We start from the raw sequence: 56,851 nt of genomic DNA, 5'->3' as shown, positions 1-56,851 counted from the left end.
TGTCGAAACGGGTGATCGCGACTTTGTAGGTTTCATCAAGAATGGTCGAGGTCGGCGCCATTGCCGGGTTAGTGATCGGCACAGTCAGCGAATAACCCTTGAGCGGGTACACCGGCGCCTTGATCCCCAATGGCTTGAGCAACTTGGGCGAGTAACTGCCGAGAGCCAGTACATAGCGGTCGGCAGTTTCCAGCTTGCCGTCGATCAGCACACCGTTGATGCGGTCGCCTGCGTAGTCCAGGCGCTGGATGTCTTGTTCGAAGCGGAATTCCACGCCCAATTGTTTGCACATTTCGACCAGGCGCGTGGTGAACATCTGGCAATCGCCCGTCTGGTCGTTGGGCAGGCGCAAGGCACCCGCGAGGATATCGGTGACGCTGGCCAGGGCCGGTTCAACCCGGGCAATGCCGGCTCGGTCGAGCAATTCGAATGGCACGCCGGACTCTTTCAGCACGGCGATGTCCTTGGCGGCGCCATCGAGCTGGGCCTGGGTGCGGAACAGTTGGGTAGTCCCGAGGCTGCGCCCTTCGTAGGCAATGCCGGTCTCGGCGCGCAATTCGTCAAGGCAGTCGCGGCTGTACTCGGACAGGCGCACCATGCGTTCCTTGTTCACCGCGTAGCGGCTAGCCGTGCAGTTGCGCAGCATCTGCGCCATCCACAGGTATTGGTCGATATCGGCGGTGGCCTTGATCGCCAGCGGCGCGTGGCGCTGAAGCAGCCATTTGATGGCCTTGAGCGGCACACCCGGCGCGGCCCATGGCGACGCGTAGCCAGGGGACACCTGACCGGCATTAGCGAAACTGGTTTCCATGGCAGCGGCAGGCTGACGATCAACCACCACAACGTCGAAGCCGGCCCGCGCCAAATAGTAGGCACTGGTCACCCCAATGACGCCGCTACCCAAGACCAGAACGCGCATTTTTATATCCTCATCGCGGGCTCAGCCGCTGACGTGTGTTATTCGAGCAATGATGGGCGCAGTGTAAAAAACAATCGGCAGTGCATTTCACTATATAAATGCCTATATTTGGCGACAATTCTTGGCAAAAACCCTTTTGACAGAGGCGTATCCCCTATGCGTACCAACACCCAGACCAAGCGGGAGCTGGACAAGATCGACCGCAATATCCTGCGCATCCTGCAAACCGACGGGCGCATCTCGTTCACGGAGCTGGGGGAAAAGGTCGGGCTGTCCACCACGCCCTGCACCGAGCGCGTGCGGCGCCTGGAGCGCGAAGGGATCATCATGGGCTACAACGCACGGCTCAATCCCCAGCATTTGAAGGGAAGTTTGCTGGTATTTGTCGAGATCAGCCTGGATTACAAGTCGGGTGACACCTTTGAAGAATTTCGCCGAGCCGTGCTGAAACTGCCTCACGTGCTGGAATGCCATCTCGTGTCGGGTGATTTCGACTACCTGGTGAAAGCGCGAATCTCGGAGATGGCGTCGTACCGCAAATTGCTGGGCGATATCCTGCTCAAACTCCCCCATGTGCGGGAATCCAAGAGCTATATCGTGATGGAAGAGGTGAAAGAGAGCCTGAACCTGCCGATCCCTGACTGACCCAGTGACACAACACGGTCAAATGTGGGAGCTGGCAAGCCAGCTCCCACAGTTTTAACCGAGTACATCCGCTAGACCAACACCTGCCGGGTACTCGCCATGTACTCATGAATCTGCTTCTCCACCCGCGGATGAATCAGCTCCACTGGCCGGCGGCCGTTAGGGCACGGCAAGGTCTTGGTGGTGCCGAACAGGCGACAGATCAGCGGCCGCTCGTCATACACCGTGCAACCCTTGGGCCCCAGGTGTACGCAGTTCAGCTCGTCCATCGCCGCCTCTTGCTCGGCAGCGGTCTTGCGCGGCAGACGCGACATTTCCTCGGGCGAGGTGGTCACCGGCCCACAGCAGTCGTGGCAACCGGGAACGCACTCGAACGAAGGAATCTGGCGACGCAGCGCGCTGATTTTCTGACTGTTGCAACTCATCGAAACCCATACCGAACGGCGAATAAACGTGGATTCTGACGCAAAACGCCCCGCGCAGACAGCGTCGTGCGACCCCTGTATCCTGCGTCAAATTTTCCAGACAGGGAGGTTCCCCATGACCGCCAGCGCCCGGCACACCGCTTCCTACTACGCCGCCAGCAGCGTGCCGCAACCGGATTACCCGACGCTGACGGGTGAGGTGAACGCCGATGTCTGTGTGATCGGCGGGGGGTTCTCCGGGCTCAACACCGCCCTGGAGTTGGCCGAGCGCGGCTTTCGCGTGGTGTTGCTGGAGGCGCGCAAGATCGGCTGGGGCGCCAGCGGGCGCAATGGCGGCCAGTTGATTCGCGGTGTCGGCCACGAGCTGGATCAGTTCACCCAGGTGATCGGCAGCGACGGCGTGCGCCAGATGAAGCTGATGGGCCTGGAAGCCGTGGAGATCGTGCGCGAGCGTGTGGAGCGCTTCCAGATCCCCTGTGACCTGACCTGGGGCTACTGCGACCTGGCCAACAAACCCCGCGACCTACAGGGCTTGGCCGAGGATGCCGAAGAGCTGCGCAGCCTGGGCTACCGCCACGAAGTGCGCCTGTTGCAAGCCAGCGAGATGGGCACCGTAATCGGCTCTGATCGCTATGTAGGCGGCATGATCGATATGGGTTCCGGCCATCTGCACCCGCTGAACCTGGCACTGGGTGAGGCTGCCGTTGCCCAGCAGTTGGGCGTGGCGCTGTACGAGCAATCCCAAGTGACCCGTATCGACTATGGCCCTGAGGTCAAGGTGCATACCGCCCAAGGCACTGTGCGCGCCAAGACCCTGGTACTGGCCTGCAATGCCTACCTGAACGGGCTCAACCCGCAACTGAGTGGCAAGGTGCTGCCCGCCGGCAGCTACATCATTGCCACCGAGCCCTTGAGCGACGCGCAAGCCACCCGCCTGTTACCGCAGAACATGGCCGTGTGTGACCAGCGCGTGACGGTGGACTACTTCCGCCTGTCCGCCGACCGCCGCCTGTTGTTCGGCGGCGCCTGCCACTACTCCGGTCGAGACCCCAAGGACATCGGCGCCTACATGCGACCGAAGATGCTGCAGGTATTCCCCCAATTGGCAGACGTGAAAATCGACTACCAATGGGGCGGCATGATCGGCATCGGCGCCAACCGCCTGCCGCAGATTGGCCGCCTGGCCGATCAACCCAACGTGTATTACGCCCAGGCCTATGCCGGCCATGGCCTCAACGCCACGCATCTGGCGGGCAAGCTGCTGGCCGAGGCCATCAGCGGCCAGCAACAGGGGCGCTTCGATCTGTTCGCCCAGGTGCCACACATCACCTTCCCCGGCGGCAAACACCTGCGTTCGCCGTTGCTGGCCCTGGGGATGCTCTGGCACCGCCTTAAAGAACTGCTCTGATCAATCGCGCCAGAAGGGTTTCAAACCCTCACGGCGCGCCTGCTCGGCGGTCAGCCCGATGTCGCGTAACTGCTCGCGGCTCAGGTCCAGCAGGGCCTTGCGCGTATGGCGACGGCGCCAGAACAGATTCCAGCGGCCAGGCGCCGAGGCAGTGATCACCTGCTCCTGCGCCACGTCCAGTTCCTGACTGCGTAACGCCAGCCGTACATCGCTCATGCCGCTCATTTGACTGCCCCTCATTGGCCTGTTGTCTTAAGTGATCAGCATGCGCGGGCGGCCAGCACCATTACAGATTCAGCCAACTTTTAATAAATACATACAGATGCTGCCTCTGCGTGGCTGAATCCTGTATTTTCCCCCTATCTGTACTGGTCCCTCGGGAGCGACCACCATGACCCTTTACGTCAACCTCGCCGAATTGCTCGGCACCCGTATTGAACAGGGCTTCTATCGTCCGGGCGATCGACTGCCCTCGGTGCGGGCCTTGAGTGTGGAACATGGGGTGAGCCTGAGCACCGTGCAGCAGGCGTATCGGTTGCTCGAAGACAACGGCCTGGCGATGCCCAAGCCCAAGTCGGGCTATTTTGTTCCGGTGGGCCGTGAACTGCCGGCACTGCCCGAGATAGGCCGCCCGGCCCAACGGCCAGTGGAAATCTCCCAGTGGGACCTGGTGCTGGAACTGATTCGTGCGGTGCCGCGCAAAGACGTCATACAGATGGGCCGAGGCATGCCGGATGTATTGTCGCCTACCTTGAAGCCGCTGCTGCGTAGCCTCGCCCGTGTCAGCCGGCGCCAAGACCTGCCGGGGCTGTATTACGACAATATCCTCGGCTGTATGGAACTGCGTGAGCAAATCGCCCGGCTGTCATTGGACTCCGGCTGCCAACTGAGCGCCGAAGACATCGTGATCACCACCGGTTGCCACGAAGCCCTCTCCGCCAGCATTCACGCGATTTGTGAGCCCGGCGATATCGTCGCGGTGGATTCGCCCAGCTTCCACGGCGCCATGCAGACCCTCAAGGGCCTGGGCATGAAAGCCCTGGAAATCCCTACCGACCCGCTCACCGGCATCAGCCTGGAGGCCTTGGAACTGGCGCTGGAACAGTGGCCGATCAAAGTCATCCAGCTCACCCCAAACTGCAACAACCCCTTGGGCTACATCATGCCGGAAGCCCGTAAACGCGCCTTGCTGACCCTGGCCCAGCGCTTTGACGTGGCGATTATCGAAGACGATGTGTATGGCGAGCTGGCCTACAGCTACCCACGCCCGCGCACCATCAAATCCTTCGACGAAGACGGCCGTGTGCTGCTGTGCAGCTCGTTCTCCAAAACCCTGGCGCCCGGCCTGCGCATTGGTTGGGTCGCACCGGGACGCTATCTGGAACGGGTGCTGCACATGAAATACATCAGCACCGGTTCTACGGCCACACAGCCGCAGATTGCCATTGCCGAATTCCTCAAAGGCGGTCATTTCGAGCCTCATTTACGTAGGATGCGTACCCAATACCAGCGTAATCGCGACTTGATGCTCGATTGGGTCAGCCGTTATTTCCCCGCTGGCACGCGCGCCAGCCGGCCCCAAGGCAGCTTCATGCTATGGATTGAGCTGCCGGAGGGCTTCGACACCTTGAAGCTCAACCGCGTGCTGGTGGAACAAGGTGTACAGGTGGCTGTAGGCAGCATCTTTTCCGCCTCCGGCAAGTACCGTAACTGCTTGCGCATGAACTACGCTGCCAAGCCAACGACGCAGACTGAAGAGGCCGTGCGCAAGGTAGGTGCCGCTGCACGCAAGATGCTGGAAGAGACGGCGGACTGACCTTTCCCGAGCAAATGCCGTCATATGCCACAACCGCCCTGACCTGGAAGCAGTTTCCTTGATGATTCGACGGCTTTTACCGTTTTGCCTGCTGGGAGCCCTGGCCCTGGGCGGCTGTGCCACGGTCGACACCCCGCGCATCCCCAGCGATGCCCTGCCGGCGAAGGACTCCTCGTTCGGTCGCTCGATCCAGGCCCAGGCCGCCCCCTACCAAGGACGCTCGGGCTTCCGCTTGCTGCCCAACAGCAGTGAGGCTTTCATGGCTCGCGCCGAGTTGATTCGCAACGCCCAGACCAGCCTCGACTTGCAGTACTACATCGTGCACGACGGCATCAGCACACGCATGCTTGTGGACGAACTGCTCAAGGCCGCCGACCGCGGGGTGCGCGTACGGATTCTGCTGGACGACACCACCAGCGATGGCCTCGACCAGATCATCGCCACCCTCGCCGCCCATCCCAAGGTGCAGATACGCCTGTTCAACCCGCTGCATCTGGGCCGTAGCACCGGCGTCACGCGCGCCATGGGCCGTGTATTCAACCTGTCACTGCAACACCGGCGCATGCATAACAAGCTGTGGCTGGCCGATAACAGCGTGGCCATCGTTGGCGGGCGCAACCTGGGCGACGAGTATTTCGACGCCGAACCGAACCTGAATTTCACAGACATCGACATGCTCAGCGTAGGGCCGGTGGCCGAGCAATTGGGTCACAGCTTCGACCAGTACTGGAACAGCGCCTTGAGCAAGCCTATCGATGACTTCGTCTCGAACAAACCCTCCAAGGTCGACCTCGCCGTCGCCCGCGGGCGCCTTGAAGCCTCCCTGGCTCAGTCCCGTCAGCAGAACCATGCGCTGTATAACCGCCTGCGCACGTACCAGACCCAGCCCCGCATGGGCATCTGGCGCCGCGAGTTGATCTGGGCCTGGAACCAGGCGCTGTGGGACGCACCGAGCAAGGTACTGGCCAAGGCCGACCCCGACCCGCGACTGTTGCTGACCACTCAGCTGGCGCCAGAGCTGGCGGGTGTCAGCCATGAGCTGATCATGATTTCGGCTTACTTCGTACCGGGCCAACCTGGGCTGGTCTACCTCACAGGGCGTGCCGATGCGGGTGTTTCGGTGCGCCTGCTGACCAACGCCCTCGAAGCCACCGACGTACCGGCCGTGCACGGCGGTTATGCGCCGTATCGCAAGGCGCTGCTGGAGCACGGAGTAAAGCTCTATGAGCTGCGCCGGCAACCGGGCGACCCCAGCGCAAGCAGCGGCCCGCACCTGTTTCGGCATGGCAGCTGGCGCGGCTCGGACTCCAGCCTGCACAGCAAGGCGATGATTTTCGATCGAGAAAAGTCGTTTATCGGCTCATTCAATTTCGACCCGCGCTCAGTGCTGTGGAACACCGAAGTTGGCGTACTGGTGGACAGCCCCGAACTGGCCGAACACGTGCGCAACCTGGCGCTGGAAGGTATGGCGCCAGCGTTGAGCTATGAGGCCAAACTGCAGGACGGCCAAGTGGTGTGGGTGACAGAAGACAACGGCCAGATGCACACTCTGACGCGCGAACCGGGCAGTTGGTGGCGGCGGTTCAACGCCTGGTTCGCCACCAGTGTTGGCCTGGAACGCATGCTCTAAAACCCCTGCGGATCACCTGTGGGAGCCGGGCTTGCCCGCGATAGCGGTGTGCCAGGTAACAAATAAGCGACGGGCAACCCGTTATCGCAGGCAAGCCAGCTCCCACATTGGCCGCGTTTAAAGGTCAGGCCGGCTGCGTAGCGCCGAAAGCCCCCTGGCGCAGCAACAGCACCACCAACCCCAGCGCCCCGGCAGCCATCAACAGCGGCAGCGCATGCCCGCTGATCCACTGGCTGCCCGCTCCTGCCACCAGAGGCCCGATCAGGCAGCCAATGCCCCACAGCTGCGCCACGTGAGCGTTGGCACGCACCAACGCATCGTCGCGGTAGCGCTCGCCAATCAAAATCAGCGACAAGGTGAACAACCCGCCGGCACTGGCGCCGAACAGCACCCACACCGGCCAGATCAGCAAGGTGTGCATCAATAACGGCACCGCCAGGCTCGACGACAGCAACAGCAGTGCACAGGCCAGAAACAGAGTGCGTCGCGGCAGGTAGTCGGCCAGCGCGCCAATGGGCAATTGCAGCAACGCATCGCCCACCACCACCGTGCTGACCATCGCCAAGGCGATCTCGGCAGTAAAACCCTGTTGCAGGCAGTACACCGGCAACAGCGTCAGGATCATCGCTTCAAACGCAGCAAACAACGCCACGGCCCAGGCAATCGCCGGCAGGCCCAGGCAAAAGCGCCACAGGTCGCCAAAGGTCACGCTGAACGAATCCGCCGTCGGCGCGCCGGTACGTCCCAGCAACAGCAGCGGCGCCAGCACCAAAAGGCCCGCGCCGACCCAGAAGCCGTAGTCATGGTCGGTGCCAATCAGGCCCAACAGCAACGGCCCCGACAGCTGGCTCAAGGCATAGCTGCAGCCATACAGCGCCACCAGGCGGCCACGCCACTGCTCGACCACCAATTGGTTGATCCAGCTTTCACCCAGGATAAATACGATGGTCAGGATCACCCCGATCATCAGCCTGAGCACCAGCCACACCGGGTAGCTGGGCAGGATCGCCAGCAAGCCGATGGACACCGCACCGGCCCACAGGCACAGGCGCATCAGGTTGGCAGTGCCGAGCCAGGACGCCATGCGGCTGGAGACCTTGGCACCTAGCAGTACGCCGAATGCCGGCATCGCCGCCATCACGCCAATAGCGAAACTGCCATAACCCCAGCCTTCAAGACGCAAGGATACCAACGGCATGCTGACACCCAGGGCCAGGCCAACGCTGAGTACCGACGCCAGCACGGCGAAATAAGTCGCCCAACGCATTGCCACGCTCCTGTGGATAATTGTGCTTCGCAAAACGACTGTAGGAGCGAGCTTGCTCGCGAAAAACGTTAACGATGACGCGTTCATGCTGGATAAACGCGGCGCCTTCAGGTTCTTCGCGAGCAAGCTCGCTCCTACAGGGGGATCAGCAGTGTTGCTTAGAGCTTGATCCAGGTCGCCTTCAGCTCGGTGTACTTGTCGAATGCATGCAGCGACTTGTCGCGGCCATTACCCGACTGCTTGAAACCACCGAACGGTGCAGTCATGTCGCCGCCGTCGTACTGGTTAACCCACACGCTGCCCGCGCGCAGAGCCTTGGCAGTCAGGTGTGCCTTGGAGATGTCCGCCGTCCACACCGCCGCAGCCAGGCCGTATTGGGTGTCGTTGGCGATGGCGATGGCTTCTTCGGCGCTGTCGAAAGTGATCACCGAAAGGACGGGGCCAAAGATCTCTTCCTGGGCGATCTTCATGGCATTGGTCACGCCGTCGAAAATCGTCGGCTCGACGTAGGTGCCGCCGGACTCTTCCAGGGTGCGTTTGCCACCCGCGACCAGCTTGGCGCCATCGGCGTGGCCAGCTTCAATGTACGAAAGCACGGTGTTCATCTGCTGCGTATCCACCAATGCACCCACAGTGGTGGCTGGGTCCAGTGGGTTGCCGGGTTTCCAGCCCTTGAGGGCCTCGATCACCAGCGGCAGGAAGGTGTCCTTGATCGAGCTCTCGACCAGCAGCCGCGAGCCGGCGGTGCAGACTTCGCCCTGGTTGAAGGCAATGGCGCTGGCGGCGGATTCGGCCGCCGCTTGCAGGTTCGGCGCGTCGGCAAACACGATGTTCGGGCTCTTGCCGCCAGCCTCCAGCCAGACACGCTTCATGTTCGATTCGCCGGAGCGGATCAACAGTTGCTTGGCGATCTTGGTCGAGCCCGTGAACACCAGGGTATCGACGTCCATATGCACCGCCAGAGCATTACCGACGGTGTGGCCATAGCCAGGCAGCACGTTGAACACGCCCTTTGGAATACCAGCCTCTACGGCCAGCGCGGCAATGCGGATGGCGGTGAGCGGGGATTTTTCGGACGGTTTCAGGATGACAGAGTTGCCAGTAGACAGCGCCGGGCCGAGTTTCCAGCAGGCCATCATCAACGGGAAGTTCCACGGCACGATGGCGCCAACGACACCGACGGGCTCGCGGGTCACCAGGCCCAGTTGATCGTGGGGCGTGGCGGCGACTTCGTCGTAGATCTTGTCGATAGCCTCGCCGCTCCAGCTCAGGGCTTGCGCCGCGCCGGGGACGTCGATGTTCAGGGAATCGCTGATGGGTTTGCCCATGTCCAGGGTTTCGAGCAGCGCCAGCTCTTCGGCGTTAGCCTTGAGCAGCGCGGCGAAACGGATCATGACTGTCTTGCGCTTGGCCGGCGCCAGGCGCGACCACACACCGGAATTGAAGGTGGCACGCGCATTTTCCACGGCGCGCTGGGCGTCGCTGGCATCACAGCTGGCGACAGTGGCTAGCAAGCGCCCATCCACCGGGCTGATGCATTCGAAGGTGTCACCGGAAACGGCGGCGGTGTATTCGCCATTGATATAGGCGCGGCCTTCGATTTTCAGAGCCTTGGCGCGTTGTTCCCAGTCGGCACGGGTCAGGGTGGTCATGCGAGTGTCCTCCTCTTATTGAATACAAGGGCCTGGGAGGTTTATCCCGGCGCCATCACGAATGCTTGCCCGGCCAGCCTGCTGTTTGGCTCAAGGCAGCTGCCACCCTAAACCAGCGGCTGGGGATGTTTCAATATATTTGACAGAACGGCGGCAAACGCCCTTGCGATGTTCATTTTAATAAACATAGACTTTGGGCTCTCCAACTGCAGGCCAGACGGGAAATGCACATGAGCATCCAGGACATCGTCGATTTCAGCCAAGCCAACACCGCCCCCGAACGCTACCGCCCTGCCGCCGAGAAAATCCTCAAGGGCGACCCCGAACAGACACTCTACAACCACTACAACAGCCCATGCGGCCAGATGAACGCGGGCGTCTGGGAAGGTGAAGTGGGCCAGTGGAAGGTCAATTACACCGAGCATGAGTACTGCGAGATCGTGCAAGGCGTGTCGGTGTTGCGCGATGCCGAGGGGAATGCCAAGACTCTGCGGGCCGGCGACCGCTTTGTGATCCCTGCCGGTTTCAGTGGTACCTGGGAAGTGCTGGAAGCGTGCCGCAAGATCTACGTGGTGTTTGAAGAGAAAGCCTGATCATTGGTTGATCGACAACGGGACGCTGAGCGTCCGAGACGGCGTTCCCACGCAGAGCGTGGGAACGATCAGGCAAAAAAAAGCCCGCATCGTGAGATACGGGCTTTTTTTCACAAGGAAGAAAATCAATTACTTGATTTTGCCTTCTTTGTAGATCACGTGCTTGCGAACGCGCGGGTCGAACATTTTCTTTTCGAGCTTGTCCGGGGTAGTACGCTTGTTCTTGTCGGTAGTGTAGAAGTGACCAGTACCGGCGCTAGAGATCATTCGAATCAATTCACGCATGATAGAGCTCCTTAGATCTTGCCAGCGGCGCGGATTTCGGCCAGCACGACAGTGATGCCACGCTTGTCGATAATACGCATGCCTTTAGCAGATACACGCAGGCGAACAAAACGTTTCTCTTCTTCAACCCAGAAGCGGTGATGCTGCAGGTTCGGCAGGAAACGACGACGGGTTTTGTTATTTGCGTGGGAAATGTTATTCCCAGTCACCGGACCCTTACCGGTAACTTGACAGACTCTCGACATGCCTCAGCCCTCTAAAACCACATGCCCAACCCGGCATGGGTTGGCCGCTTAATCTCTCAGTCATTTGGCGCCAGGCGCCGCGTTTCTTTAGGGTCTTACCGGCTACACCTACAGTGAAGGAACCGGGCCCCTAGAAAAGAGCGCTGCTTTATACCAGAAAGACCCCAGTGCAACAACAACCTGTGTACTTTTAGCAGCGTAAATCTTGGCCACAAGTGCCTGAACCGCTGCCAGGAGGGGCCGCTGTAACAGCCGACCGCTCGTCGCACAGAATGATTTACAACGTCTGCGGTCACAGGGAAGTGCACGGCGAAACACGCTGAGGCGCCATCAAAACAGCATTTTGGCCAAAAGCACAGGCAAAAATGGGCTAGTCATTTATCAATCAGACCTCTACGGTAGGCTTTTTCCAGACTGCACTCGCAGATGGGCCTTCGATCTGCACAGGAAACCGAATATGCGCCTCGCTGCCCTACCGCTATTGCTTGCCCCTCTCTTTATTGCGCCGATGGCCGTTGCGGCCACCAACTTGAGCGTATGCACCGAGGCCAGCCCCGAAGGGTTCGATGTGGTGCAGTACAACTCACTGACCACCACTAACGCCTCGGCCGACGTGCTGATGAACCGTTTAGTGGAATTCGACGCGGCCAGTGGCAAGTTGGTACCGAGCCTTGCAGATAGCTGGGAAGTGTCGCCCGATGGGCTGACGTACACCTTCAAACTGCACCCCGATGTGAAATTCCATCGCACCAGTTATTTCAGCCCAAGCCGCACCCTGACGGCCGAAGATGTACGCTTCAGCTTCGAGCGCATGCTCGACCCGGCCAACCCGTGGCACAAGATCGCCCAGAGCGGCTTTCCTCACGCCCAATCCCTGCAATTGCCGGCACTGGTGAAGAAAATCGACGCCCTTGACCCACTGACCGTGCGCTTCACCCTCGACCATGCCGATTCCACCTTCTTACCAGCACTGAGCATGGGCTTTGCCTCGATCTATCCGGCTGAATATGCCGATAAATTGCTCAAGGCCGGCACACCCGAGAAGCTCAACAGCCAGCCAATCGGCACCGGCCCGTTTGTGTTCGTGCGTTTCCAGAAAGATGCCGTGGTGCGTTACAAGGCCAACCCGGACTACTTCGCCGGCAAACCGGCGGTGGATAACCTGATTTTCGCCATCACCCCGGACGCCAACGTACGCCTGCAGAAGCTGCACCGCGATGAATGCCAGATCGCCCTGTCACCCAAGCCCCTGGATGTGGGCGAGGCCGAAAAAGACGCGGCGCTGAAGGTGGAAAAAACCGCCGCCTTCATGACCGCGTTCGTCGCCATCAACAGCCAGCACCCACCGCTGGACAAGCCCGAAGTGCGCCAGGCGATCAACCTGGCCTTTGATAAGGGCAGCTACCTCAAGGCCGTGTTCGAAGGCACCGCCGAAGCGGCCAACGGTGTCTACCCGCCGAACACCTGGAGCTATGCCAAAGAGTTGCCAGGCTACCCGCAGGACCTCGCCAAAGCCAAGGCCTTGCTGGGCCGCGCCGGGCTCAAGGACGGTTTCAAAACCACGATATGGACCCGCCCTACCGGCAGCCTGCTGAACCCCAACCCGAACCTCGGCGCCCAACTGTTGCAGGCCGACCTGGCCAAGGTTGGCATCCAGGCCGAGATTCGCGTGATCGAATGGGGCGAGTTGATCCGCCGCGCCAAGGCCGGCGAGCACGACTTGCTGTTCATGGGCTGGGCTGGGGACAACGGCGACCCGGATAACTTCCTGACGCCGCAGTTCTCCTGCGCCGCGGTGAAGTCCGGCACCAACTTTGCCCGCTATTGCGACCCTACCTTGGATAAGTTGATCAGTGCGGGCAAAACCACCAGTGAGCAAGGTGTGCGCAGCAAGCTGTATCAGCAGGCCCAGGCGCAGATCCAGCAACAGGCGCTGTGGCTGCCACTGGCGCATCCGACGGCGTTTGCCTTGACCCGCAAGAACATCCAGGGGTACCAGGTAAGCCCGTTCGGGCGCCAGGACTATTCGAAAGTCAGCCTCAAGCCCTAAGGCACAACCCCCCACCTGTAGGAGCGAGCTTGCTCGCGAAAATCGTCAACGATGACGCGGAAAAACCTGACACCCCACGGGGCCCTCTGGTTTTTCGCGAGCAAGCTCGCTCCTACAGAGGCAGGGCCGTTACAGCCAACCGTATTCAGCCATCGACAGCGGGTCACCATCGCCCACGATGATGTGGTCCAGCACCCGCACATCCACCACGTCCAGCGCCTTTTGCAGCAGCTTGGTCAATTTTCGATCAGCCGCGCTGGGCTCCGTGCTTCCCGACGGATGGTTATGACACAAGATCAATGCCGCCGAGTTGTACGCCAAGGCGCGCTTGACCACCTGTCGCGGGTAGACAATCGCAGCGTCGATCGTGCCTTGGGACATGACCTCGAACCCTAGCACCCGATGCTTGGAGTCCAGGAACAGGCAGCCGAAGATCTCATGGGGCTCATGGCGCAGCAGTGCCTTGAGGTACTCGCGCACGGCCAGCGGGCTTTCCAGCACAGAGTCAGTCCGCAAGCGCTCGGCCAGGTGGCGCCGGGACATCTCAAGCACCGCCTGCAACTGGGCAAACTTCGCCGGCCCCAGCCCCAGATGCTGGCTGAACAGCGTCTGGCTAGCCTCCAGTAACGGGCGCAGGCCACCGAATTGCGCCAACAGATGGCGCGCCAGATCCACCGCACTTCGGCCGGCCACCCCCGTACGCAGGAAGATCGCCAACAACTCGGCATCGGACAGGCTCGCCGCGCCGCCTTCCAATAACTTCTCCCGTGGACGCTCTGCCACGGGCCAATCACGAATACTCATCCCACCTCCCTGTATCTGCTCCGCTGTTGCCCGGCGGGCGCTGTGTTATCGTAGGGCCCTCTTTTTTGCCTGCGATTTCACCTGGGGAGGGGTCATCGCAGGTGTCATTGAACTGGCATCACTGAACTGGAAAGGCAAACCAATGCAGCGTCTGTATCGGAAACGCATCGTTCTCGGCGTCGGCGGCGGCATTGCCGCCTACAAGAGCGCAGAGTTGGTTCGCAGGCTCCTGGACCAGGGCGCCGAAGTGCGCGTGGTCATGACCCGTGGTGGCAGTGAGTTCATCACCCCGCTGACCATGCAAGCGTTGTCCGGCCACCCGGTTCACCTCGACCTGCTGGACCCGGCCGCAGAAGCCGCCATGGGCCATATCGAACTGGCCAAATGGGCCGACCTGGTGCTGATAGCCCCGGCCACTGCCGACCTGATCGCCCGCCTGGCCCAGGGCATTGCCGATGACCTGCTCACCACCCTGGTATTGGCCACCGACGCCACCGTCGCTATCGCACCGGCCATGAACCAGGCCATGTGGCGCGATCCGGCCACCCAGGCCAATACCCAACTCCTGCAAACCCGCGGCCTCAAGGTGTTCGGCCCGGCTTCCGGCAGCCAGGCCTGCGGCGACGTCGGCCTGGGCCGCATGCTCGAAGCCACGGACCTGGCGCAGTGCGCCGCCGAGTGCTTCCAGCATCTGGCCCTGACCGGCAAGCACGTGCTGATCACCGCCGGCCCGACCCAGGAAAACATCGACCCGGTGCGCTACATCACCAACCATAGCTCAGGAAAAATGGGCTTCGCGTTGGCAGAAGCTGCGGTCGAGGCAGGCGCACGGGTCACACTGATAACCGGCCCGGTACATTTGCCGACCCCTGATCGCGTTACGCGTATCGACGTAGTCAGCGCCCGGGACATGTTGGCGGCCTGCGAAGCCGCCATTCCCTGCGACCTGTTTATCGCCTCGGCAGCGGTTGCGGATTACCGACCCGAGGTCGTGGCCCCGCAGAAGCTCAAGAAAGACCCTACGAGCGGCGACGGCCTGCTCCTGCAAATGGTGCGTAACCCGGACATCCTGGCCACCATCGCTACCCGTCCGGACCGTCCGTTCAGCGTCGGCTTCGCAGCCGAGACCGAGCACCTGCTGGACTACGCCGCACGCAAACTGAAAGACAAAAACCTCGACCTGATCGTTGCCAATGATGTCGCCAACCCGAGCATCGGCTTCAACAGCGAGGAAAATGCGTGCAGCGTGATCGACCGTGAACTGCACGCCACCCTTTTCGCCCAGACCAGCAAGGGCAAGATTGCCCGCCAACTGATCTCTTTTATCGCCCAACGGCTGAACCAGGTTTAATGTCCATGCACGCTTTGCAAGCCAAGATTCTCGACCCACGCCTCGGCAGCGAATTCCCTCTGCCGGCCTACGCCACGCCGGGCTCCGCCGGCCTGGACCTGCGCGCCATGCTCAAGCAAGACACCGTCCTTGAGCCGGGCCAGACCATCCTGATTCCCACTGGCTTGTCGATCTATGTCGGCGATCCTGGCCTGGCGGCGCTGATCCTGCCGCGCTCCGGCTTGGGCCATAAACATGGCATCGTGCTAGGCAACCTGGTCGGCCTGATCGATTCCGACTACCAGGGCGAGTTGATGGTGTCGTGCTGGAACCGTGGCCAGACTGCTTTCAACATCGCCGTCGGCGAGCGCATTGCCCAGTTGGTATTGGTGCCGGTGGTGCAGGCGCATTTCGAATTGGTACAGGAATTCGACGAAACCCAACGTGGTGCAGGCGGTTTTGGGCATTCCGGCAGTCACTGACTAAGCTGAACGTGGCCGGGCGCAATCGTCCGGCCACACACCGCCGCCCGGCCTTTCAGGATAAAGAATGCGCGGAAATGATCATCGAGATTTCTATAATGAAATCAAAGGATTAGGTAAAAATAATGCCGAGGCCGAAGCGCCGATGGCATTTTTACACCACGAACTCTCTGCCGAAAACGCCGTCATACCCTTCAGTTTGAGCCTGCCGGCCAGCCACATCAGGCCCGCCTTGCCCCCTTTCAGATGGAGTTTCCCCCGCGATGAGTACCGCAGCCCGCGTAGCCCCGACCTTTCCCGACAGCATTTTTCGCGCCTATGACATCCGTGGTGTGGTCCCCAAAACCCTGACCGCCGAAACCGCCTACTGGATCGGCCGCGCCATCGGCTCCCAGAGCCTGGCCCAAGGCGAACCCAACGTCTCGGTAGGCCGTGACGGCCGCTTGTCCGGCCCGGAGTTGGTCGAGCAACTGATCCAGGGCCTGGCTGACAGCGGCTGTCATGTCAGCGACGTCGGCCTGGTGCCAACCCCCGCGCTGTACTACGCCGCCAACGTACTGGCGGGCAAATCCGGGGTCATGCTCACCGGCAGCCACAATCCGTCGGATTACAACGGCTTCAAGATCGTCATCGCTGGCGACACCCTCGCCAATGAACAGATCCAGGCCCTGCACACCCGCCTGAAGACCAACGACTTGACCAGCGGCACCGGCAGCATCACCAAGGTCGATATCCTCCAGCGCTACTCCGATGAAATCACTCGCGACGTCAAGCTCGCCCGCCGCTTGAAAGTCGTGGTGGACTGCGGCAACGGCGCAGCGGGTGTGATTGCCCCGCAATTGCTCGAAGCCCTGAACTGCGAAGTGATCCCACTGTTCTGCGAAGTGGACGGCAACTTCCCCAACCATCACCCGGACCCAGGCAAGCCGGAAAACCTGGTAGACCTGATTGCCAAGGTCAAGGAAGTGGGCGCCGACGTCGGCTTGGCCTTCGATGGCGACGGCGACCGTGTGGGCGTGGTGACCGAAACCGGCGAGATCGTGTTCCCGGACCGCCTGTTGATGCTGTTTGCTAGAGACGTGGTTGCGCGCAATGCCAACGCCGAGATCATCTTCGATGTGAAATGCACTCGTCGCCTGACGCCATTGATCAAGGAATACGGTGGTCGCCCGCTAATGTGGAAGACCGGTCACTCGTTGATCAAAAAGAAAATGAAGGAAACCGGCGCGCTGTTGGCCGGTGAAATGAGCGGTCACGTGTTCTTCAAAGAACGTTGGTTCGGGTTTGACGATGGTATCTACAGTGCCGCTCGCCTGCTGGAGATCCTCAGCAAGGAGAAATCCACGGCCGAAGAGCTGTTTCAGACCTTCCCGAATGATATTTCTACGCCAGAGATCAATATCCATGTGACCGAGGAGAGCAAATTCAGCATCATTGACGCATTGCACGATGCGCAATGGGGTGAAGGCGCCAACCTGACCACCATTGATGGTGTGCGAGTCGATTACGCCAAAGGCTGGGGCCTGGTTCGCGCGTCCAACACCACACCGGTGCTGGTCCTGCGTTTCGAGGCGGATACCGAGGCTGAGTTGCAGCGCATCAAGGACGTGTTCCACGCCCAGTTGAAACGTGTTGCCCCTGATCTCCAATTACCGTTCTGATTTTTGCCCGGAGCCCTGAATGACCCTCGAACGCGAAGCCGCTGCCAACACCGCCAAGGTCCTGTCCGAAGCGTTGCCTTACATTCGACGCTACGTCGGCAAGACGCTGGTGATCAAGTACGGCGGCAATGCCATGGAAAGCGATGAGCTGAAAACCGGCTTTGCCCGCGACATCGTGCTGATGAAGGCTGTGGGGATCAACCCCGTGGTCGTCCACGGCGGCGGCCCGCAAATTGGCGACCTGCTCAAGCGTTTGTCGATCGAGAGTCACTTCATCGATGGCATGCGTGTCACTGACGCGCAAACCATGGACGTGGTGGAAATGGTCCTCGGTGGCCAGGTCAACAAAGACATCGTCAACCTGATCAACCGCCACGGCGGCAGCGCCATCGGCCTGACCGGCAAGGATGCGGAACTGATCCGCGCCAAGAAACTGACCGTGACCCGCAAGACGCCGGAGATGACCCAGCCGGAAATCATCGACATCGGCCAGGTGGGCGAAGTCATCGGCATCAACACCGATTTGCTCAACCTGCTGGTCAAGGGCGACTTCATCCCGGTAATTGCGCCGATCGGCGTGGGTGCTAATGGCGAGTCCTATAACATCAACGCCGATCTGGTAGCCGGTAAGGTGGCGGAAGCACTGAAGGCTGAAAAGCTGATGCTGCTGACCAACATCGCCGGTTTGATGGACAAGGAAGGCAAGGTACTGACCGGCTTGACTACCCAGCAGGTAGACGACCTGATCGCCGACGGCACCATCTACGGCGGCATGTTGCCGAAGATCCGTTGCGCACTGGAAGCCGTGCAGGGCGGCGTCGGCAGCTCGCTGATCCTGGATGGCCGCGTGCCAAATGCAATACTGTTGGAAATCTTCACCGATACCGGTGTCGGTACGTTGATCAGTAACCGCAAGCGCCCTTGATCGCTGCAAAGCAAAAGGCCCCGCTCAATTGAATTGAGCGGGGCCTTTGTTTGTACACAGTTCAAATGTGGGAGCTGGCTTGCCTGCGATGACGACAGTACATGCAAAAATGCACCGCCTGACACACCGCTATCGCGGGCAAGCCCGCTCCCACAGGATTCAGTGTCAGACGCCGAACTGCTCGCGGTATGCACGCACAGCCGGCAAATGTTGCTTGAGCTGCGAGTCATCTTCCAGGAACTGCAACACCTGGTTCAACGACACGATGCTCACCACCGGAATGCCGAAGTCACGCTCCACTTCCTGGATCGCCGACAACTCACCGTTGCCACGCTCCTGGCGGTTCAAGGCGATCAACACACCGGCAGCCTTGGCGCCGTCCTGGGAAGCGATGATCTGCATCACTTCACGGATAGCAGTACCCGCGGTGATCACGTCATCGATGATCAGCACATCGCCGGTCAATGGCGCGCCTACCAGGCTGCCACCTTCACCATGGGCCTTGGCTTCCTTACGGTTGAAACACCACGGCAAGTCCTGCCCGTGATGCTCCGCCAGGGCTACCGCCGTCGCCGCTGCCAGGGGAATACCCTTGTAGGCCGGGCCAAAGAGTACGTCGAAGGAAATACCGCTCTCAACGATGGCTGCCGCATAGAAACGGCCCAGCTGAGCCAGGGCCGAACCTGAGTTGAACAGGCCCGCATTGAAGAAGTACGGGCTGGTGCGCCCGGACTTGAGGGTGAACTCACCGAAGCGTAAAACGCCGCGATCGATGGCAAAACGAATGAAATCGCGCTGATACGCCTGCATGAAAAAAGCCTCAGATACCACGGATTTAGCTAATTGGGTGGACGGCGTGTATCATACACGCACGCGATTTTTGGGGCCATTTATGCGGATCATCAGTGTGAACGTTAATGGTATTCAGGCTGCAGTCGAGCGTGGTTTGCTCAGTTGGCTGCAAGCACAGAATGCCGACGTCATCTGCCTGCAGGACACCCGTGCCTCCGCCTTTGAACTGGACGACCCAGCCTTCCAACTGGATGGCTACTTCCTTTATGCCTGCGATGCCGAAGTGCCCACCCAAGGTGGCGTGGCTTTGTACTCGCGGTTGCAACCCAAGGCGGTCATCAGCGGCCTCGGCTTCGAGACAGCCGACCGCTACGGGCGTTACCTGCAAGCCGATTTCGACAAGGTCAGCATCGCGACCTTGCTGCTACCTTCCGGGCAGAACGGCGATGAAGACTTGAACCAGAAATTCAAGCTAATGGACGATTTCGCCCGTTACCTGGATAAGCAGCGACGCAAACGTCGCGAGTACATTTATTGTGGCTCGCTGTACGTGGCGCAACAGAAACTGGATATCAAGAACTGGCGCGACAGCCAGCAATCCCCGGGCTTCCTGGCGCCAGAACGCGCCTGGATGGACGAGATTGTCGGCAACATGGGCTATGTCGATGCCCTGCGTGAAGTCAGCCGCGAAGGCGACCAGTACAGCTGGTGGCCAGATAACGAACAGGCTGAGATGCTCAACCTGGGCTGGCGTTTCGACTACCAGCTGCTGACCCCAGGTCTGCGCCGGTTCGTACGCAGTGCACGCCTGCCGCGCCAGCCGCGCTTCTCGCAGCACGCGCCGCTGATCGTGGACTACGACTGGACATTGACCATCTGAGGTCTTTTTCCAGGCACAAAAAAACCGACAGTGATGTCGGTTTTTTTGTGGCCGCCCGGTTACTTGACCAGGCGCCAGGTCCACGGATAGCGATAGGCAATGCCTTTGTTGGCCTTGATACCGGCGATGATCGTCAGTATCAACGCACCAATCACCAGCACGGTCATCAGCAAGAAGCCAACGACCACGAAGCCCAGCAACAGGCACACCAGCCAGGCGATCGCCACGGTGATCTGGAAATTCAGCGCCTCCTTGCCCTGGTCATCGATGAGCGGGTCCATGTCCTTCTTGAACTGCCACAGGATCAACGGCCCCAGCAAGCTGCCGAAGGGGAATACCAACCCCAGGAATGCCGCAAAATGACACAACATTGCCCACTGGCGTACTTCCTTGGACGGTGCCGGAACCGGCAACTGGCTGTCATTCATGGCGTTTCTCCTTGGGCCGGCTCAGTCAGCCAGCGCGGCGTTCTGCAATTCAAAGATTTCGGTCATGCCTTTCTGGGCCAAGGCCAGCATGGCGTTCAGCTCAGCCGGCTGGAATGGCGCGCCTTCGGCAGTGCCCTGCACTTCAATGAAACCACCGGTGCTGGTCATGACCACGTTGAGGTCGGTCTCGGCGGCCGAGTCCTCCAGGTAGTCCAGGTCCAGCACAGGCTCGCCCTGGTACATGCCAACAGACACAGCGGCGATCATCTGCTTGAGCGGGTCACCCGCTTTCAGGCCGCCACGCTTCTTGATGACTTTCAAAGCGTCGACCAGGGCCACCATGGCGCCGGTGATGGACGCCGTGCGGGTACCGCCGTCAGCCTGGATCACGTCGCAGTCGACGTAGAGGGTGACGTCACCCAGCTTGGACATATCCAGGGCGGCACGCAGGGAGCGGCCGATCAGGCGCTGGATTTCCAGGGTACGCCCGCCTTGCTTGCCACGGCTGGCTTCACGCTGGTTACGCTCGCCAGTGGCGCGCGGCAGCATGCCGTATTCAGCGGTCAACCAACCCTGGCCCTGGCCCTTGAGGAAGCGCGGCACGCCGTTTTCGACGCTGACAGTGCAGATGACCTTGGTATCGCCAAACTCGACCAGTACGGATCCCTCGGCGTGTTTGGTGTAGTTGCGGGTGATGCGGATCGAGCGGAGCTGATCGGCAGCGCGACCACTTGGACGTTTCATAGGGGATACCTGTACTGAGGACGAAAAACTGCCGACCATTATAGAGCCGCAAGCCGGTTCGGGGCACTTCTAAAAAATCCGGTTACCAATGCCCGGGTTTGGGCACCCCCCTCCCACTGCGCTACAATCCTGCGCCTCCAGACTGTAGGAGCGAGCCTGCTCGCGAAAAACGCCAACAATTACGGGGGCTTCCTGATTCAGCGCGGCGCCCTTGCGTTCTTCGCGAGCAAACTCGCTCCTACAGGTCGGCCTGGCCAATTTCTATTTATCCAACGCGAGGTACCTCCATGGTCCACAGCATGACCGCCTTCGCCCGTGTCGAAAAAGCCGGGGCCCAAGGCACCCTCAGCTGGGAACTGCGCTCGGTCAACAGCCGTTACCTGGAGCCGCACCTGCGCCTGCCAGAGTCATTCCGCGACCTTGAAGGTGCCGTGCGTGAAGCGCTGCGCCAGGGCATCTCCCGCGGCAAGCTGGAATGCACCCTGCGCTTTACCGAAGAAACCACCGGCAAGCCGCTGCAGGTCGACCGAGACCGCGCCGCCCAACTGGTGGCCGCGGCCGAAACCATCGCCGGCCTGATCAAACAGCCGGCCGCATTGAACCCTCTGGAAGTATTGGCCTGGCCCGGCGTGCTGGTGGCCGACGCGGCAGACCCTCAGGCCTTGAATGCCGAAGCCCTCGCCCTGTTCAACCAGGGCCTGAAGGAGCTCAAGGCCGGCCGTGAACGCGAAGGCGCCGAACTGGCGCGCCTGATCAACGAGCGGCTGACCTCGATCGAAGCCGACGTAGTGACCCTGCGCGAATTGGTACCGCAGATGCTCGCCACCCAGCGCCAGAAGGTCCTCGACCGCTTCACCGACATGAAGGCCGACCTCGATCCGACGCGCCTGGAACAGGAAATGGTCCTGCTCGCGCAGAAGAGCGACGTGGCCGAAGAACTTGACCGCCTGAGCACCCATATCCTTGAAGTGCGCCGCGTACTCAAGTCCGGCGGTGCCGCCGGTCGGCGCCTGGACTTCCTGATGCAGGAACTCAACCGCGAAGCCAATACACTGGGCTCCAAAGCGTTCGACCCGCGCAGCACCACGGCGGCGGTCAACCTCAAAGTGTTGATCGAGCAAATGCGCGAACAAGTACAGAATATTGAGTAAGGCACCCTCCATGACCCACAGCACCGGCACCCTTTACATCATTTCCGCCCCTTCGGGCGCGGGCAAGAGCAGCCTGGTCAAGGCCTTGACCGACGCTGACGAGCAGATCCGCATTTCGGTCTCGCACACCACCCGCGCCATGCGCCCGGGCGAAGTGGACGGCGTGCACTATCACTTCGTCGAGCGTACCGAGTTCGTCAAGATGATCGAACACGGTGACTTCCTGGAGCGCGCCGAAGTGTTCGGCAACCTCTACGGCACCTCGCAGAGCCACCTGCAACAGACCCTGGACGAAGGCCACGACCTGATCCTGGAGATCGACTGGCAGGGCGCCGAACAAGTGCGCCAGCTGATGCCCAAGGCGCGCTCCATCTTCATCCTGCCGCCATCGCTCCAAGCCCTGCACCAACGCCTGACCAACCGCGGCCAGGACAGCGATGAGATCATCGAGGGCCGCATGCGTGAAGCCGTCAGCGAGATGAGCCACTACGTCGACTACGACTACCTGATCATCAATGACGACTTTACCCACGCCCTGGATGATTTGAAGGCGATTTTCCGCGCCAACCAACTGCAGCAAAAGCGCCAACAGCAGCGTTTCGGCAAATTACTCGCCGAATTGCTCGGCTGATTGACTCTTCCCAAAACAGCTGCAAGGGCCTTACATTGGCACTTGCAGCGGTTTTGCGAAGGCCTGCGAAAAATCAGCGCTTCCCTAAACGCTGGTGATTTTTTAAACTGCTCAGTCCGCTCGCCCAACCGGGCAGCGCGCATCTTGCATTCGCTCCGAGGAATACCATGGCCCGCGTAACCGTTGAAGACTGCCTAGAACACGTGGATAACCGCTTTGAGCTGGTCATGCTCTCTACCAAGCGTGCCCGTCAACTGGCCACTGGCGGCAAAGAGCCTCTGGTCCAGTGGGAAAACGACAAGCCTACCGTTGTAGCCCTGCGTGAAATCGCTGAAGGCCTGATGAGCTACGAGTTCATCGCCAACGCCGAAATCGTTGAAGACGAACCGCTGTTTGCAGCGTTCGAAGGCGAGTCCAACGAGGACGTCTAAGCCTATGCCTGGTCGACGTAGCACGGCGCGGGGTCACAGCCATCGGCAGGAGTTCACACTTTGCCGAGCATAGACGCCCTCGCCGATCGCTTATCGGCCTACCTCGGCGCAGACCAGGTCAACCTGGTTCGCCGAGCGTATTTCTACGCCGAACAAGCCCACGACGGCCAACGCCGACGTAGCGGCGAGGCGTATGTCACCCATCCTCTTGCGGTGGCCAATATTCTTGCCGACATGCACATGGACCATCAGAGCCTGATGGCCGCGATGCTGCATGACGTGATCGAAGACACCGGCATTGCCAAGGAAGCGCTCAGTGCGCAATTTGGCGAAACCGTGGCCGAACTGGTCGATGGGGTCAGCAAGCTGACCCAGATGAACTTCGAGACCAAGGCCGAAGCCCAGGCGGAAAACTTCCAGAAGATGGCCATGGCCATGGCCCGAGACATTCGGGTGATCCTGGTCAAGCTGGCCGACCGGCTGCACAACATGCGCACGCTGGAAGTGCTGTCCGGCGAAAAGCGCCGGCGCATCGCCAAGGAAACCCTGGAAATCTATGCGCCCATCGCCAACCGGCTGGGCATGCACGCCATTCGTATCGAATTCGAAGACCTGGGCTTCAAGGCCATGCACCCCATGCGTTCGGCGCGCATCTACCAGGCGGTGAAGCGCGCACGGGGCAACCGCAAGGAAATCGTCAACAAGATCGAAGAGTCCCTGAGCCATTGCCTGGCGATTGATGAAATCGAGGGCGAGGTCAGCGGCCGGCAGAAGCACATCTACGGCATCTACAAAAAGATGCGCGGCAAGCGTCGGGCCTTCAACGAGATCATGGACGTCTATGCGTTCCGGATCATCGTCGACAAGGTCGATACCTGCTACCGCGTACTGGGAGCTGTACATAATTTGTACAAGCCCCTGCCGGGCCGCTTCAAGGACTACATCGCAATTCCCAAGGCCAACGGCTACCAGTCGCTGCATACCACCCTGTTTGGCATGCACGGCGTGCCGATCGAGATCCAGATCCGCACCCGCGAAATGGAAGAAATGGCCAACAACGGCATTGCCGCCCACTGGCTGTACAAGTCCAGCGGTGACGAGCAGCCCAAAGGCACCCATGCCCGTGCGCGCCAATGGGTCAAGGGCGTGCTGGAAATGCAGCAACGTGCCGGCAACTCCCTGGAATTTATCGAAAGCGTGAAGATCGACCTGTTCCCGGACGAGGTCTACGTGTTCACGCCCAAAGGCCGGATCATGGAGCTGCCCAAAGGCTCCACGGCGGTCGACTTTGCCTACGCGGTGCACACCGATGTCGGCAACAGCTGCATCGCCTGTCGCATCAACCGGCGCCTGGCACCGCTGTCCGAACCGCTGCAAAGCGGTTCCACGGTGGAGATCGTCAGCGCACCGGGCGCTCGCCCGAACCCGGCCTGGCTCAACTTTGTGGTCACCGGCAAGGCACGTACGCATATTCGCCACGCGCTGAAATTGCAGCGCCGCTCCGAATCCATCAGCCTGGGCGAACGCCTGCTGAACAAGGTGCTCAACGGCTTCGACAGCGCCCTGGACAAGATTCCGCAAGAGCGCGTGCAAGCGATGCTCCACGAGTACCGCCAGGAAACCATCGAAGACCTGCTGGAAGATATCGGCCTGGGCAACCGCATGGCCTACGTGGTTGCGCGCCGCCTGCTGGGCGAAGGCGAACAGTTGCCGAGCCCCGAAGGCCCACTGGCGATTCGCGGCACCGAGGGCCTGGTGCTCAGCTACGCCAAATGTTGCACGCCGATCCCGGGCGACCCGATTGTCGGCCACTTGTCCGCCGGCAAAGGCATGGTGGTGCACCTGGACAACTGCCGCAACATCACCGAAATCCGCCACAACCCGGAAAAATGCATCCAGCTCTCGTGGGCCAAGGATGTCACCGGCGAATTCAACGTCGAGCTGCGGGTGGAGTTGGAACACCAGCGCGGCCTCATCGCCCTGCTGGCCAGCAGCGTCAACGCCGCCGACGGCAATATCGAGAAAATCAGCATGGACGAACGCGATGGTCGCATCAGCGTGGTCCAACTGGTGGTCAGCGTGCACGACCGCGTGCACCTGGCCCGCGTGATCAAAAAATTGCGCGCCTTGACCGGTGTGATCCGCATCACCCGCATGCGTGCATAACCGATCCATTACAAGGAGTCATTCATGACCAAGACAGTTATCACCAGCGATAAAGCTCCAGCCGCCATCGGCACTTATTCCCAGGCGATCAAGGCGGGCAACACCGTCTACATGTCCGGCCAGATCCCGCTGGACCCAAAGACCATGGAACTGGTTGAAGGCTTCGAAGCCCAGACCGTGCAGGTCTTTGAAAACCTCAAGTCCGTGGCTGAAGCTGCCGGTGGTTCGTTCAAGGACATCGTCAAGCTGAACATCTTCCTCACCGACCTCAGCCACTTTGCCAAGGTCAACGAGATCATGGGCAAGTACTTCGAACAACCTTACCCAGCCCGCGCCGCCATCGGCGTCGCCGCCCTGCCAAAGGGCGCACAGGTTGAGATGGACGCCATTCTGGTCATCGAGTAAAACACCCGGCGCAGCCCAAACAGGCTGCGCCGACTTCGTTTCAGAAGGATTTCGTAATGCGCAAAGCGCTTGTAGCCTCCTCGTTGCTCGCCCTGTTGCTCGGCGGCTGTGCCAGCAACCCCGCCGACCTGGATGTAAGCGGTACCTGGATCAACCAGGCCGCCATCGACGCGGCAGCCAAGGGCGGCCCTTTGCGTGAAGCCCTGCAGTCCTATGGCCCCAACCTCGAGTGGGAGGTCAACACCAAGGCTTTGCAGGCGCGCTACTACAACGGTTTTGAAGTGGCGGAAGGCAAGTTGTCGGGTGAAAAGCCCGGCGCGTGGAGCGTGGACTTCTATGGCAGCTCAGCCACCGAACTCAAGCGCAAAGGCAAGCAACTGCTGCAAGTGGCCAACGACAATGAGCCCGAACAGCTGTTTGCCCGCGCCAAAGAACCCGCACCGGAAGGCGCGCCACTGGGCGCCACCTTCGAGCGCGCGTTGTATGCGGCCTATATGGGCGGCGACTGGAAGATCAGCGACGGCACCGGCAGCGGTGCCACGGTGCAGTTCCAGGCAGACGGCAAGGTCGCCGGCCTGCCGGGGGTTGATCGCTATTCACTCTGCCTGGCAGGCGATTGCGCCTCCATGAGCGGCGGCTACGACAGCATCTGGCTGCAACTGGACGGCCAGGGCAACCCATGGATCTTCACGCGCAAGGGTAAGCAACTGGAGATCTTCCAGGCGATCAATACCGCGCAGGCCGATGAAGTGCCTTCGTTTACGCCAGGCCCTCGCCAATGGTTGCTTGAGAAGTAATAAAAGCCCCGCCCAAATCCAAATGTGGGAGCTGGCTTGCCTGCGATGACGGTATTACATCCAACAAAGATGTGATTGATATACCGCTATCGCAGGCAAGCCAGCTCCCACATTTTTTGCCGCGCTTCAGCCTTTCAGAATCGCCGCATAGCCTTCCCGGTAAGTCGGGTATGTCGGCGTCCAGCCAAGCGCCTTGATACGTGCATTACTGCACTGCTTGCTCCCCGCACGCCGCACACTGGCGTCCTCGGCCCATTCGGTCACACCCAGGTACTCGCGCAACCACGCCACCACCTCGGCCAGTGGTGCCGGTGCATCGTCAACGCCGATATAGACCTTGTCCAGCGAACCGCCCTTCTCCACATGCCGCAGCAAAAAGGCGAGCAGGCCCGCGGCGTCATCGGCGTGGATACGGTTGCCATACAACGGCGGGTCAACCGCTACGCGATAGCCTTGGCGAACCTGAGTGAGCAGCCATTCCCGACCCGGGCCGTAAATCCCGGTCAGTCGCACGATGGTCGCTGGAATACCGCTGTTGAGCGCCACCTGTTCAGCTTCCAGCATCACCTGCCCGGAATAGCCCTTCGCTTGCGTCTCGGACGTTTCGTCGACCCACTCGCCGTTTTGCTGCCCATACACACTGCTGCTGGAGACAAACAGCAAATGCTTGGGCGTCTGGCCGTAGTCTTCCAACCACTCCAACACATGCTGCAACCCTTGCACGTAGGCGGCGCGATAGCCGGCCTCGTCGTGGTCGGTGGCAGCGGCGCAGTACACCAGATAATCCACCCCGCCGATCGGCCAGGTGTCCGGGCAGTCCTTTTTGAACAGGTCGCCGGCGATGCCGATCACCCCGTCGGGCAGGCGCGAAATATCGCGGCGCAGGCCGCGAACCTCCCATTCCGAGGCCAGCAATTGGCTAGCCAGCCGACTACCCACATCACCGCAACCGGCAATCACAACAGAAGGCACAGACATCACAAAACTCCATTCTCAAAGGCGCAGATTAGCCGCGCGAGTGGATCAACGGCCAGTAAAAAGCGAAATAAAGTAACAGTGCCACTTTAGTTAACAAGAATTACTTGCAATAATAACCGCCCATTTGTCCTCGACCCTAAATGGTCTGGAAGGACGATCACCCATTTTTTCTCTCAGGTCCGGCCAGCATGACACGTCATACAACCCCCGCTTCGCCAACCAAGCTTCACAGCCCCTCCCGCGCCTGGCGTGCGATTGCTGCGATGCTGTTCAGCGTATTGCTGGCACCGACCGCCGCATTCGCTGACGCCACTGCCCCAGCCGCTCCGGCAGCTGCCGAGCAAAATGCCGCTACTGCGGCAACGCCTGCCGTCGCGCCAGTGGCCACCGACCCGGCCCAGGCCGCCGGCGCCGCCGCACCTGCCGACGAAACCGGCGTGGTGCTGGAAGAAGACAACACCCTGGGCATGGCCCACGACTTGTCGCCATGGGGCATGTACCAGAATGCTGACGTGGTGGTGAAAGCCGTAATGATCGGCCTGGCCATTGCCTCGATCATCACCTGGACCATCTGGATTGCCAAAGGCTTCGAGCTGTTGGGCGCCAAGCGTCGTCTGCGCGCTGAAATCGTCCACCTGAAAAAAGCCACCACCCTCAAGGAAGCGAGCGAAACCGCGACCAAGAAGGGCACCCTGGCCAACCTGCTGGTGCACGACGCACTGGAAGAAATGCGCCTGTCGGCCAACACCCGTGAAAAAGAAGGCATCAAGGAGCGCGTCAGCTTCCGCCTTGAGCGCCTGGTGGCCGCCTGCGGCCGTAACATGAGCAGCGGCACCGGCGTACTCGCTACCATCGGTTCCACCGCACCCTTCGTCGGCCTGTTCGGTACCGTGTGGGGCATCATGAACAGCTTCATCGGTATCGCCAAAACCCAGACCACCAACCTCGCCGTCGTTGCCCCCGGCATCGCCGAAGCCCTGCTGGCTACCGCCCTGGGCCTGGTTGCCGCAATTCCTGCGGTGGTCATCTACAACGTCTTCGCCCGTTCGATCGCCGGCTACAAGGCTCAGGTATCGGATGCGTCTGCAGAAGTCCTGTTGCTCGTCAGCCGTGACCTCGATCACCTGCCTACCGAGCGCAGCTCGCAACCGCACATGGTGAAAGTGGGGTAATCGGCCATGGGCCTGCATTTGAATCAAGGCGACGACGAACTCGTCGAGAACCACGAAATCAACGTCACGCCGTTTATCGACGTGATGCTGGTGCTGCTGATCATCTTCATGGTGGCGGCACCGCTGGCAACCGTGGACATCAAGGTGGACCTGCCCGCGTCCAGCGCCAAGCCGGCGCCGCGGCCGGAAAAACCGATCTTCCTCAGCGTCAAGGCGGACCAACGCCTGTTCCTGGGCGAAGAAGAGGTCAAGGCTGAAACCCTGGGGCCGGTGCTGGATGCCAAGACCCAAGGCAAGAAAGACACGACCATCTTCTTCCAGGCCGACAAAGGCGTGGACTACGGCGACCTGATGAGCGTGATGGATGCCCTGCGGGCAGCCGGCTACCTCAAGGTAGGCCTGGTCGGACTTGAGACGGCAGCCAAGAAATGATCACGACGCGCCACAAACTGACGCGTTATGGCACCAGCCTCGCCGTCGTGCTGGGCGTGCATGCCGTCGCGATCATCATCGCGCTCCAATGGTCCGCGCCGCAGGCGATCCAGCTGCCACCCGCCGCCATGGTCATCGACCTGGCGCCGCTGCCAGCACCGCCGCCGCCTCCAGCACCGCCCAAGGTCGTTGCGCCGCCGCCGCCACCGGTCGAAGAGCTGCCCCTGCCGAAGCTGGCCGAGGCGCCCAAGCCAACGATCCAGGTGCCCAAGCCGGTCAAGCCCAAGCCCAAGCCACAACCGCCAAAACCGGTGGAGAAGAAGCCCGAGCCGCCCAAGGAGAAACCTTCCGAGGAGCCGCCGAGCGAAACGCCGCCGAGCAACGCACCTGCGCAGAAGTCCGCCCAGCCTACGCCGGGCCCGTCGGCACAGCAGCTGGCCGCCCAGGCATCCTGGCAAAGCACGTTGCTGGCGCATCTGCAGAAGTACAAGAAGTACCCGCCCGGCGCCCAACGCAGTGGCAAGGAAGGTATGAACCGCTTGCGCTTCGTGGTCGATGGCGAAGGTAATGTGCTGTCCTACGAACTGGAAGGCCGCTCCGGCAACGCCGACCTGGACCGTGCAACCCTTGAGATGATCCGCAAGGCTCAGCCGCTACCCAAGCCACCGGCAGACCTGTTGAAAAACGGCAGCGTCGAACTGGTCGCGCCGTTCGTCTACAACATCGACAAGCGTCGCCGCTGAGAGAGCACTGTGGGAGGGACTTGCTCCCTCCCACATTCGCTTTAATACCTCAGTAAAATTCCGATATTCCCCACTCAATCCCCAGCAAAGTTCTGATAACGTGCGTCTATCGATTGCAGCCGGTATGCTTGGCCCGCAACCTCATGGACGCCCGCTATGACTCTCACAGAATTACGCTACATCGTGACCCTCGCCCAAGAACAGCACTTCGGCCATGCCGCCGAGCGTTGCCACGTCAGCCAGCCGACGCTGTCGGTGGGTGTGAAAAAGCTTGAAGACGAACTCGGTGTGCTGATTTTCGAGCGCAGCAAGAGCGCCGTGCGCCTCACCCCGGTGGGCGAAGGTATCGTTGCCCAGGCCCAGAAGGTCCTAGAACAGGCGCAAAGCATTCGCGAACTGGCCCAGGCCGGCAAGAACCAGCTGACCGCGCCGCTCAAGGTCGGCGCGATCTATACGGTCGGCCCCTACCTGTTCCCGCACCTGATCCCGCAACTGCATCGCGTCGCGCCGCAGATGCCGCTGTATATCGAAGAAAACTTCACCCACGTGCTGCGCGACAAACTGCGCAACGGCGAGCTGGACGCGATCATCATCGCCCTGCCCTTCAACGAAGCGGACGTGCTGACCCTGCCGCTCTACGACGAGCCGTTCTACGTGCTGATGCCGGCCTCCCACCCGTGGACCAAGAAGGACACCATCGACGCCGGCCTGCTCAACGACAAGAGCCTGCTGCTGCTCGGTGAAGGCCACTGCTTCCGCGACCAGGTGCTGGAAGCCTGCCCCACCCTGACCAAGGGCAACGACGGCGCCAAGCACACTACGGTGGAATCCAGCTCCCTGGAAACCATTCGCCATATGGTCGCTTCCGGCCTGGGTATCTCGATCCTGCCGCTGTCTGCGGTAGACAGCCATCACTACGCCCAGGGCGTGATCGAAGTGCGCCCACTCACGCCGCCGGTGCCGTTCCGTACCGTAGCGATTGCGTGGCGCGCCAGCTTCCCGCGCCCCAAAGCGATTGAGATTCTCGCGGACTCGATCCGTCTGTGTTCGGTGGCCAAGCCGCCCGTTGCGAGCTAAGCCACGGTATGACTGAGCTGTCGCAGGTGTCGGTGACGGCACTCAAGGGTGTCGGTGAGGCCATGGCCGAGAAGCTGGCCAAGGTCGGCCTGGAGAACCTTCAGGACGTGCTGTTCCACCTGCCTCTGCGCTACCAGGACCGCACCCGCGTGGTGCCCATCGGCCATTTGCGCCCTGGGCAAGACGCGGTGATCGAAGGCACCGTCAGTGGCGCCGACGTGGTGATGGGCAAGCGCCGCAGCCTGGTGGTGCGCCTGCAGGACGGTACCGGCGGCTTGAGCCTGCGCTTCTACCACTTCAGCAACGCGCAGAAGGAAGGCCTCAAGCGTGGCACCCGCGTGCGCTGCTACGGCGAGGCACGCCCTGGCGCATCGGGCCTGGAAATCTACCACCCGGAATACCGCGCCATTACCGGCGACGAGCCGCCACCGGTGGACACCACGCTCACGCCGATCTACCCGCTGACCGAGGGCCTGACCCAGCAACGCCTGCGCCAGTTGTGCATGCAAACCCTGACGATGCTTGGCCCGCAAAGTCTGCCCGATTGGCTGCCCCTGGAGCTGGCCCGCGATTATCAGTTGGCGCCCCTGGCCGATGCGATTCGGTATTTGCATCACCCGCCCGCCGATGCCGATGTGGACGAACTCGCCCTCGGTCATCATTGGGCCCAACATCGCCTGGCCTTTGAAGAACTGCTCACGCACCAGCTGTCCCAGCAACGCCTGCGCGAAAGCATGCGTTCCCTGCGCGCCCCGGCGATGCCCAGAGCCACGCGGCTGCCTGCGCAATACCTGGCCAACCTCGGCTTTGCGCCCACCGGCGCGCAACAGCGCGTGGGCAATGAAATCGCCTACGACCTCAGCCAGCAAGAACCGATGCTGCGGTTGATCCAGGGTGACGTAGGGGCAGGCAAAACCGTGGTCGCTGCCCTGGCCGCCCTGCAAGCCCTGGAAGCTGGCTATCAAGTGGCGCTGATGGCACCGACGGAAATTCTCGCCGAACAACACTTCATCACCTTCAAGCGCTGGCTCGAACCGCTGGGCCTGGAGGTGGCGTGGCTGGCTGGCAAGCTCAAAGGCAAGAACCGCGTGGCCGCCCTGGAGCAGATCGCCGCCGGCGCACCGATGGTGGTGGGCACCCATGCGCTGTTCCAGGACGAAGTGCAGTTCAAGAACCTTGCGCTAGTGATCATCGACGAACAGCACCGCTTTGGCGTGCAACAGCGCCTGGCCCTGCGCCAGAAAGGCGTGGGCGGGCGCATGAACCCGCACCAGTTGATCATGACCGCCACGCCGATCCCACGCACCCTGGCCATGAGCGCCTACGCCGACCTCGACACCTCGATCCTCGACGAGCTGCCGCCGGGGCGTACGCCGGTCAACACCGTGCTGGTCACCGACACCCGGCGCGTCGAAGTGATCGAGCGCGTGCGCGGTGCCTGCGCCGAAGGCCGCCAGGCGTACTGGGTATGCACCCTGATCGAAGAGTCCGAAGAACTGACCTGCCAGGCCGCCGAAACCACTTATGAAGACCTCACCAGTGCCTTGGGTGAGCTCAAGGTGGGGTTGATCCATGGCCGTATGAAACCGGCGGAAAAAGCCGCGGTAATGGCCGAGTTCAAGGCCGGCAACCTGCAATTACTGGTGGCTACCACCGTGATTGAAGTGGGCGTGGACGTCCCCAACGCCAGTCTGATGATCATCGAAAACCCCGAACGCCTGGGCCTGGCGCAACTGCACCAATTGCGCGGGCGGGTTGGCCGGGGCAGTGCCGCCAGCCACTGCGTGCTGCTCTATCATCCGCCACTGTCGCAGATCGGTCGCCAGCGCTTGGGCATCATGCGCGAAACCAACGACGGTTTTGTCATTGCCGAAAAAGACCTCGAACTGCGCGGCCCCGGTGAAATGCTCGGCACGCGCCAGACCGGCCTGCTGCAATTCAAGGTCGCCGACCTGATGCGCGATGCCGACCTGCTGCCCGCCGTGCGCGATGCTGCGCAAGCATTGCTCGAGCGTTGGCCCGATCACGTCAGCCCCTTGCTCAACCGCTGGCTGCGCCACGGCCAGCAATACGGCCAGGTTTGACCTCTTCCCTGTAGGAGCGAGCTTGCTCGCGAAAAACGCCAACGATGACGCGGACGCTCTGGATGATGGCGCCGCCAGGAAGGTCTTCGCGAGCAAGCTCGCTCCTACAGGGTAATCAGCACACCGCCAACCTCATCACAAACGCCACTTATCCGACCAACACCCGTATCAAGCTGGTTATACTCCAATGAATGTAAGAAATTGGATCAGGCCATGTCAGAAGTTGCCCTCGCCACAGCCCCACTGACCGCCCCGCCGGTCATTCGGGCGCTGCTCGCAAAGCTCGCCATCCCCTACACGGAAGTCATCGAACAGCCTGGCCTGAACCCTGCCCGAAAGGTCCAGGCGGTGTTGCTTGAAGATGCGGTTGGCGCGCTCATGGTGCTGTTCCCCCAAAGCCAGTTGCTGGACCTCAACCGCCTCGCCGAACTCACCGGTCGCCGCCTCACGGCTGTCGCCCCCGAGCGGGTCGAGCGCATGCTGGGCAAGCATGACCTGAGCCTGCTGCCGGGCTTGCCGCCACTGACCAGTTCACCGTGCCTGTACGAAGGCCGCTTGCTCAATGAGCCGAGCCTGCTGGTGCATTCGGGCGAAGCCGGGCTGTTGCTGGAAATCCCCACCGACGCCTTCAAGAGCCTGCTCACCAAGGCCAGCGCCGCGCAGTTCGGTGAACCCTTGAGCAACATCCGTCCGAACCTCGACCGCCCCAATGATGACCGCGAGGAAATCACCCAGGCGATGCAAGCCTTCACCGCTCGCCGTATCCAGCAACGCCTGGAAGCGACCATCGAAATTCCGCCGCTGGCCGACACGGCGCAGAAGATCATCAAGCTGCGCGTGGATCCCAACGCCACCATCGACGACATTACTGGCGTGGTGGAAACCGACCCGGCCCTTGCCGCCCAGGTCGTAAGCTGGGCCGCGTCGCCCTACTACGCCTCGCCGGGCAAGATCCGCTCAGTCGAAGACGCCATCGTGCGCGTGCTGGGCTTTGATCTTGTGATCAACCTGGCGCTGGGCCTGGCCCTGGGCAAAACCCTGAGCCTGCCCAAGGACCGCCCGCACCTGTCCACGCCGTACTGGCACCAGTCGATCTACACCGCCGCCGTGATTGAAGGCCTGACCCGCGCCATGCCCCGCGCCCAGCGCCCGGAAGCCGGCCTGACCTACCTGGCAGGTTTGCTGCACAACTTCGGCTACCTGCTGCTGGCCCACGTGTTTCCGCCGCACTTCTCGCTGATCTGCCGCCACCTGGAGGTCAACCCGCACCTGTGCCACAGCTACGTCGAGCAACATTTGCTGGGCATCAGCCGCGAACAGATCGGCGCCTGGCTGATGCGCTACTGGGACATGCCGGACGAACTGTGCACCGCCCTGCGCTTCCAGCACGACCCGACGTACGACGGGCAATACGCCGAGTATCCGAACCTGGTGTGCCTGGCGGTGCGCCTGTTGCGCAGCCGGGGGATTGGCTCCGGGCCGGATGAATCCATTCCCGACGCGTTGCTTGAGCGCCTGGGCTTGAGCCGCGAGAAGGCCGAGGACGTGGTGGGTAAAGTGCTGGATGCCGAAGTGCTGTTGCGCGAATTGGCTTCGCAGTTCAGCCAGGGGTAAGCCCACCGCCTGTTAAACCGCTATCGCAGGCAAGCCAGCTCCCACAGTTGACCGTATTTCCAAGTTGGAACGCGGTCACTGTGGGAGCTGGCTTGCCTGCGATGAATCCAACTCGGTCTACCTGACCACCTACTTCTTTTTCTTCGGCTTCAAATACTTGGTGAGGCCCTGGAACCAGATCACCAGTGCCGGGTTGCCCTTGATCTGGATCGACTTGTCCTGAATCCCCGTCATGAACGCCAGCTGCTTGTTCTTCGCCTGCATCGTGGCGAAGCCGTAGGCGGCATCCTTGAAGGCAATCGCGAAGGCCGGCGCCGGGTGGACACCTGAGCGGCTGGTGATGCGCTGGTCTTTGACGATGAAGTGACGGGCAACCTTGCCGTCGAGGGTCTGCAGCTGGAAGGCCAGGTCTTTGTCACCCAGTTGCTGCTGGAAGGCGGGGTTGGTGCGGCTGGCTTTGCCCATCATCAGGCCCAGCACCCACAGGAGAAGACGAAATTTCATGCACACGGCCTCGGTGTATTTATTGGAGTGGCCGCAGCAGTGTAACGATTTGCAAAAGGAACGCCACCGATCTCGCGCTTTAGGCGCAGATCGGTTGGCGTTTAACGCTTATAGCAACAAGTACTTAAACGTTAGGGCAAGGCACTGGCGCCCAGTCGGCCAGGTTTGGATTGCGGCAGGTTGCTTCGATCTGGGTCTTGCCCGCACTGGCGACCTGCTTGCTTTCAGCTTGCTTGGCCTGCACGGTCTGGATGCTACGTTCGGTGGTGACCGCTTCTTTCGGCACTGTCGGCAGAACCGGCTTCTTGGCTGGCTTGACGGCTTTCTTGCCCTTGGCCGGAGCGACCACTGGCGTGGTATCGGCGGTGGCCACGGTCACCACATCGCTGCGCTGTACGCCGACCTGTTGCAGGTCTTTCTCGTAGGCCTGGGTGTAGTTGTTCAGGTCTTCGCTGGCTTTGCCGTTGACCGTCACGATCAGGTCATTGGACTCCTTCAGGCCCGCGACGATTTCCGCCAGGCGCTTGCGGCCTTCGGTGTCGTTGACGGTCTTGGCCTTGCGATCAGCCACCAGCTTGGTGAATGCGCTCTGGTAGCACTGCTGCGACGCCTTGGCATAGGCGGTGCTGCGGTCGATGTCCGAGGCGCTTTTGTTGAAGTCGGTGGAGTAGGACGCGATGCGCTGGTTGTCATCGGTGATCTGTTTCTGGCGCTCGGTGTAGTAACCCGCCGCACCGCCAGCCAGGGCGCCGCCTGCGGCACCGATCGCGGCATTGCGGCCACGGCTGTCCTTGTCGCCGGTCAGCGCGCCCAGCAGGGCACCGCCGGCCGCGCCGATCGCGGCACCGGTGACGACCGACTTGGTCATGTCCGAATCGGTGGCGCGCAGGTGCTGCACCGGCTCGTAGCAGTTGGGGTAGTACTCGACCTTGGTGCTCGACGCCACCTTGGACGCAGGCGACGTAGCGCAACCAGTCAACACGGTGCTGAAACCAGCTGCGATCAGCAGCAGGTGACGCTTGGAAACCGCCTTACGGGAAAAAAGCATAGATGTGATCTCTGTTAAGTTTGACTTGCCCAGCACGGCCCACCGCCGCCTGAGTCCCTTCCAAGCTCGCTAGACAGCCAACGATCAAGACCGCTGACCGCTCGCTGCGAGCAATTCCTTCAAGATCGTTGCCGGGTCGGCCCGCTGTTGCTTGCGGTAGTTGCCAACATGGCGAACGAACAGTGTCGCGCGCGTCACCAGGCTCTTGCCGAGCACTGGCTTGCGATCCAACTCTTCCTTGATCCGTTGAAACTGCGCCTGGATCACCGCATCGGTGTAGCGCGTGCCGGTGGCCAGGTTGTCGATGTAAATCGCCACCGCGCCGTCCAACGCGCTGCGTCCATTGGTGATGGCCATGTCGAACAGCTGCGTGCTGGCCTCGTCCTTGCTGTCCACCGCCTGCTGGCGACTCTTCTGCAGGTTGGCCAGGCGGATGTTGTAGTTGCTGATGGTCTCGGCCACCAACGCCGCCGACTGGATCAAATTGCCCGCCGCTTCTTCGCGTTGCTGGGCGATCAGCGACACGTTGCGCTTGAGCTCTTCGTTGACCAGGCCCAGTTCGGCTTGCAGCTTGGGATCGACACTGGCGGCGATGATGCTGTCCAGGCGCTTGGTCGGGTCCTGGGCGTCGTCGATGGCATCGGTCAGCGCGGCCAGGCGGCCTTCCTTCTGCCACTGGGCGAACAGCTCCTTGTAGCGCGAGCGCGGCGCCGACAACGCGCCAATCGCCACGCGAAAACCGGTGGTCTCGTTGCTTTGCTCGGTGCCATCAGCGGCAAACAGCGGGTATTCGCGGCGCATGCCGGTGAACAACGTGCCCTCGCCTTCCAGGTAGTTGCCGCCCTTGACCACAAAGCCGCCGTAGGTGCCCTGGCGGCGGCCAGCGTGTACCAGTTGGAAGGATTCCTGGACCATTTCCGCGGCGTTGCCGATCACGTCGAACATGCCGATGGGGTTAGGTAATTTGGTGCCGATGGGCATCAACCGCGCTGCCTGGCCGGTGCCGCCGGCCACTTGGTTGAACACCGCGTAATCGGCCAGCGGGCCATCGCTTTCACTGCCCTCGACGCGCCGTGGATACAGCCGGCCTTCCAGGTCCTGGCGGCTCACCGCCTGGCCGCCGCGCGCGGCGTACTCCCATTCCACTTCGGTGGGCAGGCGCACAAATCCCAGGCCACCGTCTTCGGTCGACGCACCGCGCCCGCTCACCGGCAGCAGTTCGCGGTGGTATTTCATCAGCCAGGCGCTGTACACCGCCGAGAAACGCTCGGCTTCAAAGCGCGACAGTTTCACCTTGGGCAAACGCCCGGCCATGCCCGTGGGCGCATCACACGCCGGCGCCGGTTCGCCGCTGGCCAGGGACTGCGCCTGGGCCATCACCTGGGCGTATTGGCGAGCAGTCACTTCGTATTTGCCAATGAAGTACAGCATGGGCTTTAGCGGGGTCTTGGCGTCGGTCTTCGGCATCTGCGGCGCGATGACCTTGCTCCAGTCCTTGGGCAAGTCCTTGAGGGTGAACTGGCCGTTGATGAAGTCGCGGCGGTAACCGGAAATAAACGACTGCTGATAACCCGCCTCGCCTTCGGCAAAGGGGTAGCCCAGGCTGATTTCACGGTCATCCAGGGTGCCCTGGGCCAGAATGTAGGCGTAGCGGAATACCATGTTACCTTCGCAGGGCAGCGGCAGGCTCACGTCGTCCGGCAACGGCTTGGGGTTGTCGAGCTTGTCACTTGCTTCATCAGCCCAGGCCAGCGAGGCCAGGCTCAGCGCCACGCAGGCGCCCAGTAATTTATACATCTCTGATTCCTTCAGAAGCCTGGATACGGGCCACCCGCCAACCACCACAGGCGGCCGCCACGGCACTGACGCCGAGCACCGCCACTAGGGCCAGGCCGTAATGGCGCGCCAACAGATGGCTGGCGTACTCGCCTGGCACCTGCACAAAAAGCTTGTTCAACGCCGCCTCAGCCAGGCCATACAGCCCAACGCTGAGCACAGCGGCAAAACCCGCGCTGTATAGCGCTTGCAGCAGCACAAACAGCAACAACGCGGCGGTGGAAAACCCCAGCAGGCGCAACACCGAGAGTTCACGGTGCTTACGCGCCACCGCCGCCAGGGTCCCCGCGAAAATCGCCGCAAACGCCCCGGCCAACGCCAACCCGGCGATGATCCAGAACACAATCGACAGGTTGCGGCTCAACGATTGCACTTGAGCGATGGTGTGCGCCTGGGTTGAAACCAACAGGTTCTGCTCGGCGAAATACACCCGCAACGGTTCCACATCACTGAGGCTGCGCGCATACAGGCGAAACGCCGGGTAGATGCGCTGTTCACTCACGCTCGCCGCTTCACCGGCCCAACCCAACGCCGGCACCGCACGGCCATCGCGGTAATCTTCCGCTGCCTCCAGCAACGCCAGATCGGCAAACAGGCCCTCGCGAGCGAAGGCCTCCAGCGGCAACACCGCCAGCACCTGCAACCGCGTGCGCTGGGCCTCGACGCGCCCCGCCACTTGCCGCGCAAAGCTGGTTTCCAGCCAATCACCGGGCCTTGCCGCGAACTTTTCGGCGGCGGTATGGCTGAGCACGATCTGGTCCAGGCCGTGGGGCATCGGCAAGCCTGCCAACAACGGGTCGCCTGCGGCAGTCGGCAGCATTTCCAGGGTCAAGGTGCCCACCTGCGCCGTGGCCGCAATCTGCCGTGTGCGCGGCACAGCAAACGCGACATCGCTGCGCTCACCCAGCTGCGCGATAAACGCCGCGCTGAATCGACCACCGCCCAACGGGATGATTTCACGGCTGGCGGGGTCGGTCTCCAAGCGTTCGGTCAAACTGCTAACCAGTCCAAATTTCAGCCCGAATAACACCAGCAATGGCGCGATAACCGCCACCAATGCCAACACCGAACAGGCCGACAGCCACCCATCGTTGCGGTAGTCCTGCCACGCAAGCGAAGCAACCAGGCCGATGCGCATCAGCACGCCTCCCCGAGGGTTGCGGTGACGCCGCCGTCTGGGTCGCGCTGGCAACTGATACGCCGCACCTGCAAGCCACTGGCGCGGGCCAGCGGTTCGTCATGGGTGGCGATCACACAGGCCGTACGGTGTTCGCGGGCCTGGGCCAGCAGCGCCTGCATCACGCGCTCGGCGTTGAGCGGGTCCAGGGACGCCGTCGGCTCATCAGCCAGCACCAGTTGCGGCCCATGGGCCAGAGCCCGCGCACAGCTGACCCGCTGGCGTTGGCCCACCGACAACGCCGCCGGGCGCTTGGCCAGCTGATCGCTGATCTGCAACTGCTCAGCCAGGCGCGCCACGCGGCCGTCGTCCTGCAAGCCCAGCAGTTGGCGCGACAGCGCGATATTGCCGCGCACATCCAGAAACCCCAGTAACCCCCCGGTCTGCGGCACATAGCCCAGATGCTGGCTGCGCAACGCGGCCAGCGCCGATTGCCGATCAGCACGCCACAGCGCGCCGATGTCGTGTTGGTTGAATGCAAACTGCCCCACCTGATCCGGCGCCAACACTAGCGCCAGCACGTCGAGCAAGGTGCTCTTGCCGCAACCGCTGGGGCCGACAATTGCCAGTTGCTCACCCGCGCCCAGCTGCAACGCAGGGATCACCAGGCTGTAGCGCTGGCTACCGACGCCCCGGCTCTTGTGCACCGCACTCAGGTTCAGCATTACGGCAGCGTCGACAGTGGCACGCGGTACAACGCATCGCCCGGTTCGGCATCGCCGAAACGGACCCAGTTGGCCACGTCGTTATGGAAGGTTTCATACAGGCGGATTTTCGAATCCAGCTCGTCGATAAAGTCTTCTTGCTCGGCCACGCTCAATGACAACCACAGGTCCTGGGTCATGTTCAGCGACTTGCTGCGGTACGGCAGGCCCTCCAGGTATTCACCGAGCAGGCCGCCGTCAGCCAGGTTGCCGCCCTTGCGCAGGGCCTGCGGGTCGCGGCTCATATAGGCCGAGGCGCTGGCGATTTCCTGGAAGAAATCCTTGGGCGAGCTTTGTGTTTTGCGCGCTGCATCCACGATCAACTTCAACGATTGTTGCAGGTCGTTGAGTTGCAGCTTGGTCAACATCACGCACACCTGGAACGCTGGCAGCGCCGGGTTGGTTAGGTCACGATCAGCGGTCCAGGCGCTGACCAATTGCGGTGCCTGGCTCGCGGTCTTGCGCCCGAGAAAGTCCATGTGCATGGCATAGCCGACGGCGGCGGACTTGTCCGCCAGACTCGGCGCGGCACTGAGCAACGGCACTGGCTGCGGCGTATTGCCGCGCACCTGATGCACCAGGTTGGCGAATACCGTGCCGATCTCATCGACGCGCTCACCCAGCTTGCGCACATCGCCCCCTGGCACTGGCGTATACAGGTCGCCGATCTGCGGGTTGGCGTCGGCGGTGAGAACGCGATACTGGCTCTCGGCGCCGGCATGGGTTTTCTTGCCGGCATCAGTGCGCAGGTGCAGCGCATAGATCTTGATCTGCTTACCCAGGGCCGCCTGGCGCACTTCGGCTTCGTTCATCTGGGTGGCGGCGAACGGGTCGTTCTTGCGCAGCGCGCCGGCATCGGAAACCAGCAGGATGATGCGCCCGCCGTAGCCGGACCAATCCATGCCGTCCACTGCCTGCATCACCCCGGCAAACGCATCTTCGTTGAACGAGTGGCTGGACACCGTCGACGCTTTGACCTGGCGCGCCATATCCAGAAAGCGCTGCGGGTCGCGACCTTGGTCGAGGCTGATCAGGGTCTTGGCGACATACTCAAGGCCCGGGGTTTTCTGGATGCTGCTGCGAAAGCCGACCATGCCGAAGCTGACGCTGTCCAACTCGCCGCGCTCGGCAATGCGGGTTTGTAGCTCATGCACCACGTCGCGAATCTGGTCGATGTAGGGCTGCATCGACACGGTGGTGTCCACCACCAGCACCACCGCCGTGCGGAATGCGTCGGCATTCGCGCTGAGCGTCGGGCTGGCCGGTCTGGCAGCGGCGCGGCTGCCTGGGTCGATGGAGGCCACGTTGAGCAACTGCACCGGCTGGCCGTTGTCGTCGAAGCTCTCTTTGGAATCGAAGATCGGCAACAGGTAGAACTGGTTCTGCGGCACCGCGCTGGCGGTGGGTTCCAGGGCCAGGACTTGCTGGTTGTCTTCTCGGTTGTTCTGCGCCTTGGCCAAGGCGCTTTTCGCTGCAGCAGGGTCAGCCAGTAGTTTTTCCACCTCACCGGGCTGGCGCAGGAACATCACGGGCGCCCGGCCTGAGCGCTCGGTGAACTTGAGCACCAGGCTTTGTTTCCAGTCGCTGACCTGGGAGGCCGGCAGCCAACCGTCGCTGCGACCATCGGTAGCGGCGCCGACGCGCACCCACGGGCTGCCATCGACTTCTTTGCGCTGATACACGTAGAGCACGGAAAACGCCGGCAGCGCTCTACCCGGCGGGCTCCCAGCGTCCACTGAAAGCAGGGCGCCGGGTTTGCTGAGTACACGCTGGAACAAGGTTTTCTTGCCTGCCATCAGCAACGGGCGCTGACCGCCATCCACTTCAGCGACAGCCACGGGCGGCGTCACCTTGGGCACCACGGCGGCTGGCGGCTTGGCCGGTTCATCGCCGCCGCTCAACCACCAGTAGCTGGCGCCACCAATGGCCAACGCGACGGCGACCGCCACAGCGGCCAAGGCCAATACCGGCCCACGGCGCTGCTCGGACGGAGCATTGTGCTGCGTCGGCGTGACCACCGGTTGACGCACTATTGGCTGCGGTTGCGGTTTATCCGTCGGAATGTCGATGGTGACAGGCGTGATGCCCGCCAGATCAACGCTCAATGGAATCGGCAGCGGCCGTACCAGCGTGGCATCCGATTCATCAGCAGGCAGTTGATCCAGCGCCAACAACAACGCTGCCGCATCCGGATAACGCTCCGCCGGGTCCTTGGCCAACAACTTGCGCAGCACACCCTGGTAGCGCCCGTGATGCACCGGCAATTCCGGCAAGGGTTCAGTCAAATGCGCCAGAGCGGTGGAAAGCGCATCGGTGCCGTTGTAAGGCAGCTTGCCGACGAGGATTTCATACAGCACCACGCCCAGCGCGTAGAGGTCGGCGCGGCCATCGATCTCCTGACCCCGCGCCTGCTCGGGGCTCATGTAGCTCGGCGTGCCCACGGCAAACCCGGCCTGGGTGAATTGGGTGCGATCGTCCAGCGACTTGGCAATCCCGAAGTCCGACAACACCGCCGTGCCATCGGCCCGGAACAGAATGTTCGCCGGCTTGACGTCGCGGTGCACCAGCCCTTGGGCATGGGCATAGCCCAGGGCCGAGGCAATCTGGCGGATGAGCGTCACGCCCTGCTCCGGGGTCAGCCCAGCAGCAATGCGCTCCTTGAGCGTGCCATTGGGCAGGTATTCCATGGCCATGTAATACAGCTCACCGACGTTGCCGATGTCATGGATGGTCACCGTGTGCGGGTGTGACAAACGCGCCAGCGTCTTGCCCTCGCGCAGGAAGCGTTCGCAGAAACTCGGGTCGGCCGCCAGCGCTGCCGCCATCACCTTCAACGCCACCTTGCGCTCCAGCGAGCGCTGGGTCGCCAGGTACACGCTGGCCATGGCGCCTTCGCCAATCTCGCCCTCGATGTCATAACCCGGAATGACGATGTTCATGACGAGACCTTCACGACGAGGGTGGTGATGTTGTCCGGTGCGCCTCGGTTGAGGCCCAGGTGCACCAGGCTGCGCACGATTTCATCCGGCGCGTCATGGCTGAGCACGTCGCGGATTTCGTGGTCTTCGACGGTTTTGTTGAGGCCATCACTGCACAGCAAATAACTGTCGCCGGGAGCGATCAACAGGTCCACCGAGGCGACGTCCAACTGGGCCTCAACGCCAATGGCGCGGGTGACGATATTGGAGCGCGGGTGGGTGCGGGCGTCGGCTTCGCTGAGCAGGCCGCTGTCTTGCAGGTCTTGCACGTAGCTGTGGTCGCGGGAAATGCTTTCCAGCACGCCGTCGCGCAAGCGGTACAGGCGACTGTCGCCGGCCCACAGGCACACCCCGCGCAAGCCGCGCGCGGCGAACACCACCACGGTGCTGCCCATCATGATCACGCCACGGTTGGCGGTTTCTTCGCGCACGGCCGCGTTGATGCGCAGCAGGTCATTGCGCAGCGCCGCCGAGTATTCGTCCAGGGAGCGGCCCAGCGGCACATGGCGCAGGCTGTCGACGATCAAGCTGCTGACATAGTCCCCCGCCGCGTGCCCGCCCATACCATCGGCCACCACCCACAAGCGGTTTTCCGGCAGGTCCAGAAAGGCATCTTCGTTGACTTGGCGAACCATGCCCACATGGCTTTTGCTCGCGGATTCGTACGTCACGCCCATCTACACCACACCTTCTTGTCCGAGCAAAAACTGCGCAAAATCGCTGGCGGCAGGCAGGCCCTGGCACCGTAATAAACCGGGGGAGATACGCTGCGAACCTCGCCCCCACCACAGGCTTGCGCCCTCGCACGCCTGTTCGGCCAGTGCGGTCATACGCTGGTGCGGCACGGTGGCTGCCACCCTTTGCAGGCCGGCGAAACGGCTGTCCACCGCCCGCGGCTCGCTGGCCGGCACGCCCAACTCGTCGAGCCCGGCGTTGAAGCTTTCGAAGGTCGCGCCGCTGTCGAGGGTGCTGAGCAACAAGGTTTCAGCCTGCTCGAACCAGGCGTCAGAACCGCCCACCAGCGACGCCGGGTTGGTGTCGTGATCCAGCAAGGTCACCACCGCCAGCGGAAAATACCGCCCGACCCGGTCAATGCTCGGCATCACCACGCCCGCCGCCGCATCCGGCCCGCACACGCCCGGCGCCAGCACAAAGCGCCACAACGGGCTGACCAGGTACGCATTCAGCCAGTCAGCGCCGAGGCTGTTCTGGCTGGCGAGCAAACCCGCTGCCAGCCAGCTGTCCCACGGGCCTATAAAGCTCTGGGGCAAGGCGCGGCTGACGAAGTCCCCGCGGCTGGCCAACTTGCCGTAGAAACCCAGGGCCGTCATAGCCGCTCCGGCAGGCTGAAGCCGCTGAGCACGCGGCTCTTGAACGGGTTGAACGCACTGTTGGCGCGCAACTCGTAGGCGATGCTCGCGCCATCGACCCGCAGGCGCAGGTTGAAACGATCCGGCGAGTTGCCTGCAGTGAGGTCTGATTGCTCCAGCAGACGGAACCAGGCCCACGGGCCGTCCAGAGTGATGCCGGAGCGACCACTGGCCGACGGCGGCATGATGGAAATACGCACCACGCCAATGCTGCCCGGGTTCGGCCATTGCATCGCCACCGGCCGGCTCGGGCCGTGGTCGTAGCTCAACTGCTGGCCGTCCAGGTCAAGCAGGAACTGGGTGATGGTAGGGTCCATCGACACCGGCTTGAGTTCGAAACGCACGATGGGTTGGGTGCCACCGGAGCGGAAGAACGCGTCCCGAATCGTCGCCGCACGCTGGAAGGTTTGCAGAACGCCAGGAGCAATCCCCAGCTTCTGCGCCGCCCCCGGTTGCCAGCGCCAGGTCTGTGCCGACGTGTCCACATAGGGCTGCAGGTATTTGCGGAAGTAGTTGTCCATCACCCCGCCCACACCGAAAAACTGGCCGAAGTCATCCAGGGTGGCGTCCCGCGCACTGCCCGGCGACATCGGGTAACGCCCGGCCAACGACTGGCGATACACGTTGACCACTTCACTGACCCAGGCCGCGTTCAGTTGGTTACGCACCCCGCCCATCATGCTGTTGGTGGTGGAATTGACCACCGACTTGACCATGCCCTGCACCAGCGGCGGCTGGCGCTCGGCGTTCAGGCTGACCCGCGTGGCCGCAGCCGCCGCCTGGTTCTTGGCCTCGCCGAGCAAGGCATCGCCGCTGGCACCGACCATGGCGCTGACCTGCACATACAGCGCATTCATGTCCGACAGCAGGCCGTCGATGGCCGCCGGTTCGCCTTCGTTTTTGCTGACGATGCTGTTGAGTTCGGCAAAGTGCGCGGTCACCGGATCATCCGCCGGTGCCGGGGCATTCGCCGTCGGTTGTGCCTCGCCCAGCAAACTGCCGAGGCGCTCCTTGAGCTTGTCCACGCCGCCTTCCACCGGCACGCCTTTGGCGGCCAGTTGGCGTTCTTCGGCTTGCAGGTCGGTTTCCCTGGCGACCGCCACCAACAGTTTTTTCAGCGGCGAGGTGGGACCGGAAATCACCCGCAGCACATCGGCGGCCTGTGCCACGCTGGTGATCGGCACAAAGTCGATGTCGGCGAGCAACGCGTCCCACTGGCGCTGGTAATCCTGGAAGTACAAACGGCGCACGTCGGCGGCCAGGCTCACCACGTTCTGCTGGTCGGCCTGCTCATGGCCCAGCACCCATTGCTCTTCGGCCAGGGTGCCGGTCTGGTTCAGGCTGCTGAGCAAAAACGCCTGGCGATAGCCCTTGGCAGTAAAGAAACCACTCAACGGCTCGCCCAACGGCTTGCCGCTCTTGCGGCTGAACACCAGTGCGGCATCGCGACCGGCGGCCTCATTGAGACGAAAGTCCGGGATACCTTCGGGCAGTTTCTGGCGCTTGACGCGGTCGTACACGCGCTGGGCTACCGGCAATTGCTGCAATTGGCGACGCAGGTCGTCGATCAGGCGTGGGTCCAGGCGCGCACTCGGCGGATGGCGTTCGAACAGCGCTTGCAAGTGCCCGGCCAGGGCCTGACGCTGGTCGGCCGGCAGGTCGCGGGGCAGGTTGCGGTCCCAGTCCAAGGCGATCCAGGCCTTGATGAAGTCCGGGTCGTAATGCTCGGTGTCGGCGAGCATCAGGTAAGCCTTGAGGCCCTCATAGAGAAAGTCCGAGTTGCCGCCGCCGTGCAGTTGCTCTTCGATACGCGTCACCAGGCGTGGGGCGAACACGGCGATCAAGAGTTTGCGGTACACGCTGGCGGACTCGGCTTCGAGCATATCGCCCTGGTACAGCCCCAGCCCTTCGGACCAGCTCGGTGAATCCCCCGCCAGGTTCTTCACCGCGTTGAGCAACGGCAGCACGGCGAGCACTTCCCGTTGTGCCGGGCTCAGGTTCTGTACGGTCTGGCCCAGTGGCGCGACCTTCTGATCGACCTGGGCGATATACGCCTGGTTGGCGCGATAGCTCACCCACCACAGGCTGCTGACCACCACCACCAGCGCGACGGTGGCCGCCAGCACTCCACGCGCAATCCACTTGCGACGCCGTTCGACCTTCGGGTTCACACCCACCAAACCACGCTCGGCAAAGGCCACGGCGGTGAAGAGTTTTTCGATGAAGTAACTGCGCCCGGTGCCGCTCTGGCGCGCCAGGTGCTGGCGGTCCAGGTTCATACTCTGGGCCATGGCACCGATCAGGCGGTCAATCGGGCTGCCTTCCTGGGTGCCGCTGGTGAAGTACACGCCACGCAGCAACACGCGCTCTTCAAAAGCGTTGGGTTTGAACACGCCTTCGAGGAAGCTTTGCAGGCAATCTTTCAGCGCGCCGAACTGCTGCGGGAAGCCGTAGATCAGGTCGCGTCGTGCCGGGTCGCGTTCCTGCTGCAAGCGCTCGACCAGGCGTTCGTTGAGACGCTGCTCCAAGCCCGCGAACTCGCTTTGCAGGTGCGCCAGCGGGCTGTCGCTGTTTTTGCCGTCGTCCAGGGCAAAGGTCATGCCCCACACCTGGGCACGCTCTTCCTTGCTCAGGTTGTCGAAGAACTCCATGAAGCCCGGCACCAGGTCGAGCTTGGTGAGCATCAGGTAGATCGGGAAACGCACGCCCAGCTGCGTATACAGCTCCTGGATGCGCAGGCGAATCGCGGCGGCATGGGCTGCGCGCTCGGCGTCGGTGCCCAGCAGCAGATCCGAGAGGCTGATGGCGATAAACGCCCCGTCGATCGGACGGCGCGAACGCTGCTTTTTCAGCAAATCGAGAAAGCCCAGCCAGGCGGCTTTGTCCACCGTGGAGTTGCTGTCCTGGGTGGTATAGCGGCCAGCGGTGTCGAGCAATACGGCCTGGTCGGTAAACCACCAGTCGCAGTTGCGCGTACCACCCACGCCCCGCACCGCACCGGCGCCCAATTGCGCCGCCAGCGGGAAATGCAGCCCGGAATTGACCAGCGCGGTCGTCTTGCCCGAGCCCGGCGGGCCGATGATCACGTACCACGGCAACTCGTAAAGGTTGCGGCGCTCATCGCCGCCCAGCTTGGCCTTTTTCAGCAGTGCCAGGGCTTCGTCCATGCGCTGGCGCAGCGTGGACAGCTCTTCGGCGGTCGCAACGCTGTTGGGGTCGACCGGGGTTTCTGCGGCCAGGCTGCGCATCACTTCGGCGGCCTGGCGACGGGCCTGGATGATGCGGAACACGCGGTAGGCCACCCACAGCGCAAACACCAGCACGATCAGCGCCCAACGGCGCCCTTCGGGCACCAGCACGTCCAGCAGCGGGCCAACAAACCAGATGATCAGGCTCAGGGCAATCAGGCCCAGCACGGGGATCACCCAGCGAATCATGAAACTGAAAAACGCCTTCACTCGACGCCCTCCGCCAATACGGTGATTTCAACCCGACGATTGCGGGCACGGCCTTCGGCAGTACTGTTGGTGGCCAACGGCTCGGTGTCGCTGCGGCCTTCGGCGCTGAAGCGCTCGGCCTGGCCGGTCTTGGCCGCGAGAATTTCCAGCACCGACTTGGCCCGGGCTTCGGACAATGCCCAGTTGGACGGGAAGCGCAACGTGGCAATCGGGCGGTTGTCGCTGTGCCCGGTGACACGCACCTGGCCCTTGACCTTGCGAATGGCGTCAGCGATGCGCAGCATCAGCGGTTGGTAGTCATCGACGATGCTGGAGCTGGCCGAGGCGAACAGCTCATCGCCACGAATGGTCACCACAGAGCGGTCAACCTTGTCTTCCACGGCCACGCGGCCGGCCTTGATGTCATCGGCCAGGAACCCGGCCAGGCGCGGGCGCTCAATCACTTTGGGCTGCGCCACCGGACGGTCGATGGCCTGCACCGGGATCTCGCCCAGGGCATGAATATTCTTGAACACCGGCTCGGCGTCCGAGGCCAGCTTCATGCGCAGGCCGAACAGCAACGCCAACAGCAGCGCCAAGCCAATCGCCACGGCTATCCATGGCGGCATGAATTGCGCCAGGCGATCACGGGCCACGGTCACGCCGCGCCAGTGCGGCGACAGCTCACGCTCGTGCTCGCCACGGGCGCTGCGTATCGCTGCGGCGGTGCGTTCACGCAAGGCTTCCAGCTGGCTGCGCCCGTCGGTCATCACGCGGTAACGCCCTTCAAAACCCAGGCACATGCACAGGTACAACAGCTCCAGCAGGTACAGGCGTTCCCGTGGGCTTTGCAGACAGTGGTCAAGCAACTGGAAAACCTTTTCACCACCCCAGGCTTCGTTGTGCACGGTGATCAGCAGGCTCTGCTTACCCCAGTCACTGGTGCTGCCCCACGGCGTGCTCAGCACCGCTTCATCCAAGGCAGTGCACAGCGCGTAACGGGCCAACAGCACTTCATTGCGTGCCACACCGGCGGCTTCGGCGCGTTCTTCGAACTGGCGCAGGTACGCCAGCAACTGCGCACGCAGGCTGGCTGGCGCGGGATGGGCGATGGTGTTGCGCAACCGCGTCAACAACGCCAGCAACGGGCCGGCGGCACTTTCCAGCGGGTTGAGGCCCTGGCTCTTGCCGGTGAGGATCGGCGCAGCCGGCATCGACAGCGGCGCAGGTTCGGCACGCGCGGGTGCAGGCTCTCGGCCACCCGGGCGCGGCATGAACTGGGTGCGGTCATCATCATTGGGATGCATCGCCAATTATCCTCGGATCGCCCAGAAGGCCAGGTTCAAGCCCGGGAACTGCCCGGCGATATGGAAGGCGAAACCGCCGGAATTATTCAGCTGCTGCCAGTGCTCGCTGCCACGGTCCAGCTCGTAGTAGGTGCTGCCGGCGTGGTAAGGCAATTGGCGCGGCGCCACCGGCAACGGCAGCAGGCCGATGCCCGGCAGTTGCAGGTTGACCATGTCGCGAATGTGCTCCACCGAGCCGACCTTGCTCTGCTGGCCGAAACGCGCACGCAGGGTTTCGCCGGGCACATCGGCGCGCACCACGAGGATGAAACTGGCGTTGTCGAGCAGGGTCTTGTCGGCCAGCATCGCCACATGGATGCCGTAGGCTTTCTCCACAATCGGGATCGGCGTGGCCTTGCTGTCGATGAGCATCGACAGCGCCTCACGCAAGGCCGCCATCACCGGCATGAAGCTCAGGGCCAGGTCGTCGTGCTGGTACTGCGGGTATTCGTGGGGGCGACGGCTGGAGGTTGAGAAGGTGGAAAATTCACCGGCCAGGCTGACCAGTTCGCTGAAGAAGCGCTCCGGGTGCAACGGGCTCAACTGGCTGAAGTGCTGGATCAGCGGCTGGGCGCGGTTGACCAGTTGCAGCAGCATGAAGTCGGCGATCTCCGAGGCCCCCCCGGCACCCGAGGCCACCACGCGGCCGGCCAGGGCTTCGCCACGCTGGTGCAACAGGCCCAGCAGTTCGCTGCGAAAGGCCGTCAGCGGTTTGCTCGCGGCCACGTCCAGCACGGGCGGGATGTAAGTGTCATCGAGCACCAACGCACGGTCGGCACGCTTTTCCTTGATGCGTACCAGGCCGATGGCCGCGTAGTCGCTGATGCCGTCCTGCGCCGTCAGCAGGCGCAACGCCCGCGACCCCACGGCCACCGGTGCACGGTTTTCGAACGGGGCGTTGTCGTCGCGCACTTCACGCACCTGGCTCACGTAGCGCGCGGCTTCCAGGGCCTCGCCCTCGTCCACCGTGTCACGGGCGCCGGCACGCTTGAGCGGCAGGGCCAGGTAGACCAGGCCGTCGCGCAGGTTGTCGTCGATATTCAACGGGCTCGGCGCCAGGTCGTCCTGGGGAATATTGAACGGCGTGCCATCGGGCAACAGGCCGCGGGCCGACACGATCGCCAGCTTGCCCTGGGCCAGCAGGCCCTGGTCGATCAGCAGCTCGGAGAACCCCCAGGCACCCGCCGACAACGGGCGGCTGCGGGCATCGATCAGGTTTTCCAGGTAACGGTCATGCTGCTGGAAGTGCTGCGTTCCGATGAACATGCCTTCCGACCAGACCACGCGATTGTTCCAGGACATGGGGGCTCCGATTGCTTGTTATTGGGCTGGGCTGGATGGGGAAGCCACGACGTCGGCGCGCACGGCATGCACGTCGAGGCTGATCTGGTATTCGCTGTATTGGCGCGGCGGCACGTTGATGACCGTGCGCCATTGCGCACGGTCCAACTCGCGGTAGCCCACCAGCAAGCCGATCTGGCGCGTGGACGGGTCGAGATCGCGCTGCAGGCTCAGTTGTTGGCCGGGCTGCACCATCACTTCGTCCTGGTCCAGCAGGTCGAGGCCGAGGGTGGATTGCGCACGGTCAGCCAGGGCGAAGTAATCGGAGCGTGAAAAGGTCGCGGCGTTTTTCAATTCGAAAATGCGCACCCGCACCGGCGCGGCCTGGCCGTTGGCACCGGGGTTAAGCCCGGCAATCGCGTGAAAATGCAGCTCAACGGCGGCCGTGTCAGCTTCGGCCTCGGCAGCCGCCTGGGGTTTGGCAGTGTCGTTGGCACACGCCGTCAGCAGCAGCATGGTGGCGGCTGCGAGTAAAAACCTGGGAATCATCCTGCGTCCTCAATGACGTATTTAGCTATCCGTTTTATCCATTGGTGCGAGGCGTTTTCAGCGTCGCTGTCGTGCACTGTGTTCTTCGTAGGCCCGGCTGAATTCACGACCGAACAAGTCCTGGAAATCGTCCTGGGCCTCGCGGGAAATGTTGCTGTAGAGCTCGGTGAACTGCTGCCAGTACTGGGCCTGGCGCGAACCGTTGAACAGACTCGAGAGGCCGCCGGGTTTGCCCATGCGCTCCTCCAATTGCGCCGGTTCAAAGCGCGTGAGCAGGTGTTTGATCGCCGCTTCCACGCCAGCCATCACGGCCAACTGGTGGGCGCGCAGGTCGTCGAAACTGTCACGTACGGCGAGGTCCGGCGCCATGAACGCCTGGTTGCCATGACGCAGCAACAGCAGTAACGCTTCATCGGCATTCGGGGCGAATTTCAACGGGTTGTTTTCGGCGGGGCGGATCATCGTCTGCTGCATGCGAAACTCGCCCTTGAGGCTGGCACGGGCACGCAATACGTCGATCAAGCCCTCGACCATCAACCGGTAGCTGCGGCCGATGCTTTCCATCTGCGCGCAGGCGTCGGCTTTGCCCAGGCGCAACTGGTCCAGGCCCGCACCGCGCAGGAAGGCTTGCAGGAGGTCCGGTTGTGGCTCGGCATTGGCCAAGGGGAGCGCAACAGGCTCGACCACAGGTGGCGGCGGGATGATCGGGTCTGGGGCGGGCGCAGCATTGACCACGGGCGCGGGCGCGTCGCCGAACAGATCCCAGTCTTCGGGAATGACCGAGCCCTGCACTGATGGCTTTTCGGGCGCCGGTACGGCCACTGGGGCCGGGGGGCGAAAATCGTGTTGCTCGGACGGCACATGGTCCGCCACGGTGGGCGGCGGCACGGCGGTGGGGCTGAGGAAGTCGAACAGGTCTGGCAGGGTTTCCATGGCCGAGGCGCCCTGGAACTGCGGCGCGATCATCGGCGTGGGCGCAGGTTGGCTCGCCACGGCGCCCATCAGCGCTTCAAAGCTATTGGGTGAGTCACCGGCAAATGGCTGGCTGTCGATGGCTTGCACGTTGAAGTCGATACGCGCCTGGATTTCGTAATCGCCGATGCGGATCAATTCACCGTCTTGCAACGGCTCGCTGTTACCCCGACGCATACGAATACCCGCCTTGACCAACTCCACACCATTGGTGCTGTTATCGGTCAAATAATAACGGCCATCTTTGTATTGAATAACGCAATGTTGCGAAGAGACGAGACGCTCAGGGTCGGGCAATACCCAGTCATTGTCAGAACTGCGGCCAATAGCCATCACGCCCTGATCCATGGACTTTTCGGGGCATTGCCCAGGTGTGATCTTGTGATAACTAGTGATAGTCAAACACAGCGACATCTTGCCTCCTTGCTGATACATCGCGCGCAGTCTACCCAGGAGGCAGCACCGCCCTGGAGAGTCCCGTCCTGTCGTACAAACGACCGCCAAAATCTGCTTTTACCAGCATGATCGCTGATCTTAACTGGCTTCCATGACAAAAATCCGCTCTGGGCGCGCCTTTCGACTCGCCAGTCGCGCAGGTTGTTAAACACCGCACATCTGTCACAGAGGGCGAATAGCTTACCTTGACAAGCCATAAGTACTACACCAAAAATGCACAACTTCTTGAACATCAGTGATGGCGCAGTAGTGGCACGCTGAGTATATGACCAAGAAAACATGCAAAGTTCATTACGCAACTAGTGCATGAATTGCCCGCCATCCAGCGGGCCGATAAGGAGATCGAATTCAGTGGATGTGCCGTTGCTGCTCACCGCCGTTTCCGCGACGTCGCCTTGTGGCGAGGACATGGAATATGACGCGCAATTTCTGCAATTGGAACGTGATGCCAAGGGCCAACCCGAACGCAGCATGGGCGACTCGATCCTGCCCGCTGAGCCGCCCGAGTGGCGCAGCATCCAGCAGCAAAGCCTCGACCTGTTGCAGCGCAGCAAAGACCTGCGCATCACCCACTTTCTGCTGCAAAGCACCCTCGCCCTCCAGGGTGTGGCCGGGCTGGCCGAAGTCCTCACGCTGATCGACGCCTTGCTGCGCCAATACTGGGCCGATCTGCACCCGCGCCTGGATGCCGACGATGACAACGACCCCACCGTGCGCATCAACGCCCTTACCGGCCTGACCTGCGAAACCAATATTCGGCTGCTGCGCGAAAGCATCCTGACACGCTCGCGCACCTTCGGGCCCGTGAGCCTGCGCGCCGCGCTCAACGCCAGCGGCCTGCAGAGTTTTGCCGATGAGCAGTTGGGCAACCAGCAACTCAACGCCGCGTTCCTGGACAGCGACCCCGAACAACTGCAAGCCACCCGCGACGCCTTGAGCGCGGCGCGCACGGCGTGCGAGGCCATTGAGCAACAGGTCAATGACCAAGTCGGTTCCGCCCAGGGCGTGGACCTCAGCGCCTTGAAGCAGCCGCTCAAACAGGCCCTGCAACTTCTCAATCAAGCGGTGCCAGGCACCGACAGCAGCAGCGATCCCGAGGCCGTCAGTGAAGACAATGCCCCCTCGGTCGACGCCGCCGCGCCCGCAGCCCCTCGCCCGACGAGCGACATCGCCACCCGCGACGATGTGCTGCGCAGCCTCGACAAAATCCTTGCGTACTACACCCGCCACGAGCCTTCGAGCCCGCTGCCGGTGCTGTTGAACCGAGCCAAGAATCTGGTACATGCCGACTTTGCGGCCATCGTGCGCAATCTGATTCCCGATGGCATGTCCCAATTTGAAAACCTGCGCGGCCCCGACAGCGAGTAAGCCGCCGGACCGTGCAGTAACAACACCGTCGCTCAAGCGACCAGGAGCAGCAACGTGGCGAAGCAAAGTTCTCAGAAATTCATCGCGCGCAACCGTGCGCCTCGAGTGCAGATCGAGTACGACGTCGAGCTTTACGGCGCCGAGAAAAAGGTCCAGCTGCCCTTCGTGATGGGCGTGATGGCCGACCTCGCCGGCAAGCCTGCCGAGCCGCTGGCACCCGTGGCCGACCGCAAGTTCCTTGAGGTGGACGTCGACAACTTCGACTCACGCCTCAAGGCCATGCAGCCACGCGTCGCGTTCCACGTACCCAATGAGCTGACAGGCGAAGGCAACCTGAGCCTGGACATCACCTTCGAAAGCATGGACGACTTCAGCCCGGCCGCCGTGGCCCGCAAGGTCGACTCGCTGAACCAGCTGCTCGAAGCCCGCACCCAATTGGCCAACCTGCTGACCTACATGGACGGCAAGACTGGCGCTGAAGAAATCATCATGAAGGCGATCAAGGACCCGGCATTGCTTCAGGCACTTGCCAGCGCGCCCAAGCCTGCAGGGGAGCAGTAATCATGACGGACAATACCGCCCGCGAAGGCAGCCAGATCCTGGGTACCACCGAAGAAGCCAGCGAGTTCGCGAACCTGCTGCTGCAAGAATTCAAGCCCAAGACCGAGCGTGCCCGCGAAGCCGTTGAAACCGCGGTGCGCACCCTGGCTGAACAGGCCCTGGCGCAAACCGACCTGGTGTCCAACGACGCGATCAAGTCGATCGAATCGATCATCGCCGCCATCGACGCCAAGCTCACCGCCCAGGTCAACCAGATCATCCACCACCAGGATTTCCAACAACTGGAAAGCGCCTGGCGTGGCTTGCATTACTTGGTCAATAACACCGAGAGCGATGAGCAACTGAAGATTCGCGTGCTCAACATCTCCAAGCCAGACCTGCACAAGACCCTGAAGAAATTCAAGGGCACCGCGTGGGACCAGAGCCCGATCTTCAAGAAGATGTACGAAGAAGAATACGGCCAGTTCGGTGGCGAACCTTACGGCTGCCTGGTGGGTGACTACTACTTCGACCAGTCGCCGCCCGACGTGGAACTACTGGGCGAGCTGTCGAAAGTCTGCGCCGCCATGCACTCGCCTTTCATCGCTGCGGCCTCGCCGACCGTGATGGGCATGGGCTCGTGGCAGGAACTGTCGAACCCACGCGACCTGACCAAGATCTTCACCACCCCGGAATACGCCGGCTGGCGCTCGCTGCGTGAATCGGAAGACTCGCGCTACATCGGCCTGACCATGCCGCGCTTCCTGGCACGCCTGCCGTACGGCGCCAAGACCGATCCAGTGGAAGCCTTCGCTTTCGAAGAAAACACCGACGGCGCCGACAGCTCCAAGTACACCTGGGCCAACGCCGCCTACGCCATGGCAGTGAACATCAACCGTTCGTTCAAGCACTACGGCTGGTGCTCGCGCATCCGCGGCATCGAGTCTGGTGGTGAAGTGGAAAACCTGCCGGCCCACACGTTCCCTACCGATGACGGTGGCGTGGACATGAAGTGCCCGACCGAAATCGCCATCAGTGACCGCCGTGAAGCGGAACTGGCGAAGAACGGTTTCATGCCGCTGCTGCACAAGAAAAACACCGACTTCGCCGCGTTCATCGGCGCCCAGTCGCTGCAGAAACCTGCCGAATACGACGACCCGGACGCTACCGCCAACGCCAACCTGGCCGCACGCCTGCCGTACCTGTTCGCCACCTGCCGTTTCGCCCACTACTTGAAGTGCATCGTGCGCGACAAGGTCGGTTCCTTCAAAGAGAAGGACGAAATGCAGCGCTGGTTGCAGGACTGGATCCTCAACTACGTCGACGGCGACCCGGCGCACTCCACCGAAACCACCAAGGCCCAGCACCCGTTGGCGGCGGCCGAAGTGATCGTGGAAGAAGTCGAAGGCAACCCGGGGTATTACAACTCCAAGTTCTACCTGCGCCCGCACTATCAGCTTGAAGGGCTGACGGTGTCGTTGCGCCTGGTATCGAAACTGCCTTCGGCAAAAAGCGCATAAGTAACGATTGAGCTAGCTCGTTCCCACGCTCCGCGTGGGAATGCCGCCCGGGACGCTCTGCGTCCCGGTGACGCGTAGCGTCACAGGATGCGTTACCACGCAGAGCGTGGGAACGATCACCCAATCAAGTGGCATGGGCCACACAGGGAGAAAACATGGCTGTTGATATTTTCATCAAGATCGGCGACATCAAGGGCGAGTCCATGGACAAGGCCCACAAGGACGAAATCGATGTGTTGAACTGGAGCTGGGGCATGTCCCAGTCCGGCAACATGCACGTCGGCGGTGGCGGTGGCGCGGGCAAGGTGAATATCCAGGACCTGTCGCTGACCAAGTACGTCGACAAGGCTTCGCCCAACCTGATGATGCACTGCGCCAGCGGCAAGCACATCGACAAGGTCAAGCTGACCGTGCGCAAGGCCGGTGGCGAGAGCCAGGTCGAGTACATGGTGATCAACCTGGAAGAAGTGCTGGTCACCTCCTTGAGCACCGGCGGTTCGGGCAGCGATGATCGCCTGACCGAAAACGTCACCCTGAACTTTGCCCAAGTGATGGTCGACTACCAGCCGCAGAAAGCCGACGGCACCAAAGACGGCGGCGCCATCAAGTTTGGCTGGAACATCCGTTCCAACACCAAACGCTGATAGCCCTTGTGGCCGTGGCCCGGTGCCACGGCCATTGTGTCCCTCTCGCAACCCGTCCGTGGAGCTGCTTTGGTGGTAACTGAAATCGCTTCCCGCGACCGTCTGCAACCGTCCCTGCTGGACCGGTTGACCGACGAAGACCCGACCAACCCCAAGGAAAGCGCCGACAAACGCGTGCTGTCCCTGACCCAATTGAAGGCCTCGGTGCTGCGTGACCTGGCGTGGTTGCTTAACACCACCTCGTTACTCGATACCGATGCCACGCTGCACACCCCGGCCGGCACTTCGGTGGTCAATTACGGCCTGCCGGCACTGGCGGGCAACAGCGCTTCGAGCGTCGATATCAAAGCCCTGGAAGCCTTGATTTACCAGGCCATCGCCACTTTCGAGCCGCGTATTTTGCGCCACACATTGCGAGTCAAGGCGCGCATGGGCCATGGCGAGATGAATCACAACGCC

At 62.0% G+C, this 56,851-nt stretch carries 52 protein-coding genes and 1 pseudogene (2 of these 53 running past the window's edge); 28 read left to right on the top strand and 25 right to left on the bottom strand.

Annotated elements, in window-relative coordinates; translation table 11 throughout:
• On the bottom strand, positions 1 to 919 hold the 5' portion of the coding sequence (dadA, locus tag HU730_RS14065; protein ID WP_054896021.1) for a D-amino acid dehydrogenase. Its footprint begins 383 nt before the window's first position; the window shows 919 of its 1,302 coding nt (coding positions 1–919); it begins with the start codon at positions 917 to 919; the stop codon falls past the left edge of the window.
• Between the two features lie 156 nt (positions 920 to 1,075).
• On the opposite strand from dadA, the gene HU730_RS14060 reads away from it, so the two are divergent.
• Positions 1,076 to 1,564, top strand: coding sequence for an Lrp/AsnC ligand binding domain-containing protein (locus HU730_RS14060; RefSeq protein ID WP_003176896.1), 489 nt, complete (start codon positions 1,076 to 1,078; stop codon positions 1,562 to 1,564).
• 71 nt (positions 1,565 to 1,635) lie between these two features.
• Here the strand turns inward: HU730_RS14060 and HU730_RS14055 are convergent, their stop codons facing one another.
• The gene (locus tag HU730_RS14055; protein ID WP_003195461.1) at positions 1,636 to 1,989 is read right to left on the bottom strand and encodes a YkgJ family cysteine cluster protein; all 354 of its coding nucleotides are present in this window, start codon (positions 1,987 to 1,989) and stop codon (positions 1,636 to 1,638) included.
• A gap of 115 nt (positions 1,990 to 2,104) precedes the next feature.
• Between HU730_RS14055 and HU730_RS14050 the strand changes: the two genes are divergently transcribed.
• The gene (locus HU730_RS14050) at positions 2,105 to 3,397 is read left to right on the top strand and encodes an FAD-binding oxidoreductase (RefSeq protein WP_186527252.1); all 1,293 of its coding nucleotides are present in this window, start codon (positions 2,105 to 2,107) and stop codon (positions 3,395 to 3,397) included.
• Here the strand turns inward: HU730_RS14050 and HU730_RS14045 are convergent, their stop codons facing one another.
• Entirely contained in the window at positions 3,398 to 3,622 is a 225-nt protein-coding gene (locus HU730_RS14045; RefSeq protein ID WP_034129086.1) for a DUF1127 domain-containing protein, read from the bottom strand.
• Positions 3,623 to 3,788: 166 nt separating this feature from the next.
• Here HU730_RS14045 and HU730_RS14040 point away from each other — a divergent pair, with 166 nt between their 5' ends.
• On the top strand, positions 3,789 to 5,213 hold the full coding sequence (locus HU730_RS14040; protein WP_060763904.1) for a PLP-dependent aminotransferase family protein: 1,425 nt from the start codon (positions 3,789 to 3,791) through the stop codon (positions 5,211 to 5,213).
• A 61-nt stretch (positions 5,214 to 5,274) separates the two neighbouring features.
• The gene (locus HU730_RS14035) at positions 5,275 to 6,843 is read left to right on the top strand and encodes a phospholipase D family protein (protein WP_034129088.1); all 1,569 of its coding nucleotides are present in this window, start codon (positions 5,275 to 5,277) and stop codon (positions 6,841 to 6,843) included.
• A gap of 124 nt (positions 6,844 to 6,967) precedes the next feature.
• Here HU730_RS14035 and HU730_RS14030 read toward each other — a convergent pair whose 3' ends face one another.
• Complete coding sequence (locus HU730_RS14030; RefSeq protein ID WP_186527253.1) at positions 6,968 to 8,110, bottom strand: MFS transporter; 1,143 nt, start codon at positions 8,108 to 8,110, stop codon at positions 6,968 to 6,970.
• A gap of 158 nt (positions 8,111 to 8,268) precedes the next feature.
• Positions 8,269 to 9,762 (bottom strand): aldehyde dehydrogenase, encoded by a 1,494-nt coding sequence (locus HU730_RS14025; protein ID WP_186527254.1) that lies wholly within the window; start codon positions 9,760 to 9,762, stop codon positions 8,269 to 8,271.
• A gap of 230 nt (positions 9,763 to 9,992) precedes the next feature.
• On the opposite strand from HU730_RS14025, the gene HU730_RS14020 reads away from it, so the two are divergent.
• A complete protein-coding gene (locus HU730_RS14020; protein ID WP_014720478.1) occupies positions 9,993 to 10,355 on the top strand; it encodes a cupin domain-containing protein in 363 nt (120 codons plus the stop codon).
• Positions 10,356 to 10,484: 129 nt separating this feature from the next.
• Here the strand turns inward: HU730_RS14020 and rpmG are convergent, their stop codons facing one another.
• Both rpmG and rpmB read right to left on the bottom strand, forming a co-directional pair.
• Positions 10,485 to 10,640, bottom strand: a complete 156-nt coding sequence (gene rpmG, locus HU730_RS14015) for a 50S ribosomal protein L33 (protein WP_003176906.1) — start codon at positions 10,638 to 10,640, stop codon at positions 10,485 to 10,487.
• Between the two features lie 11 nt (positions 10,641 to 10,651).
• On the bottom strand, positions 10,652 to 10,885 hold the full coding sequence (gene rpmB / locus HU730_RS14010) for a 50S ribosomal protein L28 (protein ID WP_003176907.1): 234 nt from the start codon (positions 10,883 to 10,885) through the stop codon (positions 10,652 to 10,654).
• Positions 10,886 to 11,342: 457 nt separating this feature from the next.
• Between rpmB and HU730_RS14005 the strand changes: the two genes are divergently transcribed.
• Entirely contained in the window at positions 11,343 to 12,935 is a 1,593-nt protein-coding gene (locus tag HU730_RS14005) for an ABC transporter substrate-binding protein (protein WP_089041524.1), read from the top strand.
• Between the two features lie 129 nt (positions 12,936 to 13,064).
• On the opposite strand, the gene radC is transcribed toward HU730_RS14005, so the two are convergent.
• Positions 13,065 to 13,739 carry a DNA repair protein RadC gene (gene radC, locus HU730_RS14000; protein ID WP_034129091.1) on the bottom strand — a complete coding sequence of 225 codons (675 nt, stop codon included), beginning with the start codon at positions 13,737 to 13,739 and terminating at the stop codon, positions 13,065 to 13,067.
• A gap of 142 nt (positions 13,740 to 13,881) precedes the next feature.
• Between radC and coaBC the strand changes: the two genes are divergently transcribed.
• The 4 genes and pseudogenes from coaBC to argB all read left to right on the top strand — a co-directional run bounded on the left by coaBC (position 13,882) and on the right by argB (position 18,137).
• Positions 13,882 to 15,090 (top strand): bifunctional phosphopantothenoylcysteine decarboxylase/phosphopantothenate--cysteine ligase CoaBC, encoded by a 1,209-nt coding sequence (gene coaBC, locus HU730_RS13995; RefSeq protein WP_003195481.1) that lies wholly within the window; start codon positions 13,882 to 13,884, stop codon positions 15,088 to 15,090.
• 5 nt (positions 15,091 to 15,095) lie between these two features.
• Complete coding sequence (gene dut / locus HU730_RS13990; RefSeq protein WP_034129254.1) at positions 15,096 to 15,551, top strand: dUTP diphosphatase; 456 nt, start codon at positions 15,096 to 15,098, stop codon at positions 15,549 to 15,551.
• Positions 15,552 to 15,799: 248 nt separating this feature from the next.
• Positions 15,800 to 17,212 (top strand): annotated as a pseudogene (locus HU730_RS13985) (phosphomannomutase/phosphoglucomutase); the annotation flags it as partial.
• 19 nt (positions 17,213 to 17,231) lie between these two features.
• Positions 17,232 to 18,137 carry an acetylglutamate kinase gene (gene argB / locus HU730_RS13980; RefSeq protein WP_003213275.1) on the top strand — a complete coding sequence of 302 codons (906 nt, stop codon included), beginning with the start codon at positions 17,232 to 17,234 and terminating at the stop codon, positions 18,135 to 18,137.
• A 165-nt stretch (positions 18,138 to 18,302) separates the two neighbouring features.
• Here the strand turns inward: argB and pyrE are convergent, their stop codons facing one another.
• A complete protein-coding gene (pyrE, locus tag HU730_RS13975; protein WP_057975296.1) occupies positions 18,303 to 18,947 on the bottom strand; it encodes an orotate phosphoribosyltransferase in 645 nt (214 codons plus the stop codon).
• Positions 18,948 to 19,029: 82 nt separating this feature from the next.
• Here pyrE and HU730_RS13970 point away from each other — a divergent pair, with 82 nt between their 5' ends.
• Positions 19,030 to 19,809 carry an exodeoxyribonuclease III gene (locus HU730_RS13970; protein ID WP_003195493.1) on the top strand — a complete coding sequence of 260 codons (780 nt, stop codon included), beginning with the start codon at positions 19,030 to 19,032 and terminating at the stop codon, positions 19,807 to 19,809.
• Between the two features lie 59 nt (positions 19,810 to 19,868).
• On the opposite strand, the gene HU730_RS13965 is transcribed toward HU730_RS13970, so the two are convergent.
• Positions 19,869 to 20,237 (bottom strand): DUF4870 domain-containing protein, encoded by a 369-nt coding sequence (locus HU730_RS13965; RefSeq protein WP_003195495.1) that lies wholly within the window; start codon positions 20,235 to 20,237, stop codon positions 19,869 to 19,871.
• A gap of 21 nt (positions 20,238 to 20,258) precedes the next feature.
• On the bottom strand, positions 20,259 to 20,981 hold the full coding sequence (rph, locus tag HU730_RS13960) for a ribonuclease PH (RefSeq protein ID WP_003195497.1): 723 nt from the start codon (positions 20,979 to 20,981) through the stop codon (positions 20,259 to 20,261).
• A gap of 287 nt (positions 20,982 to 21,268) precedes the next feature.
• Here rph and HU730_RS13955 point away from each other — a divergent pair, with 287 nt between their 5' ends.
• From HU730_RS13955 to HU730_RS13930, 6 genes are all read left to right on the top strand, one after another.
• Complete coding sequence (locus HU730_RS13955) at positions 21,269 to 22,132, top strand: YicC/YloC family endoribonuclease (RefSeq protein ID WP_003195504.1); 864 nt, start codon at positions 21,269 to 21,271, stop codon at positions 22,130 to 22,132.
• 10 nt (positions 22,133 to 22,142) lie between these two features.
• The gene (gene gmk, locus HU730_RS13950; RefSeq protein ID WP_019818119.1) at positions 22,143 to 22,763 is read left to right on the top strand and encodes a guanylate kinase; all 621 of its coding nucleotides are present in this window, start codon (positions 22,143 to 22,145) and stop codon (positions 22,761 to 22,763) included.
• A gap of 167 nt (positions 22,764 to 22,930) precedes the next feature.
• Positions 22,931 to 23,194 (top strand): DNA-directed RNA polymerase subunit omega, encoded by a 264-nt coding sequence (rpoZ, locus tag HU730_RS13945; RefSeq protein ID WP_003195508.1) that lies wholly within the window; start codon positions 22,931 to 22,933, stop codon positions 23,192 to 23,194.
• A 60-nt stretch (positions 23,195 to 23,254) separates the two neighbouring features.
• Entirely contained in the window at positions 23,255 to 25,360 is a 2,106-nt protein-coding gene (spoT, locus tag HU730_RS13940; protein WP_003195510.1) for a bifunctional GTP diphosphokinase/guanosine-3',5'-bis pyrophosphate 3'-pyrophosphohydrolase, read from the top strand.
• Between the two features lie 24 nt (positions 25,361 to 25,384).
• Positions 25,385 to 25,765, top strand: a complete 381-nt coding sequence (locus HU730_RS13935; protein WP_003176922.1) for a RidA family protein — start codon at positions 25,385 to 25,387, stop codon at positions 25,763 to 25,765.
• A gap of 56 nt (positions 25,766 to 25,821) precedes the next feature.
• Positions 25,822 to 26,562: a hypothetical protein gene (locus HU730_RS13930; RefSeq protein WP_060763899.1), complete on the top strand. Its 741-nt coding sequence runs from the start codon at positions 25,822 to 25,824 to the stop codon at positions 26,560 to 26,562.
• A gap of 126 nt (positions 26,563 to 26,688) precedes the next feature.
• On the opposite strand, the gene HU730_RS13925 is transcribed toward HU730_RS13930, so the two are convergent.
• Positions 26,689 to 27,540, bottom strand: coding sequence for an SDR family oxidoreductase (locus HU730_RS13925; RefSeq protein ID WP_186527255.1), 852 nt, complete (start codon positions 27,538 to 27,540; stop codon positions 26,689 to 26,691).
• A gap of 188 nt (positions 27,541 to 27,728) precedes the next feature.
• Between HU730_RS13925 and exbB the strand changes: the two genes are divergently transcribed.
• The 6 genes from exbB to HU730_RS13895 all read left to right on the top strand — a co-directional run bounded on the left by exbB (position 27,729) and on the right by HU730_RS13895 (position 34,662).
• On the top strand, positions 27,729 to 28,712 hold the full coding sequence (gene exbB, locus HU730_RS13920) for a tonB-system energizer ExbB (RefSeq protein WP_034129097.1): 984 nt from the start codon (positions 27,729 to 27,731) through the stop codon (positions 28,710 to 28,712).
• A gap of 6 nt (positions 28,713 to 28,718) precedes the next feature.
• Positions 28,719 to 29,144, top strand: coding sequence for a TonB system transport protein ExbD (gene exbD, locus HU730_RS13915; RefSeq protein ID WP_003195519.1), 426 nt, complete (start codon positions 28,719 to 28,721; stop codon positions 29,142 to 29,144).
• Positions 29,141 to 29,887: an energy transducer TonB gene (locus HU730_RS13910; RefSeq protein ID WP_003195521.1), complete on the top strand. Its 747-nt coding sequence runs from the start codon at positions 29,141 to 29,143 to the stop codon at positions 29,885 to 29,887. Before exbD ends, HU730_RS13910 begins: the two co-directional genes overlap by 4 nt.
• 156 nt (positions 29,888 to 30,043) lie before the next feature.
• A complete protein-coding gene (locus tag HU730_RS13905) occupies positions 30,044 to 30,964 on the top strand; it encodes a hydrogen peroxide-inducible genes activator (RefSeq protein WP_003195523.1) in 921 nt (306 codons plus the stop codon).
• A gap of 8 nt (positions 30,965 to 30,972) precedes the next feature.
• On the top strand, positions 30,973 to 33,048 hold the full coding sequence (recG, locus tag HU730_RS13900) for an ATP-dependent DNA helicase RecG (RefSeq protein WP_034129255.1): 2,076 nt from the start codon (positions 30,973 to 30,975) through the stop codon (positions 33,046 to 33,048).
• Between the two features lie 213 nt (positions 33,049 to 33,261).
• Positions 33,262 to 34,662: an aminoacyl-tRNA deacylase and HDOD domain-containing protein gene (locus HU730_RS13895; RefSeq protein WP_032894530.1), complete on the top strand. Its 1,401-nt coding sequence runs from the start codon at positions 33,262 to 33,264 to the stop codon at positions 34,660 to 34,662.
• 129 nt (positions 34,663 to 34,791) lie between these two features.
• Here HU730_RS13895 and HU730_RS13890 read toward each other — a convergent pair whose 3' ends face one another.
• The 13 genes from HU730_RS13890 to tagH form a co-directional block, all read right to left on the bottom strand.
• Positions 34,792 to 35,166, bottom strand: a complete 375-nt coding sequence (locus tag HU730_RS13890; protein ID WP_003195530.1) for a hypothetical protein — start codon at positions 35,164 to 35,166, stop codon at positions 34,792 to 34,794.
• 124 nt (positions 35,167 to 35,290) lie between these two features.
• On the bottom strand, positions 35,291 to 36,214 hold the full coding sequence (gene tagQ / locus HU730_RS13885; RefSeq protein WP_003195532.1) for a type VI secretion system-associated lipoprotein TagQ: 924 nt from the start codon (positions 36,212 to 36,214) through the stop codon (positions 35,291 to 35,293).
• Between the two features lie 84 nt (positions 36,215 to 36,298).
• Positions 36,299 to 38,011 (bottom strand): SUMF1/EgtB/PvdO family nonheme iron enzyme, encoded by a 1,713-nt coding sequence (locus HU730_RS13880; protein WP_054919735.1) that lies wholly within the window; start codon positions 38,009 to 38,011, stop codon positions 36,299 to 36,301.
• Complete coding sequence (locus tag HU730_RS13875; protein WP_186527256.1) at positions 38,004 to 39,188, bottom strand: FtsX-like permease family protein; 1,185 nt, start codon at positions 39,186 to 39,188, stop codon at positions 38,004 to 38,006. The genes HU730_RS13880 and HU730_RS13875 overlap by 8 nt, the downstream gene beginning before the upstream one ends.
• The gene (locus HU730_RS13870) at positions 39,188 to 39,892 is read right to left on the bottom strand and encodes an ABC transporter ATP-binding protein (protein WP_060763895.1); all 705 of its coding nucleotides are present in this window, start codon (positions 39,890 to 39,892) and stop codon (positions 39,188 to 39,190) included. The genes HU730_RS13875 and HU730_RS13870 overlap by 1 nt, the downstream gene beginning before the upstream one ends.
• On the bottom strand, positions 39,892 to 42,870 hold the full coding sequence (locus HU730_RS13865) for a serine/threonine-protein kinase (protein ID WP_186527257.1): 2,979 nt from the start codon (positions 42,868 to 42,870) through the stop codon (positions 39,892 to 39,894). The genes HU730_RS13870 and HU730_RS13865 overlap by 1 nt, the downstream gene beginning before the upstream one ends.
• Positions 42,867 to 43,586: a protein phosphatase 2C domain-containing protein gene (locus tag HU730_RS13860; RefSeq protein WP_186527258.1), complete on the bottom strand. Its 720-nt coding sequence runs from the start codon at positions 43,584 to 43,586 to the stop codon at positions 42,867 to 42,869. The genes HU730_RS13865 and HU730_RS13860 overlap by 4 nt, the downstream gene beginning before the upstream one ends.
• Complete coding sequence (gene tagF, locus HU730_RS13855) at positions 43,587 to 44,240, bottom strand: type VI secretion system-associated protein TagF (protein ID WP_014720494.1); 654 nt, start codon at positions 44,238 to 44,240, stop codon at positions 43,587 to 43,589.
• The gene (gene tssM / locus HU730_RS13850; protein WP_034129106.1) at positions 44,237 to 47,737 is read right to left on the bottom strand and encodes a type VI secretion system membrane subunit TssM; all 3,501 of its coding nucleotides are present in this window, start codon (positions 47,735 to 47,737) and stop codon (positions 44,237 to 44,239) included. The genes tagF and tssM overlap by 4 nt, the downstream gene beginning before the upstream one ends.
• Entirely contained in the window at positions 47,734 to 49,023 is a 1,290-nt protein-coding gene (locus HU730_RS13845; RefSeq protein ID WP_054896050.1) for a DotU family type VI secretion system protein, read from the bottom strand. Before HU730_RS13845 ends, tssM begins: the two co-directional genes overlap by 4 nt.
• A gap of 6 nt (positions 49,024 to 49,029) precedes the next feature.
• A complete protein-coding gene (gene tssK / locus HU730_RS13840) occupies positions 49,030 to 50,364 on the bottom strand; it encodes a type VI secretion system baseplate subunit TssK (protein WP_019818126.1) in 1,335 nt (444 codons plus the stop codon).
• Between the two features lie 18 nt (positions 50,365 to 50,382).
• A complete protein-coding gene (tssJ, locus tag HU730_RS13835) occupies positions 50,383 to 50,892 on the bottom strand; it encodes a type VI secretion system lipoprotein TssJ (RefSeq protein WP_186527259.1) in 510 nt (169 codons plus the stop codon).
• A 57-nt stretch (positions 50,893 to 50,949) separates the two neighbouring features.
• A complete protein-coding gene (gene tagH / locus HU730_RS13830) occupies positions 50,950 to 52,278 on the bottom strand; it encodes a type VI secretion system-associated FHA domain protein TagH (protein WP_186527260.1) in 1,329 nt (442 codons plus the stop codon).
• A 393-nt stretch (positions 52,279 to 52,671) separates the two neighbouring features.
• Between tagH and tssA the strand changes: the two genes are divergently transcribed.
• From tssA to tssE, 5 genes are all read left to right on the top strand, one after another.
• Entirely contained in the window at positions 52,672 to 53,688 is a 1,017-nt protein-coding gene (gene tssA, locus HU730_RS13825; protein WP_186527261.1) for a type VI secretion system protein TssA, read from the top strand.
• 54 nt (positions 53,689 to 53,742) lie between these two features.
• The gene (tssB, locus tag HU730_RS13820; protein ID WP_003195557.1) at positions 53,743 to 54,249 is read left to right on the top strand and encodes a type VI secretion system contractile sheath small subunit; all 507 of its coding nucleotides are present in this window, start codon (positions 53,743 to 53,745) and stop codon (positions 54,247 to 54,249) included.
• 2 nt (positions 54,250 to 54,251) lie between these two features.
• Complete coding sequence (gene tssC, locus HU730_RS13815) at positions 54,252 to 55,748, top strand: type VI secretion system contractile sheath large subunit (RefSeq protein ID WP_003195559.1); 1,497 nt, start codon at positions 54,252 to 54,254, stop codon at positions 55,746 to 55,748.
• Between the two features lie 155 nt (positions 55,749 to 55,903).
• Positions 55,904 to 56,392 carry a type VI secretion system tube protein Hcp gene (locus HU730_RS13810; protein ID WP_003195562.1) on the top strand — a complete coding sequence of 163 codons (489 nt, stop codon included), beginning with the start codon at positions 55,904 to 55,906 and terminating at the stop codon, positions 56,390 to 56,392.
• Positions 56,393 to 56,464: 72 nt separating this feature from the next.
• A protein-coding gene (tssE, locus tag HU730_RS13805; RefSeq protein ID WP_034129256.1) for a type VI secretion system baseplate subunit TssE crosses the window boundary here: on the top strand, positions 56,465 to 56,851 show its 5' portion. 129 nt of this gene lie beyond the right edge of the window; 387 of the gene's 516 nt are visible here — the first part of the coding sequence; its start codon is at positions 56,465 to 56,467; its stop codon lies off the right edge, out of view.

This window comes from Pseudomonas sp. SWRI22 (assembly GCF_014268395.2).
Classification (GTDB): Bacteria; Pseudomonadota; Gammaproteobacteria; order Pseudomonadales; family Pseudomonadaceae; genus Aquipseudomonas; species Aquipseudomonas paracarnis.
The sequence above is the reverse complement of the archived record's forward strand: the minus strand, read 5'-3'. Positions and strand labels throughout refer to the sequence as shown.

Excerpts from the sequence above, each read along its gene's own strand:
- HU730_RS14020 (WP_014720478.1), top strand. The coding sequence starts at position 9,993 with ATGAGCATCCAGGACATCGTCGATTTCAGCCAAGCCAACACCGCCCCC.
- HU730_RS13875 (WP_186527256.1), bottom strand. The coding sequence starts at position 39,188 with ATGCGCATCGGCCTGGTTGCTTCGCTTGCGTGGCAGGACTACCGCAAC.
- HU730_RS14005 (WP_089041524.1), top strand. The coding sequence starts at position 11,343 with ATGCGCCTCGCTGCCCTACCGCTATTGCTTGCCCCTCTCTTTATTGCG.
- HU730_RS13860 (WP_186527258.1), bottom strand. The coding sequence starts at position 43,586 with ATGGGCGTGACGTACGAATCCGCGAGCAAAAGCCATGTGGGCATGGTT.
- dut (WP_034129254.1), top strand. The coding sequence starts at position 15,096 with ATGCACGCTTTGCAAGCCAAGATTCTCGACCCACGCCTCGGCAGCGAA.
- rpmG (WP_003176906.1), bottom strand. The coding sequence starts at position 10,640 with ATGCGTGAATTGATTCGAATGATCTCTAGCGCCGGTACTGGTCACTTC.
- exbD (WP_003195519.1), top strand. The coding sequence starts at position 28,719 with ATGGGCCTGCATTTGAATCAAGGCGACGACGAACTCGTCGAGAACCAC.
- tagH (WP_186527260.1), bottom strand. The coding sequence starts at position 52,278 with ATGTCGCTGTGTTTGACTATCACTAGTTATCACAAGATCACACCTGGG.
- HU730_RS13955 (WP_003195504.1), top strand. The coding sequence starts at position 21,269 with ATGGTCCACAGCATGACCGCCTTCGCCCGTGTCGAAAAAGCCGGGGCC.
- tssK (WP_019818126.1), bottom strand. The coding sequence starts at position 50,364 with ATGTCCTGGAACAATCGCGTGGTCTGGTCGGAAGGCATGTTCATCGGA.
- HU730_RS13930 (WP_060763899.1), top strand. The coding sequence starts at position 25,822 with ATGCGCAAAGCGCTTGTAGCCTCCTCGTTGCTCGCCCTGTTGCTCGGC.
- HU730_RS13865 (WP_186527257.1), bottom strand. The coding sequence starts at position 42,870 with ATGAACATCGTCATTCCGGGTTATGACATCGAGGGCGAGATTGGCGAA.
- argB (WP_003213275.1), top strand. The coding sequence starts at position 17,232 with ATGACCCTCGAACGCGAAGCCGCTGCCAACACCGCCAAGGTCCTGTCC.
- tssJ (WP_186527259.1), bottom strand. The coding sequence starts at position 50,892 with ATGATTCCCAGGTTTTTACTCGCAGCCGCCACCATGCTGCTGCTGACG.
- HU730_RS14030 (WP_186527253.1), bottom strand. The coding sequence starts at position 8,110 with ATGCGTTGGGCGACTTATTTCGCCGTGCTGGCGTCGGTACTCAGCGTT.
- HU730_RS13880 (WP_054919735.1), bottom strand. The coding sequence starts at position 38,011 with ATGTATAAATTACTGGGCGCCTGCGTGGCGCTGAGCCTGGCCTCGCTG.
- HU730_RS13810 (WP_003195562.1), top strand. The coding sequence starts at position 55,904 with ATGGCTGTTGATATTTTCATCAAGATCGGCGACATCAAGGGCGAGTCC.
- tagQ (WP_003195532.1), bottom strand. The coding sequence starts at position 36,214 with ATGCTTTTTTCCCGTAAGGCGGTTTCCAAGCGTCACCTGCTGCTGATC.
- rpoZ (WP_003195508.1), top strand. The coding sequence starts at position 22,931 with ATGGCCCGCGTAACCGTTGAAGACTGCCTAGAACACGTGGATAACCGC.
- HU730_RS13925 (WP_186527255.1), bottom strand. The coding sequence starts at position 27,540 with ATGTCTGTGCCTTCTGTTGTGATTGCCGGTTGCGGTGATGTGGGTAGT.
- radC (WP_034129091.1), bottom strand. The coding sequence starts at position 13,739 with ATGAGTATTCGTGATTGGCCCGTGGCAGAGCGTCCACGGGAGAAGTTA.
- tssC (WP_003195559.1), top strand. The coding sequence starts at position 54,252 with ATGACGGACAATACCGCCCGCGAAGGCAGCCAGATCCTGGGTACCACC.
- tagF (WP_014720494.1), bottom strand. The coding sequence starts at position 44,240 with ATGACGGCCCTGGGTTTCTACGGCAAGTTGGCCAGCCGCGGGGACTTC.
- recG (WP_034129255.1), top strand. The coding sequence starts at position 30,973 with ATGACTGAGCTGTCGCAGGTGTCGGTGACGGCACTCAAGGGTGTCGGT.
- HU730_RS14035 (WP_034129088.1), top strand. The coding sequence starts at position 5,275 with ATGATTCGACGGCTTTTACCGTTTTGCCTGCTGGGAGCCCTGGCCCTG.
- coaBC (WP_003195481.1), top strand. The coding sequence starts at position 13,882 with ATGCAGCGTCTGTATCGGAAACGCATCGTTCTCGGCGTCGGCGGCGGC.
- HU730_RS13970 (WP_003195493.1), top strand. The coding sequence starts at position 19,030 with ATGCGGATCATCAGTGTGAACGTTAATGGTATTCAGGCTGCAGTCGAG.
- rpmB (WP_003176907.1), bottom strand. The coding sequence starts at position 10,885 with ATGTCGAGAGTCTGTCAAGTTACCGGTAAGGGTCCGGTGACTGGGAAT.
- rph (WP_003195497.1), bottom strand. The coding sequence starts at position 20,981 with ATGAAACGTCCAAGTGGTCGCGCTGCCGATCAGCTCCGCTCGATCCGC.
- HU730_RS14050 (WP_186527252.1), top strand. The coding sequence starts at position 2,105 with ATGACCGCCAGCGCCCGGCACACCGCTTCCTACTACGCCGCCAGCAGC.
- HU730_RS14045 (WP_034129086.1), bottom strand. The coding sequence starts at position 3,622 with ATGAGCGGCATGAGCGATGTACGGCTGGCGTTACGCAGTCAGGAACTG.
- gmk (WP_019818119.1), top strand. The coding sequence starts at position 22,143 with ATGACCCACAGCACCGGCACCCTTTACATCATTTCCGCCCCTTCGGGC.
- HU730_RS13890 (WP_003195530.1), bottom strand. The coding sequence starts at position 35,166 with ATGAAATTTCGTCTTCTCCTGTGGGTGCTGGGCCTGATGATGGGCAAA.
- HU730_RS13905 (WP_003195523.1), top strand. The coding sequence starts at position 30,044 with ATGACTCTCACAGAATTACGCTACATCGTGACCCTCGCCCAAGAACAG.
- pyrE (WP_057975296.1), bottom strand. The coding sequence starts at position 18,947 with ATGCAGGCGTATCAGCGCGATTTCATTCGTTTTGCCATCGATCGCGGC.
- HU730_RS13870 (WP_060763895.1), bottom strand. The coding sequence starts at position 39,892 with ATGCTGAACCTGAGTGCGGTGCACAAGAGCCGGGGCGTCGGTAGCCAG.
- HU730_RS13910 (WP_003195521.1), top strand. The coding sequence starts at position 29,141 with ATGATCACGACGCGCCACAAACTGACGCGTTATGGCACCAGCCTCGCC.
- HU730_RS14060 (WP_003176896.1), top strand. The coding sequence starts at position 1,076 with ATGCGTACCAACACCCAGACCAAGCGGGAGCTGGACAAGATCGACCGC.
- HU730_RS14040 (WP_060763904.1), top strand. The coding sequence starts at position 3,789 with ATGACCCTTTACGTCAACCTCGCCGAATTGCTCGGCACCCGTATTGAA.
- HU730_RS13965 (WP_003195495.1), bottom strand. The coding sequence starts at position 20,237 with ATGAATGACAGCCAGTTGCCGGTTCCGGCACCGTCCAAGGAAGTACGC.
- HU730_RS13845 (WP_054896050.1), bottom strand. The coding sequence starts at position 49,023 with ATGCATCCCAATGATGATGACCGCACCCAGTTCATGCCGCGCCCGGGT.
- HU730_RS13935 (WP_003176922.1), top strand. The coding sequence starts at position 25,385 with ATGACCAAGACAGTTATCACCAGCGATAAAGCTCCAGCCGCCATCGGC.
- HU730_RS14025 (WP_186527254.1), bottom strand. The coding sequence starts at position 9,762 with ATGACCACCCTGACCCGTGCCGACTGGGAACAACGCGCCAAGGCTCTG.
- HU730_RS14055 (WP_003195461.1), bottom strand. The coding sequence starts at position 1,989 with ATGAGTTGCAACAGTCAGAAAATCAGCGCGCTGCGTCGCCAGATTCCT.
- HU730_RS13895 (WP_032894530.1), top strand. The coding sequence starts at position 33,262 with ATGTCAGAAGTTGCCCTCGCCACAGCCCCACTGACCGCCCCGCCGGTC.
- exbB (WP_034129097.1), top strand. The coding sequence starts at position 27,729 with ATGACACGTCATACAACCCCCGCTTCGCCAACCAAGCTTCACAGCCCC.